Source organism: Pokkaliibacter sp. CJK22405 (genome assembly GCF_046614695.1).
In the GTDB taxonomy this organism is placed as follows: Bacteria; Pseudomonadota; Gammaproteobacteria; order Pseudomonadales; family Balneatricaceae; genus Pokkaliibacter.
This window is the reverse complement of sequence record NZ_JBKKHQ010000001.1, coordinates 400271-457258: the sequence shown is the minus strand read 5'-3', so window position 1 is coordinate 457258 and position 56988 is coordinate 400271. Positions and strand designations below refer to the sequence as shown.

Below are 56988 nucleotides of genomic sequence, written 5' to 3'. Positions count from 1 at the left end.
AGGCGTTGTAGTGCAAGAGTGAATAATTTGTGCTCTTTCATGGCTCTCAAATAAAAGCTCAATAGCTTTATAAGGTGTTTCAGAAAGGTTGCAGTTGAGGTGCGGTATTGGGCACGGAGTTCGAAGTGTTTGTTACAGTTGCCGGGGTAACGTAGCGGTTTTTGAATCGAAATGTCTTGATTCTGTTTTCGAGATCCGGATCAGGCAAAATGGCTTTTTTTGAGGGTGAGCCGATGGTGCTTTTGTTTGAAATGCTTGGGCGCTGGCTTCACGATAATTTATATAACCGTTATACCAACAAACCGGTTTTCTTATGAAGGTTGTTACCTTATATAAGTTGCAGGATTAAGTGAGCCTAGTGCAGGGCTCTGTTCTGATGGTGCGGATCATCGCCATCGCTGCCATTGACTCTATGTCCTGTAAGTTCTTAGCCGCTACCTACGAGAATGTTGATGTCTTCTCCCGCCCCTGAAAGCCTGAATTCCGAGAGCGAGGGTGCTCAGCCTGCCGAGCGCTGGATTGCATGTCATGAGTGTGATGCGGTATTCCCGATGATCGCTATGAAACATCGGCAGGATGCTTACTGTCCGCGTTGCGGGGGTCATCTTTTTGCGCATCGGGAAGGTACGATACAACGCAGCCTTGCCTTGGCGATCGCGGCATTCTGTTTTTTTATACCTACTGTTTCTTTACCGCTGATACAGCTCGACGTGCTGGGCTTAAATAGTAGTGTGACTCTTATAGAGGCAGTTATTGAGCTTGTTCAGGAACAGTACTGGTGGACAGCTTTTCTGGTCGCGGCGTGTAGCATCGTCGTGCCTTTCCTTGAGATCAGTCTGCTCATTTTTGTACTCGGCATTGCGCTGCTTGAGAGAGCCGGAACATTGACCATTATGTTGTTCCGATGGTGGCATGTGCTTAGGGGATGGGGAATGTTAGAGGTTTACCTCATCGGCATTCTTGTGGCGATGGTGAAGCTGCTGGATATGGCTTCTGTCACACTGGGGTTTGGGCTTTATGCATTTGTAGGCATGCTGCTTATGTTGCTTACAATGATGTTGAGTCTGGATCCGCACGAAGTCTGGGAGCAGCTCGATACTCAGAAAACTCGACGCCGCAGTTCGAATGAGGATGTTGCGTTTGTGAAGGAAGCCGGTGAATGAGCTATCAGACTGCCAAAAGTATGGGGCTGATTTCCTGTCATCTCTGTCACCAGCTTTGCCAGCCGGGTGAGGGAAGCGAGCACTATCACTGCCCACGATGTGGAAGTACGCTTCATTCGCGCCAGCCTGGTTCACTCTCGGCAAGTTGGGCTTTGTTGCTTACCGCAATGCTGTGCCTGATTCCTGCCAATATTTATCCCATCATGCGTGTATCACAGCTGGGTGTGGATACACCCAGCACGATCATGGGAGGCGTGCTGACGCTTGCTCATCATGGAGCGCTTGGGATAGCGGTAGTCGTCTTTGTCGCCAGTGTTGTTGTGCCGCTATTAAAAGTTGCGGGACTGGCTATTTTACTGATTCGCGCGCAGTTTGGCGGAGAGCTGAGTCCTAAACGCTGTACCCAGATGTACCGTTTGATCGAATTTATCGGCAAGTGGTCCATGCTGGATATTTTTGTTATTGCCCTGCTGGCTGCATTGGTAAATCTGGGCGCTGTCGCGCGGATTGAGGCAGGTCCTGCCGCCACTGCATTTGGTGCGGCTGTAGTACTAACAATGTTATCAGCGATGGTATATGACCCTCGCCTGATCTGGGATCAAGAGGAATCCCTTAATGAATGACAACTCCGGGGACAATAAACCAGTGGTAAGTTCTGGCGAGCGCTCCTCATCTGCATCCGCGCCTAAGCCCAATGTTGCTCAGGCGGTAAAAGTGAAGAAGCGCCGCTCCTGGTCCTTTATATGGCTACTTCCCTTCATCGCGGTATGTATTGGTGTCTGGCTTCTTTGGCATTCCATGGCGGACGCAGGTATTGATGTCACTATTACTTTTAAAAACGGGCAGGGTCTTGAGGCAGGTAAAACCGAGATCCGTTACAAAGGCCTGAAAGTTGGCATGGTGAAGAAGGTTCAGATTGGTAAAGATCTCGAAACCGTCATCGTTGAAGCTGAGCTTGACCGGTCAACAGAAGATGCCCTGAAAACCGGGACACAATTTTGGCTGGTGACACCTCATATCAGCCTTGAAGGTGTTACTGGTCTCGATACGCTGGTGTCGGGCAACTACATTGGCATTCAGCCAGGCAATGGCGCGCCAACACGTGAGTTTGTGGCCGCTACCAAAGCGCCTCCAGTTGCCTCGGATGAACCCGGGCTCCACCTGACTCTGAAAGCAAAAACGTTGGGCTCCTTGAGCCCTGGCGCACCTATTTATTACAAACAGATCAAAGTGGGTTCAGTGCAGGATTACCGTCTGGCAGACAACAGTGAAAACGTTGAAATCGATGCCTACGTTGAGCAGCCCTATGATGAGTTGATCTCTGAGCAGACGCGTTTCTGGAACGCCAGTGGCGTGACGGTGTCAGGTGGCCTTAATGGCTTTAAGGTGCGCACGGAATCTCTGGTGTCATTGATCAGTGGTGGTATTGCCTTTGCTAATCAGGGAGAGGTCGGCGCACCTGTCGCCAACGGTCATACCTTCCAGCTTTATAATGACTATGCGAGTGCAGAGACAGGTATTGGCGTCAACATTCATTTCAACTCCGCTCAGGGTCTGGTTGAAGGCGTTACCAAGGTCATCTATCGAGGTGTAGAGATCGGTACCGTGCAGAAAATGGAGCTCAATGACGATTATTCTCAAGTCAACGCGAGAGTGCTTTTCGACCCAAAAGCAGAAGAATTTCTGAAAACAGGCACGCGCTTCTGGCTGGTCAAGCCAAGCATTAGTCTGTCCGGCCTCTCCGGTTTGGATACTTTGGTGAAGGGTAACTACATCGCAGTTGAGCCAGGAAAAGGCGATTCTGCACGTGACTTCACCGCGCTAGGTCAACCTCCGGCTGTGGATGACGAAGAACCAGGCCTCAAGCTGACGCTGGATGCAAAAGAGCTGGGGTCGGTGTCCCCGGGGACACCCTTGTATTACCAGCATGTTGAGGTAGGTAGTGTGGTCAAGTACAACCTCAAATCCGATGGCAAAGGGGTCACGATCGTCGTTAACGTCCGACCACGCTATATTCATCTTGTGAATACTGAGACGCGATTCTGGCATGCCAGTGGCGTTCGAATCAAAGGCGGGTTAGGTGGTGTCTCCATTGAGACAGAATCAGTGATGTCTCTGATCAGTGGCGGTATTGCCATGGGTAATGTCACAGGCCAGAAAGGTCGTGCTGTAAAAGGGAATGAGCACTTCATTCTCTATTCCAGCATGACCAAAGCAGCAGAGCAGGGTCGAGAGGTTCATGTTCACTGGCAGCGTGCTGACGGTCTGAAAGCAGGCGATGATGTTAAATGGAATGGTCTGACCGTCGGTGAAGTCCGTGAGATTAAGCCATTAAGAGACTTTAGCGGTGTCGATGTCACATTATTCCTTCATCAGGACGGACAGGGTCTTGCGCGTGAAGGCGCAGAGTTTTGGGTAGTTCACCCAGAGGCAACGATCAGCGGCGTGTCGGGGCTGGATACGGTCTTTGGAGGCTCTTATGTTGCTGTCCGCCAGATTGATGATGCTGCCTCTTTACAGACGACTTTCATTGGCAGGAATCAGGCGCCAGCGATTGAAGCAATCAAAGGGATGCCACTGGTGCTTGAAGCTCACTCGTTGGGTTCGATCAAGCCAGGAGTTAACGTTTATTACCGTGGCGTCGCTGTCGGTCAGGTCAGTGCCACTCGCTTGGCAGATACCGCAGACCGAGTGCTGATCGATGTTTTGATTCAGCCCCGCTATGGTGCTTTGGTTAGAACCAACAGTGTCTTTTGGAATAACAGTGGTTTTGGTTTTGACTTCGGTCTCTTTAAAGGTGCGAGCCTTCGAACGGAGTCATTGGAAAGTTTAGTGGCAGGTGGAATTTCTTTCGCCACACCACCTGAAGGCGCGATGGGGGGGCGAGCAAAAGCCTACAGTCACTTTAAGCTGAATGATGATGCGAAGGATGACTGGAGTGAATGGGCTCCCCGAATCCAGCTCCCACCTGAGGGAAGTCATGCTCCCTGATTTTTCTGCTGACGAGAGCTCATCCGCGCTGTTTCGAAGCCACCTGCAAGAGGTGATGGCACTTTTACAGCGGAGCAAGTTTCATAGCCCGGATATGCGAGTCAGTCGGGAAGCTGCGATTGAGGCTGTACTCCCTTTTGAGCATGGGCCTGCAGATGCCAAACATTGCCTGTTGCTGGTGCATGGGCTGACGGATACGCCCTTTACCTTTCGCGAGGTGGCAGCCAAGCTGGCAGAGGCTGGCATTCGAACGCGAGCCATTCTGCTTGAGGGGCATGGTTCGTGTGCTGAAGCCAGTCTGAGCGTGAGTGGAAATAGTTGGCGTCGCCAGGTCAGGCAACATATTGAAGATCTTTCAACGCAGGGTTTTCATGTTTGGGTGGGTGGTTTCTCATTAGGTGGGATGATCACAACACTTGAGGGACTGAAGCATCCTGATGTGGAAGGACTAATTCTCTGGGCGCCTGCCTGGCGATCCAAAAATCCATTGGTGTGGGCCAGCCGTTTTATTGCGCCGTTTCGTCGCTGGCATAGTCGACGCCCCGAGCGGGACTATACCCGCTACTCTTCATTTAGTGTGAATGCCATCCATCAGTTTCATCGTCTTGCCATCAAGGCCAGAAGGCTACTGGGAAGTTTGTCGAGTTTTGATAAGCCGGTCTTTATTTGTTGTTCCGGCTCTGACGCCACGATCAGTACTCCCTATGTGTGGGAGCAGTTTCGACGCTTGCGGCGTGAGGACAGCGAGCTGCTATGGCTGGGTGATCTGGCCGAAGCGCAAGATGAGAAGGGGGTTGATGTCTGGGAGGCGTCATTGCCTGAGCAGCATATTCGGACCCTCTCACATTGCTGTCTGACATTCAGTGAGCGTAACTCTCATTATGGGAGGGAAGGTGACTATCGCCACTGCTTGTCTCGCCAGTTTTCCCGAGAAGAGTGGGAAGCCTGTATGGCTGATCCAAATATCTGGTACAGCGAATACGGCTACCCGTGCCCGGGTGGCGCTGGCGCACGACTTACCTTTAATCCGCACTTTGATGCGATGATGGATAAAGTGGTTAGCTTTCTCCATCATCATGCTAAGTTGGAAGTATCGGATAAAACGAGCTGAGACTTAGTAAAGCGCCTGATAAAGCTTGCGACGATAAGTTCCCACCAGCGGGTTTTCATTGCCCAGCATATCAAACAGCTTAACCAGGGTTTTGCGGGCGGTATCATCACCATAGCCACGATCCTGACGCATAAGAGTCAGGAGCTGTTTCATGGCTTCCTCATAGTTACCCGCCATGACTAAACGGCCGGCAAGCCAGAATCGAGCCTGAGAATGGCTGCCATCCTCTTCGACAGCGGCTTCAAGTGTTGCCAGGTCTGGCGCGTCTTTAATGATTTCACTAAAACTCAGGCGTGCCAGTACTTCTTTGGCCTTGGCGCTGTTCTTGTGATCATGGGGAAGGCCATTAATGATTGCCTTGGCAGACTCTGCATCACCCAACTGTGCGCACACATTAGCCTGCATCAGGAAGAGCTCATAATCTTCAGGGGACTCTCCGAGAGCATCGTTGAGCAGCATTTTTGCTTGCTCTAGTTGCCCGGCTTCAATGAGTTGCTCGGCTTGCTCTTTAGCAGACAGCTCAGCTTCCGTTTCCTGAACAGGCTGGCAATATTTATTAAGCAGTTTGCGAATTTCAGACTCCGGTTGGGCGCCGGAAAAGCCATCGACAGGCTGCCCATTGTGCAGGACGTACACGGTGGGCAGGCTGCGAATACCGAATTGCATGACGATCTGAGCCAGGGCCTGATCTTCGGTATCCACCTTGGCCAGAATGAAGCCACCGTTATACTCCACCGCCAGTTTGGACAGAACAGGAAGCAGCGCTTTGCAGGGCGCGCACCAGTCTGCCCAGAAATCAAAAACAACAGGCCGCTCCATGGATTGCTGGATCAAGTCTCGAACGTTATCGAGGGTGACTTCCACAATATAGGGGGAGTTGACTTCTTGGATGGGATTCATCGTGATCACTCTTTCAATCAAACTGCTTCAGGGAGCACATAAAGGTACTACTGATTGCCACCTTATGTGGTGCTGTACTTCACTATTGCAAGGCTTAGAACTCGATTCCCTGCTGCGCTTTAATACCGGCACGAAAGGCGTGTTTAATATCGCCAAGCTCCGTTACGGTGTCAGCCAGCTCAATCAAAGACTTTTGTGCTCCTCGACCAGTGATCACTACGTTCTGCCGGTGTGGACGCTGTTGCAGAGACTCAAGAACCTCATCCAGAGATAGATAATCAAATTTGAACATGTAGGTCATTTCATCAAAGATGACCAGATCAATGCTTTCGTCCTGTAGCAGGGCTTTTCCTTGTTCCCAGACACTTTGCGCCGCTTCAGTGTCGCTATCGCGGTTCTGGGTTTCCCAGGTGAAACCTGTTGCCATCACATGAAAGCTGACGCGGGGATGATCCATGAAGAATTTTTGTTCGCCACAGTCCCATCCACCCTTAATGAATTGAACGACTGCAACGCGTTGCCCATGGCCCAAGGCCCTGGCAACCATTCCAAAGGCGGAGCTGCTTTTGCCCTTGCCATTCCCGGTGAGAAGAACGATGATGCCTCGCTCTTCGGTAGCTTGGGCTACCTGGGAATCCACATGCGCTTTCATTTTTTGCATTCGAGCTTTATGGCGCTCGGCGCGATTGGTGGCCTCTTCTGTCATAACAGTGCTCTGTAAATGTCGGTTTGGAAGTAGGGATTCTTTGGCCCAACATGTTAGCGTAGTACCCGAGTGATCGCAGCCCGGGTTGCGATGACTGCCAGGAAACTGACCGGAAACAGGCTTTACGGCAGTACGGTTAGTCCCTGAGCCTACAAATCCTGAGGATAAGTGCAGCATTACATGAATATCAGTGTCTCAGCGCAAATAGCAGTGAAGGGGTGCCGCTCTCTGGTGATGGGAGGAGGTGAACAGGCTGCTCAGCTCTGTCAGGCTCTATTGGCCGAAGGTGCTCATGTTTATCTTGGAGCCCCTGAACTGGACGGAATGTTTGATGCGCTGCTCAAGCATCCAAATCTGCATTGGATCAAGCAGGGAAAACTGGAGAGCATTCTTCGCCAGCACTGGCAGTTAGTCGGTATTGCCACAGAGTCTGAAGATCTGGATGCACTGTTAGCGCAGTGGGCAGAAGAGTGCCACCTGCCGCTGGTAACTCTTAAGCCTGACGCTGCTCAGGCTGACAAAGCGAAAGCCGGCAAGATCCCAACGCTGTTAATCTGGCATGTCCCGGCTGAGTGCCAGGATGCCATGCAGCTACCTGCAACCTTTCTATATCATCGTGCTGAAGCAGACTTCCTGCTCGTAGCTGAAGGCTCACAATCCCTGCTTCAGACTCGTGACGCTACGATTTGTGATGATGAACCCGAACTTAATGATGTTTGGTCAGTCTGGATGCAGCAAGGGGGAACCTTGCTCTGGATAGCGCCGATGGGCGGACGTCAGGATGCTAAGAAAAAACTGAACCAGCTTCGTAAGCTTGAGGGCATGGAGCGCATTACTCTTGAGTATTACCGTGCAGAAAGCCTCTATTTGCAGGCATGGCCTGCTACGGTATTGCCCGAGATTGTGCCTGAGCCTGAAGTAGCGACTCCGCAGGAGAGCCTTGCGGATGTTGAGAGTGCTGAAGGCTCTGCTGATAAGAGTATTGGCAGCAGCGATCCGTCCTCTGAGAAAGAAGAAACACGTTCACGTGATCGTAGTAATCGCCGTGGGCGACGATCACGTCGCTCATCACCTCGCAACAAGCGTGAGGCTGGTCCTGCTGCTCAGGAAACGGGTGACAGCCAATCCAATCCTCAAAGTGAACAGAGTTCTGCCCAGGCGGCGGAGAGTGATACGTCGCAGAGTGAAGAGCAGAAGAGTGAGGGCAGTGATGCCAAACGTCGTCGCCCGTCGTCACGTCGCCGTCGGGGAGGCTCACGCCGAAGATCCACTGAAGGGCAAAAGGGCAGTGAGGCTTCACAGAGTTCAGTCCAGGCAGAATCCAAGGCGGCATCCTCGAGCTAACTTATTCTTTGAGCAAAAAAAAGCACGGTATCCGTAAGGGCCGTGCTTTTTTAATTCAATAATCAGGAGTTTAAGCAGGAAAAATCGCTGGGCGGGTTAAGAGTTCAGTGGGCTTGCGCTCCATGATGACCTTGCCAGCGCGAATGGAGAGTAAAACATCCTCCTGCCGGCGAATGACTTCATAGTCATCAGCTCCCGATAGCAGAATGCAATTAGCCGGTTTGCCGGTGGCAATGCCATAGCGCTCCTGAATACCCAAAGTGATGGCGCTATTATCGGTGATCAGGCTCAGGGCTTTGGAAATGTCCTGATATCCCATCATCTGACAAATATGTAATCCGGCATCCAGCACGCGCAACAACTTGCCGTTACCAAGAGAGTACCAGGGGTCGAAAATGGAATCCTGCGCCAGGCAGACGTTAATCCCCGCGTTGTTCAGTTCTTTAACCCGCGTCACGCCGCGGCGTTTAGGGAAGGTATCAAAGCGCCCTTGTAGATGAATGCTTTCTGTTGGGCAGGAAACAAAGCTGATGCCTGATTTCTTCAGGAGCCGAAACAGCTTGGAGCAGTAAGCGTTGTCGTAAGAGTGCATGGCGGTTGTATGGCTGGCCGTGACTCTGTGACCCATGTCGGCGAACAAGGCTTCTGACGCCAGAACCTCCAGAAAGCGTGAGTTCGGATCATCAATTTCATCACAATGAACATCGACCAAGCGGTCATATTTGCGAGCCAGCGCAATCACATCTTTCATCGACTGCTCGCCCAGCGCTCGGGTGTACTCGAAATGCGGTATCCCGCCCACGACGTCTGCGCCAATTTCCAATGCTTCCTCAATCAATCGGGAGCCGTTGGGGTAGGACAGAATCCCTTCCTGTGGAAAGGCGACAATCTGCAGCTCAATTTTGTCTTTTAGCTCTTCGCGGAGGGCGCAAAAGGTTTTTAGTGCAGTCAGAGTGGGATCGGTGGTGTCGACATGAGTGCGAATCGCCTGAACACCATTTTCCATCAGCAGCTGAATTGTCCGAAGCGCACGGCTTCGAATATCGGCTTCTGTCAGCATGGGTTTTCGTTCAGCCCAGCGCTCGATGCCTTCAAAGAGTGTCCCGCTCTGATTCCAGGCAGGCTCCCCAGCGGTAAGAGCGGCATCCAGATGGATGTGAGGCTCAATGAACGGGGCGCATAGCAGATTGCCTCTGGCATCAATAACATCTGCAGCATGTTCCGGGAGAGGCTGAAGGCTGGCTTGCTCGGTAATAGTCCCGAATTTCTGATTCGTGATCTCAATTTGATAGAGGCTTGATTCGTTGCGTAAACGGGCATTGATTATCAGCATCAGGATCTCTCTTGGTAAGCAAAGTCGAGGGAGTTGTGCTTCATGATTCGCGCATCAGGCGCTATCGAGATAAACCGTCGGATTCATTATTTCCATGTAGGTTTCTGGTTTCTCGGAAGGGAGAAAACCGAAGCTGGCATAGAGTCCGCGTGCACTGCTTGAGTGCAGGCTAAAGCGGCGCAGACCCAAGAGCTCAGGGTGGTGCTGAATAGCCTCTAGGAGTCGCTTGCTATAGCCCTTGCCGCGATGTGCTTCGACGACGAAAACATCCCCCAAATAGGCATAGGTGGCAAAATCACTGATCACACGGGCGAATGCAACTTGCTGTGCGCCAAGATAACCACCAAAGCACAATGAGTTATTTATGGCGGTATCGACGCGGGATTGAGGAATTCCCTTTGCCCATGGGCTTTGTCTCAGGAATTCACCGATCATCTGCCGATCGAGGAGGGTGGGGTCAGATGAGACTTCCAGTTCCATATTTATGCGTCCTCTGGGGTGGTCTTCCCCCTGAATATGACTGAAGAAAGACTATCATCGCTATAGGCTTTGGGGTAGCTTGATAGATGCTGTTTGGGGGAAGCGCCAGGAGGACTGCATTTTGCATCCTTGTGCTTTGAGAAAGTGATAGCCGTGGTTGTGGTTAAGGAGTCTGTAATGCGGTTGGATTTACTACCAGATCTGTGCGATGCCTTTCCTGACAAAGTTCAGGTGTGTGAGCCGGTCTTCAAAAGCTACGGTGGCAGCATTTGCTATGGTGGAAAAATCGTCACCATCAAATGCTTCGAGGATAACTCTCTCGTCAAGGACATGGTGAAAAAGCGCGGTGATGGCAAGGTGCTTGTTGTCGATGGTGGTGGCTCACTTCGACATGCACTCTGTGGCGATCTGTTGGCAGGTCAGGCGATGGCCAATGGCTGGGAAGGTGTCATTGTGAATGGTTGTATTCGTGATGCTGGTCTTATCGGGGAGATGACGATCGGTGTTCATGCGCTGGCAACCATACCCCTTCGGAGTGCCAATGAAGGCAAGGGAGAGCTTAATATTCCTGTTCGCTTTGCCGGGGTGACTTTTGTGCCTGGGCAATATGTTTACGCCGATCTTAATGGCGTTCTTGCCTCTGAAACCCCTTTGTCGCTAAACGATTAAACGCTGTACGGAGAGAAGTTAATGCCTCAAATCAGGCTGCATGGTATCGAGTCGGACAAGGCGCTGGCGGGTAGTGGTCAGTTGGTCGATACCCTGACCGAGTCATTGGAAACGCCTCGTGACTACTTCACTATTGAGGTGAGTAATGGCGTTTTTATCAAGGATGGCGAGGTCAGTGCCGGTTATCCTTTTGTTGAAGTGCTCTGGTTTCCGCGCAGCGAAAGCATGCAGGATCATATGGCGAAGTTGCTGACAGAGTGGGTGCAGGGTATGGGTTATCCTGATGTGGATGTCTTCTATGTGGAGCTTTCCAAGCGCGCCTACTATGAAAATGGTGATCACTTCGGCTGATCTTTCTGTGGCTTGCTGAATAAAAAAGCGGACTAGTGTCCGCTTTTTTATTGATTGCCCAAGTCAGAGGCGATAGCGCTCTTTGTAATAGCCATCGACTGCAACAACGCGCACGCTGTCGCCCTCTTTCACATTCAGCGCATCCGCTGTCTGTTGGTCGATCAGTACTCGGTCATGTTCGAGCAGGCGCATGCTGGCGATCACACAGCGATAGTTCTCAAGCTGACGATTACTCATCAGATAAGACTCATCCTCATCATCCAGCTCACCGATACGTACGGCGCAGAGCCGGCTATTGCGAATGGAGTTAAGCTGCCCCAGCTCGGCCTCAACTGTCGGGCCACCATCAAAAATATCAATGTAGCCCAAGTGCTTGAAGCCTTCTTTTTCCAGCAGACGCAGGGCAGGGCGAGTCTTGGTATGTACCTGGCTAATGGCGTTGCGTGCTTCAGGTGAAAGCAGGTTCACATACAGCGGATATTTCGGCATCAGCTCAGCGATAAAGACCTTATTGCCCATGCCGACCAAATAGTCCGCGCGTGCAAAGTCGATTTTGAAGAAGTTCTCACCGAGCCAGCCCCAGAAGGGTGACTGACCGGAGTCATCTGTAAAACCACGCATTTCGGCGATGACTTTATTGCTAAAGCGCTCGGGATAATCTGCTAGGAAGAGAAAGCGCGACTTTGACAGCAGGCGTCCATTCATCCCTTTGCGATAAGGCTCGCGAAGAAACAGGGTGCATACTTCGGTACAGCCAGTGTAATGGTTGCAAAGAATAAGCACTTCCATCTTGTTGTGGACGCCCAGCTCCTGGGAAGCGTGAACCACCGTGCTGCGGTGGTAATGATAAAACGGCGCTGACAAGCCAACAGAAGAGACAATGGCGGTTGTGCCAACGATTTCGCCAGTGGTGAGATCTTCCAGAACAAATAGGTAGTTTTCTTCGCCGGGTTCTTTCAGGGATTTGGCAAAGGAGTCCTGAGATTTTTTGATCTTTGCTTTGAGGATGTCCTCATTGAGCGGCAGGGATGTAAAACCGGCACCAGACTCTTCAGCAATGTCGTAAAGAGCCGGAAAGTCTTCTGAACGAATAGGGCGAATGACCAGCATAGGGGCTTCCATGTTCTGCTGGAGTCTGGCGAGCCATAAAAAGATAACACTCGGCTTCCAGAACAGCTGGGAGTTAAAAAGGCAGGCTACGGCAGTGGCTCAGGAGTGTCCAGTCCGGGTCGCTCTCAGTTAAGATTGTGGCCCTCATACTGAAATGGTAGCGCTTCTGATGCCCTTGTCTGAGCTGCGTCCTGAATGGCGCCCTATTAAAGCCTGGATCTTTGATCTGGATAACACCCTGATCAGTAACCCGCTGGATTTCGATGAAATCCGTCGTGCCTTAAGGATGCCGTCCGAGGGTGGCGATATCCTTGGATTTATCCGCGCTATGACACCCACGGCTCAGTTGGAGGCAAACCAGGTGCTGGAGGACATTGAGGCCGCCGCTTCTGCACGCTCTGAAGCGCTGCCCGGTGCGGTAAAGCTACTGAGGTATCTGGCGAGCCAGGCTGATGTGAGGCTTGGGGTGTTAAGCCGTAATCATCAGAAGGCGATGGAGATTGGCCTGAATGCTGCGGGAATGGCAGGGGTGTTTAATCGGGAGTATATCCTGTCTCGTGAGCATTGCCCGCCAAAGCCTGACCCTGCGGGTATTAACCAGTTGCTTACTGCCTGGAATATCAAACCTGAGGAAGCCGTGATGGTAGGGGATTTTCACCATGATCTGTATGCCGGGCGCAACGCTGGGGTTAAGACCATTCTGGTTCGCGATGAGCCCGAGTGGCCTGATGCCTGGGATTTTCACTGTACCTGTTTGTCAGAGCTGTTTGTATGACAGCGCCTGAAAGAAAGGCATCTTCATGCTGATGGAGGTGATTTAAAGATTCTTGAACGCATCGAGAGCCCGCTGCCGGGCAAAACCATGTTCAACGATAGGCGCAGGATACTCATTGGGCGGTGTTTTGCTTTTCCAAGGGGCGTGTAGCTCTTTGCCGCTCAGAGGTTTGAGTGCAGGCAGGAAGCGCTTGATGAACTGGCCATCCTTATCAAAGCGTTCAGACTGCGTCACAGGATTAAAAATACGGAAGTAGGGGGCGGCATCCGTTCCTGTTGATGCACTCCACTGCCAGCCACCATTATTGGCTGAGAGATCACCATCGACCAGGTGCTGCATAAACCATTGTTCTCCAAGCCGCCAGTCAATCAGCAGATGCTTGGTGAGGAACATGGCCGATACCATGCGTAAACGATTATGCATCCATCCGGTTTGCAGCAACTGTTTCATCGCGGCATCAACCAAGGGGTAGCCAGTTTCACCCTGCTGCCATCGCTTAAGCTCTTTCTCACTGGTTCTCCAGTGGAGATTATCCGTATCTTCCTTAAAGGGTTTGTGTCGGCTAACCCTAGGGAAGCCCACCAGAATGTGTTTATAAAATTCTCGCCAGATCAGCTCGGATATCCAGGTCTCTGCACCTTTGGCTGAACGGGCTTCTCCCAGAAGTGACATGGCAGAGCGCAGGCATTGTCTTGGGCTGATCATGCCTAAAGCAAGGTAAGGTGAGAGTGTACTTGTGCCTGCGATAGCCGGGAAATCGCGTTTATCTTCGTAGTACCCCAGCTTTTGCTCGGTAAAACGATGCAATCGCTGGCTGGCTTCATCTTCGCCTGCAGGCCACAGGTCTTCGCGAATATGCTCATCCAGCCAAAAATGTAGCGGGTCACTGTTGATGTGTGTTTTTGCCTGCGCTGAAGGCGCGTGGTGCACCACAGGGGTGTCATCCATCAATCTTGGCCAAAGGTTTTTCTTGAATGGCGTAAATACGGTGTAGTAATCACCCTGACCCGTCAGAATGCTGCCAGGTTCATAATAGATCTGGTCTGTGTAGCCCTTGCTTCGTACTTCCAGCTCGTCCAGTGCAGAGACAATGGCCTTTTCACACTGTCTTTCATTGATTTCATAGCTGTAGTGGAAGTGAAAGTCGCTAACTTTGAGATCTTCACAGAGGGATTTGAACTGGTCAGGGAGCCCGGTGTAAAAGTCTGAGTTAATGATCTTCAGAGGAATATTCAATGAGTTCAGCGCTGAACTCAGGCATTCAAGGGATCTATAATAGAGCGACTGTTTTACCGGTGCGTCATCGTGCTGAGCCCACTGTTTGGGGGTGATGGCAACGACGGCAACGACAGGCTGATCATTCTTGCGGGCTTCACGGCAGGCATGCCAAAGGGCACTATGGTCATGGATGCGAAGATCCTGCCGAAACCACACTAAATGCATCAGCTGGCCTCCGTCAGAGGCTGTCCAATACCCAAGAGCTGACGCATTAACTGCTGCGGAGATTCTGGCTGGGTGTGAATGCCAACGGCATCCAGCGCATTCTGGTGAATCAGTACCGCATCGCCAGAGAAACCAATCGGCAGATCAGGATAAAGCGCACGAAGTCGAGGCAACTCCTGTTCGATGGTTTTAGACGCGAGTCGGCGATGACTGTGAAGCAGTAAGGCTCCAGCAGGAATACGGTCGAGGATCAGCGGTAGCTCAGTGACGTTTAAGGTGGGGTAGAGTAGCATCACCCGGTACTCAAGACTGCTGGCAACCGCGCCTTCAAGCAGCAATGAAATCTCATCTTCTGGCTCATCACTCAGACTGGCCAGAACCACGGTTTCAAAGTTCTGATCCCGGCCATTATGATGCAGGCGGGAGTACAGATAACCCTTAAGGCAATGGTTGAAAAAGCGTGCTTCAACACTGGAATTAACACCAGAGCCTTGCCACTCTTGGCGTAATTGCTGCCACAAAGGGTAGATTAGCCGCGCGTTCACGGTATCAACCGGGTAAAGCGACATGGCTTTGTTCCAGGCCTGAACAAAACGGTTTTCATTGAGGGTTTTAATAGCTGTATGCATCTGGCTGCACAGAAGCGTCCAGTCCTGATTATTTTCCTCTGGGTTTTCCATTGGCATATCAGCTTGCTCTATCAAAGGTTTGACATGGCTGATGGATACACCTCGGTCTAGCCAAAACAATACACGCTTGATTTGGTTGACCTGTTCATCGGAGTAAAGGCGGTGGCCTTTGGGCGTTCGATGAGGAATGATCAAACCATAGCGCCTCTCCCAGGCACGTAACGTCACAGGATTGACACCAGTGCGTTTGGCGACCTCACGAATGGGCAAGTAGGCGTTGGGAGTAGAAGCGTTGTTCATGGTGCAATTGCTTGGTATTAAGGGCTAGAGTCCGAAGAACTCACATTAAGATATGAGGCCGATGGTAGACCATAAGTTATACTTGTACAACGATGTGTATAAGTATTTAGTATTTAGCAAGCCTGAACGGAGCGTTCATGAGTCAATTTGTTGGCAGTACGGATTTTGATCATAAGCAAGGGGTGAAAACTGGCATTCTTATCGCCAATCTTGGTACCCCGGATGCGCCAACCAGTTCAGCCCTCAGGCGTTACCTTGCAGAATTTCTTTGGGACTCTCGTGTTATCGAAATTCCGCGTTTACCGTGGTGGTGTATCCTGCACGGGATCATTTTACGGACCCGTCCTGCGCGATCTGCGAAACTTTACCAGAAAGTCTGGACAGATAAAGGCTCTCCTTTACTGGAAATTTCCCGTAAGCAGACCCAGCAGATTCAACTGGCACTGGGAACAGATACCCCTGTTGTCCTCGGTATGCGTTATGGAAACCCCAGTATTCGCTCTGCACTGGATGAACTTCGCAAACAGCAGGTTAACCGGCTGATTGTGATGCCGATGTATCCTCAGTACTCCGGCTCAACCACCGGTTCTACCTTTGATGCGGTGGCGGATGCATTGAAAACCTGGCGCTGGGTTCCTGAGTTGCACTTTATCAATGCCTATCATGATTCCCCGGCCTATATCGCAGCACTCTGCGCTTCGATTGGTGATCATATCGAGCGGTACGGCATGCCGCAGAAGTGGATTTTCTCCTATCACGGCACGCCGAAGTCCTATCTGATGAAGGGTGATCCTTATTACTGCTTCTGCATGAAGACGACGCGTTTGGTCGCCGAGAAAATGGGGTGGAGTGAAGAGCAATACATGGCCACGTTCCAGTCCCGGTTCGGCAAGGCCGAGTGGCTAAAGCCCTACACTGATGTGACCCTTGAGCATCTTCCAGAGCAAGGCGTTAAGTCTGTCGCCGTGCTGTGCCCGGGCTTTTCTGCAGACTGTCTGGAAACGATTGATGAAATCGGCCGGGAGAATCGCGAGGTCTTTATGGAGGCGGGTGGTGAAACTTATCACTACGTCCCCGCCCTTAATGATGATGAAGCGCATATCCGGGCGCTGGTTCAACTACTGGAGCCCTACGTGCCTGAGTAAATAGCTGCCTGGCGTCTTGAATTAAAAAAGCCCTCATAAGAGGGCTTTTTTACATTAACGCTATGGCGTTCTAGAGGTTACATGCCATTTCTAAGTCCCAGCTTTTCGGGATGAGGTTGCAGATAAACCTGATTGGCCAAATAGGGATGCGCTTCAGGATCGACGTGGTGTTTGAGTAACGTAATAGGTACGACTAATGGCAGTTCGCCCTGCTGATATTGCTCGATACGGGTGAGGATATCTTGTCTTACCGTAGAGGGGGTCGTGTCTTTAAGATACCCCAGCAGATGCATTAGCACATTGGTGTGGTTGCCACGGCTGGCGGGGGTCGCCAGCGTTTCTATCAGCCCTTTGAAGTATGCCGATGCATGGGCTTCAAGGTCCTCACTCAAGTTGCTAAGTAACTGCCCAAGCTGCTTGTAATGTTTTTGGCTATGCGCCATCACCAGATATTTATGGCGTGCATGAAACTCGATTAATCCCTGGGGCGTCAGGCCTTCCTTTAATAACTGATGCCAGTGGTAATAGGTGTAGACCCGAGTGATGAAATTGTCCCTCAGAACTGCATCGTTCAGGCGGGCCTCTTCCTCGATGGGGAGCAGCGGTAATCGCTCGCTCAATACCTGAGCAAAAACACCGCGACCAGGGTCAATGTGAGGATGGCCATTCTTCTGGTAGACCTTGACGCGATGCATGCCGCAGCTCGGGGAATTCTTCATCAGAAGATAGCCTGAGACCTTGCCATCAATCTGGTCTGCCACTTTGTGGGCATATTCTGCCAATGCCTCTGTGACATCCATTTCTGCATTATTGGTTCCCACCGCTCTTGGCGCTTGTGGATCTCCGATGAGACGAATGGGCTCTCTGGGAATACCAAGGCCAATCGCAACTTCCGGGCAGAAAGGCTGAAACTCCATATACTTAGACAGGACGTCAAGGCAATAGCGGCTTTGCTTGTGTCCACCATTGAAGCGAACCTCTTCACCTAACAGGCAACTGCTAATTCCTAGAAGGATTCCATCCTGAGTATTCATAGCCTACCTCATGTTTGACAAAGGGCTGTCAGGAAATAGTTATACATAAAAATGATATTGTATAAGTTATGAATTTGGTTGTAATGAACTTTCATTCTCGGGGCAAGTGAATCATGCCTGGCGGCAGTATTTGCCTTCTGGGGTTTGACGCGCTTTACCGCAAGCTGCGAGTCTAGTCACTCTGATTACTGAGGGTAGTTTAGCTTTCAGTACTGTGCTGTAGGGAGGGAACCATGAATATCTTAATGACGGGTGGAACCGGCTTTTTAGGCAGCGCCCTTGCACCTTTACTACTGGCGAATGGCGATAATGTTGGCGCCTGGGTTCGTAATGTTGATAGGGCCCGCAAGGTTCTGCCATCTGCCGTGACGCTGTTCGAGCACCTTCCATCACACAAAGAACAGCAATGGGATGCAGTCATTAATTTAGCTGGTGCTCCAATTCTTGGGGCGCGCTGGACCGATGGCCGCAAGCAGGAGCTGAGAGACTCCCGTATCGGTCAGACCCAGACGCTGGTGCGGTGGATGTCTCAGGCTGAGTCGCCCATTCCGGTTATGCTGAGTGGTTCCGCCTGTGGTTACTACGGAAACTGTTCTCCCCGTCAAACGCTGACTGAAAGTTCATCAGCACAGGAGTGCTTCCCTCATCAGCTATGTCGAGATTGGGAAGAGGCCGCTTTGCATGCGCAAAATCAGGGGACGCGAGTTTGTTTGCTGCGCACCGGCGTTGTGCTGGATAAGCAAAAGGGTGCGCTCAAACAGATGTTGCCACCCTTCAGGCTGGGCTTGGGTGGGCCTATTGGTGATGGCAATCAGGTGATGTCCTGGATTCATCTGCAGGACTGGCTGGACGCTGTGGTATTCCTGCTGAAAAATCCCACCTTGCAAGGGGCTTTCAATCTCACTGCTCCGCACCCAGTGTCTAACCGTAGTTTTGCCAAATCTTTAGGTCAGGTGCTACATCGCCCTGCGATATTGCCAATGCCTGCCTCCGTGATGCATCTGTTGCTGGGTGAGGCGGCTGAGTTGGTGACACAGGGTCAGAAGGTGATACCGGAACGATTGGAAGAGGCTGGCTTTATTTTTGCCTATCCTCAGCTGGATGAGGCCCTGTCAGCCATTTTTGAGAAAAAGCCAGAAACAAAAGCCTGATCCCGGGCGTCCTGAAGCATGGCGTTCAGCAGTGCGCTGAGGCTATGATGTCAGGCAGTTTAAAAAGTGCTTTAGCAACGCGATCAATGGAGATAATCAACAGAAATGCGGTTGAGTGAGCAAAAGGTAAGCAAGCGTTTTGCAGTGATTGGCGCAGGTATCGCTGGCCTGGTTTGTGCTCATGCTCTGAAAAAAGCCGGCCATGAAGTGGTCGTATTTGAGAAGAGCCGGGGAGTCGGTGGCCGGTTGAGTTCGAAACGCTTGCCTAACTCTACCGGGCTCGATATGGGCACGACCGCATTTCAGGCATCAAACTCTGCATTTATCGAATGGCTTGAGAGCTTTACTGAAGCCACGCTCTGGCGGCCACAACAAGCATTATGGCTGGCAGGCGAGGGGTTTAGGCTTGTCGGTGGGAAAAGTTTCTGGGTCGGCGTGCCGAAAATGAATGCTTTTCTTAAAGAGCTTTCAGCAGATCTGGATATTCGTACCAGTCAGCGTGTTATTGAGCTGGAGTCAGAGCGGCGCTATATCACGCCGATCACGGATACTGAGTCTCTGGGTAATTTTGATGCCTGCGTTTTGGCGGTTCCTGCAGAGCAGGCCAAGGTATTGTTGAATCAATCGCCCGCATTGCAGGCTTATGCCAATGCTGCCAACGCTGAGCCATGCTGGTCTTTGGCCATTTCCACACGAATGCCTTGTTATCAGCCATTTGATTGGCTGGATCTGACCGGACACAGCTCTCTTCGCCGCTTGGTGCGTGTTTCCTCCAAGCCTGGAGCTGAGCATGATACTGAAGTCTGGGTGGCGCAAACCCATCGCCGTTGGTCACGTGAACATCTTGAGCAAACGCCGGAAGAAGTCTCAGCGTTGATTATTCCTGAAGTTGCCAAGCTGATTGGTGTAAGTCCCGCCGCGATGGAAAGTTTACATGTACACCGCTGGCGCTATGCCGAGCACATCTCCTCTGCGGAAGCTCCGGCTTATTATGATGAGCGCCGTCGAGTGGCTATTTGTGGTGACTGGCTGAAAGGCAATAGTGTTGAGGCTGCCTGGCAGAGCGGTCTTTATTGCGCAAGGTCGATTCTGGCAACCTTGTAACCGCGCTGCTGTACATGAGTGGAATCAACAAAAAAAGCCCTTGGTAATCAAGGGCTTTTTGCTGTCAGTCTGAAGCTGGCAATGCTAGCGTTCAGGTTTTTGGCTTTTTGCGAGCTGTTTTCTTGGCAGGCTTTTTAGTCTCAGTAGCTACTGGAAATGCCACGTTAAAGACATCCTGATACTGGCTTGCAAAGTGCGCTGTAACGCCTGCTTTAACGTAGTCAGGCAGCTCGTCGAAGTCTCGCTCGTTAGCCTTTGGCAGGATCAGCTCTGTAATACCGCTTCGTTTTGCGGCAATGACTTTCTCTCTGATACCACCCACCGGAAGCACTTTACCTGTGAGCGTCAGCTCTCCGGTCATGGCGATGCCTGGCTTGGGCGATTGTTCACGCGCTAAAGAAAGCAGGGCCGTTGCCATGGTCACACCTGCGCTGGGGCCATCCTTTGGCGTGGCACCTTCAGGTACGTGAAGGTGGATAAAGCCTTTCTCGAAGGCGGATGTGCCAGGCGCAAAGCTGTCAGCATGAGCACTTACAAAGCTGTAGGCGATCTCAGCCGACTCCTTCATGACATCACCTAGTTTACCTGTGAGCTTGAAACCACGGTTAATCCGGTGAATTTCATTAGCCTCAACCGGTAGAGTGGCTCCGCCCATGGCTGTCCAGGCAAGACCGGTGACGATCCCTTGTCCCTGCATGACTTCTTCCGGGCGAAAACGTGGCGCTCCTACAAATTCGACCAGATTGGTTGGGGTGATTACGACACGGCTGATCTCGTCCTCAAGCAATTTGCGAACTGCCTTGCGCAGAATTTTTTGCAGGAGCTTCTCCAGTTGGCGAACGCCAGCTTCACGCGCATAGTGCTGCACCAGCTCTGTGAGCGCCGGGTCGGTAATGCGCACGTTGGAACGTGCCACACCTGCACGCTCAAGCAGTTTGGGCCAGAGATGGCGTTTGACGATATCCACCTTTTCTTCGCCCAGATAACCCGCAAGACGAATGACTTCCATGCGATCCAGCAATGGTCCGGGAATAGTGTCGAGCTGGTTGGCGGTACACACGAAGAGCACTTTTGAGAGGTCCAGGCGCAAGTCCAGATAGTGATCCAGGAAGTCATTGTTTTGTTCAGGGTCCAGCACTTCAAGCAAGGCGGATGCCGGGTCACCTTGATAGGAGGTTCCCATTTTGTCGATTTCATCCAGCATAATGACCGGATTCTCTGACCCCACTTCTTTTAACGCCTGGGCAAGCTTGCCAGGCATTGCCCCGACATAGGTGCGGCGATGGCCCTTGATCTCGGCTTCGTCCCGCATTCCGCCAAGACTGAAACGATAGAACTTGCGACCAAGAGAGTCTGCGATGGCTCGACCAATGGAGGTTTTACCTACACCGGGAGGACCAACAAGCAGCACAATGGAGCCGGTGACTTCACCCTTCCAGGCGCCGAGCGCAAGAAACTCCAGAATACGCTCTTTAATGTCCCCGAGGCCTTCATGATGCTTGTCCAGGGTGCGCTTGGCGCGTTTGAGATCCAGCTTATCCTTGCTGTGTTTCCCCCAGGGTAACGATGTAATCCAGTCGAGGTAGTTGCGCGTGACGCTGTACTCGGAGGAGCCTGTCTCAAGCACCGACAGCTTGCTGATCTCATCATCAAAGCGCTTTTGAACCGCTTCCGGCATGGTGAGTTTGCTGGCGCGCTCCCTGAACATGTCGACATCGCTGCTGCGGTCGTCTTTTTCGAGCCCCAGTTCACGCTGGATAACTTTTAGCTGCTCTTTGAGGAAAAACTCGCGCTGCCGATCTTCGATTTTGTCATTCACTTCCTGACGGATGGAGCTTTGCAGCTTGGCCATCTCCAGCTCTTTTCGAAGCAGGATTAAGACCTTTTCCATACGTCGAATCAGCGGGAACGTTTCAAGAATGGCCTGAAGCTCTTCACCCTTGGCCGTCGTAATGGCTGCGGCAAAGTCACACAAAGGCGAAGGATCATTGGGGCTAAAGCGGTTCAGGTAATGTTTCAGCTCTTCACTGTAAAGCGGGTTATGAGGCAATAGCTCCTTGATGGCCTGGATCACCGCCATGCCATAGGCTTTAAGCTCGTCCTGATCTTCCTGAGGTGTCTTGGGGTAATCCACTTCAACCAGATACGGCGCCTTACGGCTCAGCCATCCGCGGATTTTGAAGCGTTCAAGACCCTGGGCAATAAACTGAATCTGGCCATCACCTTCATTCATCCGATGGACCCGGACGATGCAGCCAACGGCTGGGAAGTCTTCAGGGCGTAAACTGTCCAGATCCCGATCACCAACAAAGCAGAGACCAACCATCTGGTGCGGGGTTTTCATGACCCGTTCCAGTGTGTCGTGCCAGCGCTCGGCTCCCACCATCAACGGGTGAACCTGTGCGGGAAAAAAGGGGCGATTATTCACCGGTAGCAGATGTAGCTTATCCGGGAGTGCCTGGTTGGGAAGGATCAGCCCTGAGCCGTTTGTGTCAGCACTGATAACTTCGGGAATGTCGTGCTCCTGATCTGACATCAGTGTTTCTCCATCTCGCCGCAGTGGCGGCTTGTGAACGTGACGGCGTAGACCGTCCATGAATGACATTAAAGATGGGTACAGGTTTAGCTTTTCAAAGGGCAGGGGGGCCTGGTCGAAGGCAGAAGCTGTGGGACAGTGAAGGAGGTGTCGATAAGAATTATCTGAAATAGATCCTATGACCTGGGTCAGAGAATGAATTGCTACTTTTGGATAGTCTTTATTTAAGAGAAAAAGATTTCGCCGGATGAAATTTTCTTATTGGCAATTATTAATTTAGTAAAGCGAGGAAGCATTTATATGAAGGAGACAAAGTAAGATATGTCGCAATAATATTTTTACGATGTCGTTCAGAAATAAGTTTGAAGCTTTAAGATATGTTTACTCACGGCAGATATAAAGATGGCGCCTTAAGGCGCCATCCGATAATCAGAGCACGTTCACATTAGAAGCCTGCAAACCTTTCTGGCTCTCAGCTAAGTCAAACGTGACTCGCTGGCCTTCTACAAGGGTCTTGCGGCCTTTCTGCTGAATGGCACTGAAGTGTACGAATACGTCGGGACCGGTGTCTTGGGCGATGAAACCAAATCCCTTGGTGTCATTAAACCATTTTACGGTGCCTTGGCGGGGATCAGACATAACCTCTCCTGTCAGATCAAAACAATTCCAATTTGAGATCAAGGCTTTCAGCAGATAAGGCAGATATCGTTATAGATTACCTAGCTGTCAGAAAACTCAAGCAAGACCGAGAATAGGTGAGAAATCTTCAAAGCACAATGGCCTTTGTAACCCTTTGAATTATCCCTTAGTGGAATACACTGCTATTTCTGCAGTGAAAGAAAAGATTTTTGCCTTTAATCTAAAAAAAATGTCATTTTCAATAAGTTTTTCTGGCTAAGACACGTTAAAATAAGACTAAAGTATTACTACTCTTGGAGGTTTAACATGAGCGAATTTCGTCATCTGACTGAGATGGGCGTTGAAGATGTCACTGATATTGAGCGCTATACCCTGCGCCTGGAAGGTGACGATGATGTCCTGAAAATCTACTTTAAGAAGGACAAAGGCGACTGGTTCTCCCGTTCCAAGAAGTTCAAGTTTAAGCGTTTCCAGAAAACGGTACGGGTTAATGAAGGCAATCAGCATTACCGCGAAGTGACTGAGATGAGCCCTTATCTGTTGAAGGCGGTCGAAGAGCTGGACCGGCTGGTTGCTCGTGATCAGCAGAAGATGAGCGAGAAAGAACGCCTGATGGCAGAGCTGGAACATCTGGACAAGGTGGTGAGCCGCAAAATCTCCGATATGCGCCGACTCATTGAGTCAATGGACTAAGCGAGAAGAGATTCAGCGAGTGTGACAGAAGGGGAGGGCATCATGTTCGCCCCTGTTTTTGAAAGGTTTTTACAACAATCAGGGGTTGCCATGGCCTTGGCCCCTGCGTAATATGCGTCCCATAACGGCCCGCGGGAATAGCTCAGTTGGTAGAGCACAACCTTGCCAAGGTTGGGGTCGCGAGTTCGAGTCTCGTTTCCCGCTCCATTCTTGCCGTTACCTTCCCCAAGTGATTTTTCTTTTTTCGGCCACTGAAGTCTTCCAGCACTTTTCTGCTTACTTTTATATTGTCCTTGCGACAGATCACGTTGCTCCATAGCAAAATCCTAAGGTTCTGCCCTCGCCGCTCCGGCGTTTAGCGGTTGTTTTCGCGTTTCCTGGGTACTTACTTACCGCCGTGGGCTTTATTTGGTAGAAAAATTACAACGATTTTAGCTTCCCAGGCGCTTAAGGCTCGCTGTTTCCATAATCCGTGTAGAGATCTCTTCGACAGAAAGCTTGGTTGTGTCGATGGTGGGAATGCGCTCTCGTGTGAAGAGTTGCTGAGCTTCACGTAGCTCAAAATCACACTGCTCAAACGTACTGTACTGACTGCCGGGGCGTCTTTCATGGCGAATATCAGCCAGCTGGTGCGGGTCGATAGTCAGTGCATAAAGTTTGTGCCGGTAGGGCTGCAATGCCTGAGGTAGCTGAAGTCTGCCGTGTTCGGGAAAGTCTTCTTCGGTGAGCGGATAGTTAGCCGCTTTTACACCAAATTGCAGTGCCAGATACAAACAGGTGGGTGTTTTGCCGCAGCGCGACACTCCGACCAGAATCAGGTCAGCATCTTTATAACCGTAGGACTTCAGTCCGTCATCTTGCTCCAGTGCAAAGTTCACCGCCTCAATGCGGGCCTTATAGCGTTTCTCTTCCTTAATACCGTGTGATTGTCCGATGTGATAGCTCGAGGGCGTACCAAGCTCCTGTTCAAGCGGGTTCAGGTAGGTCGAAAAGATATCGATGGTGAAAGCATTGGCCTGCATCAGCACTTCACGGATGCCCTTATCGACCAGAGTATCGAACACCAGCGGGCGCTCACCATCCGTGATTGCTTGTGCATTGATACGTTTTACTACGGTGGCTGCTTTTTCCAGAGTGTCGATGTAAGGCAGTGTCACTTGCTCAAACTCGATGGATTTGAACTGAGAGAGCAGGCTGTGGCCCAGAGCCTCTGCGGTGATACCTGTACCGTCAGAAATAAAGAAAGCGGTTCTTTTCATGACATTCAGCCCTCATTGTCCGTGTAAAGCGGCTCAAAAAGTTCGGGATATAGTTAATTAACCAAAAAACGTTTAAAACTGTGTTTACTCGTCTGTTTTTCTCGTAATTTGCTCAAATTTATAATTCAAGTTGCTGATAAATATAATAAAAATATATTGGTAAGACCGGTAGTTAAATTACATTGATGTAAAGCTATCTTAGGTTAAGTTTTTCTGATTATCATTAATTATCTGCTCGCAGGTGACACCGACTTACACCCACAAGGATAAGTCGGTTTTGCTTTTTCGAGCTGTGAATCCAGCTACAGCTGGGGAACGCTTAATCAAGAAAGGGGCTTCACCTTGGAAAACTACATTTTGTTTTTCGACAAGGTCGGTATGCAGGATGTGGAGCGTGTTGGTGGCAAAAACGCTTCACTGGGCGAGATGATCAGCAATCTGGCGAACGCAGGCGTTAGCGTTCCTAACGGCTTTGCGACCACCGCTTATGCGTATTGGGACTTTCTTGAATATGGCAATCTGGCTGAGCGTATCGCGACCCGTCTGGAAGCGCTGAATGTCGAAGATGTGCGAGCATTGATCGCAGCAGGTAAAGAAATTCGCCAGTGGGTGATGGAAGCGCCGTTCCAGCCTGCGCTGGAAGATGCCATTGATACTGCCTGGGCACAGCTGACTAAAGACAACGATGCACTGGCGGTTGCGGTGCGCTCTTCAGCGACTGCGGAAGATCTTCCGGATGCCTCTTTTGCGGGCCAGCAGGAAACCTTCCTGAATATCCGTGGCCTTGAGAACGTGAAGCATGCGATCAAAGAGGTCTTTGCTTCTCTTTATAACGACCGGGCCATTTCGTACCGCGTGCATCATGGCTTTGCTCACGGCGATGTCGCGCTTTCTGCCGGTATTCAAAAAATGGTACGCAGCGAAACCGGCTGCAGCGGCGTCATGTTCACTTTGGATACTGAGTCCGGATTTGATCAGGCCGTTTTTGTTACCGCCTCATACGGTCTCGGGGAAACGGTCGTGCAGGGTTCTGTGAATCCTGACGAGTTTTACGTCTACAAACCCAATCTGGCTGCAAATCGTCCGGCAGTGCTGCGTCGTACTCTGGGCTCCAAAGCAATCAAGATGATCTACGGTAGCGAGGGGGTGACTGGCCGCTCCGTCCTGACAGTCGATGTTGATGAACAAGAGCGTGCACGTTATTGCATCAGCGATGCAGAGGCAGAATCACTGGCACGCCAGGCTCTCATTATTGAAAAACATTACGGTCGCCCAATGGATATCGAATGGGCGAAGGATGGTGATGATGGCCAGCTTTATATTGTTCAGGCGCGTCCTGAGACGGTAAAAAGCCGTGCCAGCGCCCAGGTTCGTGAGCGCTTTCAGCTTAAAGCGCGTAGTGATGTCCTGGTCGAAGGCCGAAGCATCGGTCAGCGCATTGGTCAGGGACAGGTGCGTATTGTCGCGAGTCTGGAGGATATGCATTTGGTTCAACCGGGTGATGTGCTTGTGACAGACATGACGGATCCGGACTGGGAGCCCGTCATGAAGCGTTCCGCGGCGATCATTACCAATCGTGGTGGCCGAACCTGTCATGCTGCCATCATCGCCCGTGAGCTGGGTATTCCTGCGATCGTGGGCTGTGGTGATGCCACTGAAAAGCTGCACGCAGGGCAGAGCGTTACCGTTTCCTGTGCTGAGGGCGATACCGGCCGTGTTTATGCCGGATTGCTGGAGTTCGATCATACCGAGCTGAATATCCAGTCCATGCCTGAGTTGCCTTTCAAGGTCATGATGAATGTCGGTAACCCGGACCGCGCCTTTGACTTTGCTTCCCTTCCTCACGCAGGTGTTGGACTGGCGCGCCTTGAATTCATTATCAACCGCATGATTGGCGTTCATCCTAAAGCCTTGCTGGAATTTGACCAGCAGCCTCAGGATGTCAAAGCGGCGATTGAGCGGCGCATGACAGGGTATAGCTCGCCGGTGGATTTTTACGTCGATCGTCTGGTGGAAGGCATTGCGACGTTGGGCGCCGCCTTTGCTCCGCAAAAAGTCATCGTGCGTATGTCCGACTTCAAATCGAACGAATATGAGAACCTGATCGGCGGTCATCGCTACGAGCCAGGTGAGGAAAACCCCATGCTGGGTTTCCGCGGCGCATCACGTTATATCTCTGATAGCTTCCGCGAGTGTTTTGCGCTGGAGTGTCAGGCGATCAAGCGTGCTCGCGATACGATGGGGTTGACGAACATTGAGATCATGATTCCGTTTGTTCGCACGGTAAGTGAAGCGGCTCAGGTCATTGATTTGTTGGCGGAACACGGCCTCAAGCGTGGAGAAAATGGCCTGCGTATCATCATGATGTGTGAGCTGCCAGCGAACGCGCTGCTTGCTGATGAGTTCCTTGAGCATTTTGATGGCTTCTCGATTGGCTCCAACGACATGACACAGCTGACGCTTGGGCTGGATCGCGATTCCGGCATCATCGCGCACTTGTTTGATGAGCGAAATGAAGCGGTGAAGAAGCTACTGTCCATGGCAATTCAGGCGTGTCGTAAACAGGGTAAATACATCGGTATCTGTGGTCAGGGGCCTTCGGATCATCCGGATCTGGCGCGCTGGCTGATGGAGCAGGGGATTGAGTCTGTTTCACTGAACCCTGATTCTGTTGTCGATACCTGGCTTTATCTTGCAGAGCAAGGCTGAGTTTTACCGTTAAACCTTTTATTTTGCACAAGGCACCCGAAAGCCCTCAATAAAAACAAGATTGTGCATCCCTTCCAGGCAGCCCGCGGGCTGCCTTTTTTCCTTTCATAACGCTGTGTTTACAGTGGGCGTTCAAGGTAATTCCTGCAGAAGTGTTTCTAACGGGATAAAGTCCGTGACATCTCGAAGCGAGCCGTGTCGCTTTTCTTCAGAGCAATAGCGTAGCCTTTAAAATCGTCATCGGAGCCCGGAAATGGTTAGGGACGATGTCTATGTGAGCGGGGAAAGGAGAAGGTTATCCATGCAAAATTACTTACAAAAAGGGAGTCGTGACAGTCGTTTATCAGCATCCTGGATGCTAAGCCTGATGCTATCCCTTGGCATTGTCACTCCTGCCGTTTCGCAGGCTGCTGATATCACCGCCTTGCCTGATACTGCCGTCAGCGGCACCACCACTTCCGAAGCGATCAAAGTGACTCCGGAGAAAAATAAGCTGAAGGCTGAAGTGGTTGCCACCAAGCCTGAGGATTTGAAGAAGGAAGGGCTATATATCTCGACCGATAAGGGTCTTGAACCCCTCCCTGAGTATGACGGCTACACCTTTAATTACTCTGATCTTGGGACGATTCCCTGGCGTCATGTGAGCCAGCCTCTGGAGCTTGTGGCCAAGATTAAGGGCTTTAATCCCGACATCCTTTTCGTCTACACCCGCCCGCTGGATTTCTCGATTTCACGGGACCTGCAGTCTCCCCGTGTGACGGCGATCGATGCGGACAAATCCCTGTACCGTATTGCCTTTGGTGAGATTTCTCCGAATTCAATTCTTGTTATTGAGAGTGAGGGTAAAACCTTCGCCATGACACTTACCGATCCGAAGCAGGTCATCGTCAAAGAACTCTCTAACACTGCTGCAATTCCAATGACAGCGGCCAGTCATGCAACTGAAGCACTGAAAGCCTTTCCTGATGATCCGGACATCCTGCATTGGAAAAAGTACTGGGATGAGAAGATTCAACAGCAGGCTCAGTAGTCGGCTAAAGTACAATGACGCTACGGGCATCAGGCGGCTTTAGCTCGGCAGGTAATTGAAAACCCGAGGATTTGGGATTTTCTGGCGCGATAGGGTAAAGAGTGTTTATCAAGGCTCGTGAGCTTGCTATGGTTAGTGAATATCTGCGCTGGCAGTGGCCCGCAGAGCGGTTATTTCATGGAGTATGGTACGCATGTCTTCTCAGTCTTCCTTTGGCAGTCTCGATCCCCGTTTGCAGAATGATCTGACCGACGTCGAGATGGACACTCTTGCGGTGCGCGCAGGCCACATGCGCACCCCAGAGGCCGAGCATGCCGAAGCGATTTTCCCCACGTCCAGTTTTGTATTCAGCAGTGCTCAGGAAGCAGCAACGCGTTTTGCCTCTGCTGAAGGCAACATCTATTCCCGCTTCACCAACCCTACAGTTCGCGCGTTTGAACAGCGAATTGCAGCCCTTGAAGGCGCCGAGCGTGCGGTGGCAACGGCATCCGGCATGGCGGCCATTATGAGTCTGACCTGCGGCATGCTGGAGCAGGGCGATCATATCGTCTGCTCCCGCAGTGTTTTTGGCTCTACCATCAGTTTCTTTGATAAATATCTGGCGAAATTCGGCATCACCACAACTTATGTGGACCCCAAGGACTTCGCAGCATGGAAAGAAGCGGTTACCCCGACAACCAGGCTTTTCTTTATTGAGACGCCTTCCAACCCACTGGCAGAAATTGTGGATGTTCCGGCGCTGGCGGATATTGCCCACGCAGCGGGTGTGAAGCTGGTGGTTGATAACTGCTTTCTGACCCCTGCGCTACAGCAGCCACTGGCGATGGGCGCCGATATCATCATCCATTCGGCGACTAAGTACCTGGATGGTCAGGGGCGTTGTATTGGTGGCGTTGTGGTCGGCAATCATGATGACATGGAGAAGGTTTTTGCCTTCCTCAGAACAGCCGGTCCGTCCATGAGTCCCTTCAATGCCTGGGTTTTCCTGAAAGGGCTTGAGACGCTGAAACTGCGTATGGAAGCGCAAAGTGCCGCGGCTCTGGAGCTGGCGACCTGGCTTGAAGCGCATCCCAAGGTAAGTCGGGTGTATTACTCAGGTCTGGAAAGCCATCCGCAGCATGCGCTGGCACGTAAGCAGCAGAAAGCCTTCGGTGGCGTTCTGGCTTTTGAAGTGCAGGGCGGTCAGGCGCAAGCCTGGAAGGTCATTGATTCCACTCGTTTGATTTCCATTACCGGTAATCTGGGTGATACCCGTACCACCATTACCCATCCGGCGACGACGACTCACGGCAAAATGTCGGCTGAGGCACGCGCACAGGCGGGAATCGCTGATAGTCTGATTCGTATTTCAGTGGGGCTTGAAGCGCTTGATGACATCAAACGTGATATCAACCGCGGTCTGGAGCTGATCTGATGATGTCGCGGCCAGTAGTGCTTACGCTGGCCGTCATGCTGGCGGGTTGCGATGACAGCGGTCCGCCACAAAACAGCGATTTCGCTAAAATTCTGACCACTAATCAGCACACCACACCTTCAGGCAACAGCGACCCGTTGCCAGAAAACTTCCTGCAAATCCCCGAAACCACCATTAGTGTGCCCAACATGCCGCTGATGGAAATCTCCATTACCCTGCAAACACCCGACTACGCCAGTAAAAGCAACCTGTCGGATAACATGCCGCTGGTTCAGCATTACCTGACGGTGGCGCTGTCTCAGGTCGACATGAGTCAGGTGAAAGATCAGCAGGCACGTGAACTACTGCTGATGCAGGTCAGGGATTATGTGAATGACAGTCTCGCCAGTGATGGCGTTCGCGGTAATATCCAGCGAGTGCTGATTGATCATCTCTGGGTTGACCGGCAACGTTAAGCCTCTCTTCTGAGATAAGGAGTGATCATGAGCACTCGCTATCTGAAACGCTTTTTTAACCCCCGCAGTATCGCCGTCTTTGGCGCATCTTCTTCCCCCGACAGTCTTGGCGGCGTTGTCATTCGTAATCTGCAGGACAGCGGATACCAGGGTCATTTATATGCCGTTCATCGGGATGCCGAAGGGGATGTTTTTGGCGTGCCCTGTTATCAGGGAATTGCCACGCTGCCGGAAATGCCGGAGCTGGCGGTTATTTGCTCCGATGCGGAACGGGTACCTGAGCTGATTCGTAAGCTTGGCGCCAATGAAGTGCGGGCCGCCCTGGTGCTGAGCGGCGGTTATCTTGCTCAGGGTGAGGAAAGCCTGTCGCTACGAGAGGCCGTCAAGGAAGCGGCCCGTCCCTACGGGATTCGTATTATCGGGCCTGATTGCTTAGGTATTCTGGTACCGGCCAGTAACCTTAATGCCAGTTACAGTCACCTCAATGTTCATAAGGGCAAGATCGGTTATGTCGGTCAGTCGGGCATCATGGGAACGGCCATGATTGACTGGGCGAATGGTCAAGGCATCGGCTTTTCTCACTTTCTTACTATTGGCGATTCAGTGGATGTGGATCTGCCATCGGTGCTGGATTACCTCGCCGCTGACCCCTACACCAAAGCTATCGTTCTGCAGCTCAATCAGGTTACTCGCGCACGGCATTTTATTTCTGCCGTTCGTGCTGCCTCCCGCAACAAGCTGGTGTTGATACTCAAAAGTGGTTTTCTGCATCGAAATACGCTGGATGCCCAGAGTACAACCGCTAATGTGGATGAGGATGCCGTTTACGATGCGGTACTGAGACGGGCGGGTGTGCTGCGTGTCACCACTTCCGATGAGGTCTTTAATGCGCTGGAAACGTTGAGCCGCAGTAAGCCTCTGAGAGGGGAGCGCCTGGCGATTCTGTGTAATGGCATGGGGCCAAATGCACTGGCGGTGGATGCCTTGCACCAGTCCGGCGGCACACTCGCTGAGCTGTCAGAGGAGAGTATTAACCAGCTGGCCGGGATTCTCCCGCCGTTCTGGAATCGCTCCAATCCCATTGATCTGAATTCACCGGCAACCCCGGAGCGTTTTGCCCATGCCATAGAAATTCTCGCACGGGACAAAGGAGTGGACGCCATTCTGGTGATTCATGCGCCAACACGGATGGCACCCAGTATTGATACAGCAGAAGCCATTTTGCGTATTTCGCCCAAGGTTACCGCCAGTCTGCTGACCAGTTTTATGGGCCGAGCCAGTGCCATAGCTGCACGAAACCTGGTCAGTGCTTCCGGTATTCCTACCTATATCACCCCTGAAAAGGCCATCGAAGGCTTTATGCATCTGGTGCACTATCGCCGAAATCAGGAAGCGACACGGCAGACACCGCCGAACTGGATTCCACAAGAGCAGTCCCTGTATCGGATGCGAGCGAAGGCGCTCGTTGAAGAAGCTCAATCTCAAGGCAGAGATTTTCTCTTTCATGCAGAAGTGATGGAGCTTCTGAACCACTACGGTATTTCCACTGCGATCTGTCGCTATGCAAACGATCCTGCAGGAGTGATCGCCGAAGCGCAGAAATTCCCAGGGACCGTTGCGGTAAAAGTCCTGCATCAGCAAAACCGCTATCCCTTCGCTTATGACCGCCTGACCACCAAACGCTGGCAGGACATGGCGCTGGATCTGGCGGGTGAGGAGGAAATGGAGCGCAAGGTTATGTCGCTAAATTACCGGGCGGCTGAACGTTACGACGATGACCAGCGTGATGGTTTCCTGATTCAGGAGATGAAGCGCGGTTTCCAGTCCATGCAAATGCATGTCGGCATTACCCAGCATCCGGTGTTTGGCCCGTTAATCCTGTTTGGCGTCGGTGGTTATACCGTCGATGTGCTGGGGGACCGTCAGTTGGGTATTCCTCCGCTCAATCTGACCCTCGCCCGGCTCATGATTCAGCAAAGCCGGGTGGCGCGTATCATCGCCGAGAACAGTTATCAGGTGGAGGAGGATATCGAGCAGATTGCCCGGCTACTGGTCAAGCTGGCGCAGCTGGCGGTGGATCTGCCGCAGGTATCGGGCCTTGAGATTAACCCGTTACTGCTGAACAAGCAGGGACTGTTGGCCGTTGATGCATCGGTCTCACTCGGTGATGCCGTATCGCCCTGTATTCTGCCGTATCCGGAAGAGCTGCGAGAGTGGATCACACTCAAGCGCAGTGGCACTGAGGTGGAGCTTCGGCCTATTCGTGGTGAGGATGAGCCCGCGCACCTGCTTTTCTACAAACAGCTCAGCCCTGAGACTGTGAGGTTGCGTTACTTCTATAGTCGGGCAGTCCCTGAGCATCAGGAGCTGGCCAACTGGGCTCAAATTGATTACGACCGTGAAATGGCCTTTATCGCGACCCGTCAGGGAAATGATGGCCAGCCTGAAACGCTCGGTGTTGTCCGTGCGATCACCGATGCCGATAACGTTTCAGCGGAGTTCTCTATCGTGATTCGTGACGATATGCAGGGTGAAGGTCTGGGGCGGATGATGATGCAAAAAGTTATCAACTATTGTCGGGAGCGCGGCACCCTGCAGCTGGAGGGCGCGACCTTGCCATCTAACTCCGGTATGCAAAAACTCGCCAGCGCACTGGGGTTCACCAATAAGTACAACGCCGATGAAGAAGTGGTGGAAATGCGGTTGCCGCTGAATGAGCCCAAGGAGGACTGGCAGTTTCACCGACTGTCGTGATCATCCCTCAGGAAGGCAGAACCTCCGCCAGTGTCGCCAGCAGTTGCGCCGGAGCGATGCCACTTAATGAGTAGAAAATGGTTTGGCCATCCCGTCTTGTAGCCACCAGCCCTTCATGTCGCAGTACGGCGAGATGCTGAGACAACGACGACTGGCTGATATCAATCTCGGTATTCAGCTCGGTAACCGAAAGCTCACGCCCCAGCAGTTTGAAGAGAATCAGCAACCGGCTTTTATTGGCGATGGCTTTAAGCAGACGTGCGCCTGCCTCACTGACCTGATGCAGATCTTCCGGCGGGTGCTGCAGTAGCGCAGACGATGCATTCTCAGTAGGGCTCACAACTTGTCCTCTGTAGACAGTGGGCAATCGTCATTAGGTCTTCGCACCACAGGATGCGATGGGCTTGGTATTGGTGCAGGCAAGGCTGCTGAGCTGTTGCTCACCCTTCATGCTAGAAAATATCCGAAGGGGACTCAACGAAGACTGCGGAAAAGGCAAGATTGATTGATCCTGATCAAGTTGCAGTAACTCGTTGGCAATAAAAAAGGCATTACCCATGGGCAATGCCTTTTTCTGTACAGGTATCGTGTTCGCTTAGTAGGCGACCAGCGAGAATACCGGCAGGTCTGCATCACGCAGTTTTTGCGAGCCGCCAAGTTCGGGCAAGTCAATGATGCTGGCTACTTCGGTGACTTTACCGCCGAGGCGATGAATCAGGCTGCAGGCGGCCATCAGCGTACCGCCAGTTGCGATCAGATCATCAAACAGCAGTACGCGAGCGCCTTCACTGCAGGCATCGGTCTGTAGCTCCAATGTGGCAGAGCCGTACTCAAGATCATAAGACTCGCTGATGGTTTCGCCGGGCAGTTTGCCTTTTTTGCGAACCAGAATCAGCGGCTTGTTAAGCTGGTGGGCCAGAATCGCGCTGATCAGAAAACCGCGCGCATCAATACTGGCAATGTGGGTGATATCAGAGCTGATATAACGCTCGATAAAACCATCCGCCACTTTGCGAAGGGCTTTGGGGTCCGCGAAAATCGGGGTGATATCACGGAAGGTAACACCGGGCTCAGGCCAGTCAGGCAGGGCACGAATTACTGATTTTACATATTCAACGTCAAAGGCCATTGAGAGCATCCTTGGACTGGTGAGCGGGTGGGGCTTCAACGTTAAAGTTTGATCACAGCCACGGCAGCTTCTCAAACCTTCGCTTCGGCAAAGCTCACAGACTACCGCAATTTCTTGTGTGGGCGAAGAGGGCGACCCATGGAAGGATCGCCCGAAGGGCAGGATTAACCGTTTGCCACGTTGATCAAATGGGCTTCTGCGTGCTCGCATTCGCCAGCAATCCGATACAGTTCGGACGTGTTGATCACACGAATGTCCTTGCCATCCACCTCAATCACTTCCTGTTTTTGCAGGCGTGTGAAAATGCGGCTGACCGTTTCAACGGCCAATCCCAGATAGTTACCGATTTCATTACGCGACATCGGCAGGCGGAAATGGGTGGGAGAAAAACCGCGCAGCTTGAAGCGTTGTGACAGTCTCACCAGGAAAGTACCAATCCGTTCATCCGCGCTCTTTTTGCTGAGTAGCAGCATCATCTGCTGCTCATCCCGGATCTCTTTACTCATGGTGCGCAGCAGGTTTTTGCGAAGTTCTGGCAGCTGACCGGAGAGGGAATCCAGCTTTTCAAACGGGATCTCGCAGACGGTGGTTGTTTCCAGCACCTTGGCCGAGACAGGGTAGGCACTTTCATGAATACCACTCAGACCAATCAGCTCACTTGGCATATAGAAGCCGGTAATCTGCTCCTCGCCTTCGTCAGTAACGGTATAGGTTTTAATGGCACCGGCGCGTACGGCATAGACAGAGCTGAAATCTTCACCCTGTCGGAACAAATGGTCACCTTTCTTTAAAGGGCGACTTTTATCGATGATGCCATCCAGGCGTTCCATATCGGTGAAGCTGAGCGAAAGGGGGAGGCATAAAGAATTCAGGCTGCAATGTTGGCAATGCGCCTGACGAATATTGCGAATGATCGGCTCCATGGTGCTGCGTTCAGCCATGATCGTATTCCTTGCACTGGGTCCATCAAATGGCAAATGTATCGGTGTTAGCTCGGGTGTCTTGCCGCGACCACTGCTGTCAAACAATGCGGGAAAACCGTTGCTCTGTCTGGGGTTGCCGATAAATATCAAACAACATACAAAGCGAGCGTATTAGTAAACGCCCCCGAGGCAGGATATACAAGCCATCGTCCGTAAGATTAATCAGACCATCGTCTGAGAATGGTTTCATCAAACTGAGTTCATGGGCGAACTCGGTGTGAAAGTGGATCTTCCATTGCTCAGAAAATGTGCTGAAGTCGAGTTGGAAATGACAGATCAACTGGTTGATCAGCGCGCGGCGCATGATGTCATCATCACTCAGAATTATGCCCCGGGTAATTGCGTGACCTTTGCGATGGACTTTCTCGCTCCAGTCATCCACATCGTGGGCATTTTGCAAGTAGGTATCTCCTAGCTGGCCGATCGCAGAAGGGCCGCAGGCAATCAGGTCACAATTTCCATGGGTGGTATAGCCCTGAAAATTACGATGCAGCATCTCATCCTGTTGGGCACTGGTGAGGCTGTCATCTGGCAGAGCAAAGTGATCCATGCCGATGTAGTGATAACCTGCCTCCAGTAAGCGCTCGATACTCAGACCGAGGATGTCGAGTTTTTCTGCCGGGCTGGGGAGATCGCTATCATTAATATGGCGCTGGGGCCGAAAGCGATCGGGCAGGTGTGCATAGTTAAAGACGCAGATCCGGTCTGGACGAAGTCCGATAACGGTATTGAGGGTTTCCCCAAACAGCATGAGATTTTGCTTGGGCAGGCCGTAGATCAGGTCAAAGTTGATGGAACGAAACCCCAGCTCGCGAGCGGCGTTCAGTTGCTCATCAATAAGTGCTGTTGGCTGGATACGATTAACAGCCTGCTGAACGACAAGATTGGTATCCTGAACGCCAAAACTCAGACGGTTAAAACCAAGCTCCCGAAGTGTGCCCAGACGGGCAATATCGACACTGCGCGGATCAATCTCAATGGAGAAGTCTGCGTCGGCAGAAGTGCTGAGGTTGAAGTTCTTGCGCAGGAACACCATCACTTCCGCGATTTCAGCATCGTTCAGAAACGTCGGCGTACCGCCACCAAAGTGCAGCTGTTCCACCGTGCGGCCTTTGGCGAAATGCTCAGCATAGTAAGAAAGCTCCTGAAACAGAGTGTCCAGAAAGGGTCTTACACGCTGATGCTGACGTGTGATGATTTTGTTGCAGGCGCAGTAATAGCAGATGCTGCTGCAAAAAGGCACGTGCAGATACAGCGACAAGGGTTTAGACCGGTCGCTGCGCTGCTCGGCCAGTCCGAGTAGACTGCCGGCATTTTGAGGTTTGAAATCTGCCGCAGTGGGGTACGAGGTATACCTTGGTCCGGCGCGATCATAGCGTTTTATCAGTTCAGGCTCCCAAAGGGGGGCAGCCTGAAGCTGTTCATTAAGGGCGTAGCTCACAGTTTGGCTCCTGATGTTGCTCTACAACAAAAATTATAAGGAGCCATACTTCGTGCCAGATGACCTGGATCAACTTCCGGTGAGATTGGCTTGAAAAAGTGAGGTCTTCACCTCGGGCGTAGGTGCTTTTAACGTATCGGAGTGATCACGTTGGTTGACAGTAGAGCCATCGCAGTAAGGACTCAGGAATGAAGGTTAAACAGGTTATTGTCCTGCATGGCGCAGGCGCGGGCCATGGCAGTGATTTTTTGCAGCAGATTGCTTCGCTGTGGCAGCAAGCGTCTGTGCAGGGCGAACAAGGTGGTTTCAGCTACGAGGCCCACGATTTCCCCTATATGAAACGGATGCAGGCTGAAGGGCGTCGGCTACCGCCGGATCGCTTCGACAAGCTACTTATTGATGTGAGCGAGCGACTGGATGAGCTTGAACAGAACTCCGTGCTTTTAGTGGGCAAATCAATGGGCGGGCGCGTTGCTGCCGCATTACGGTCTCATCCGGCAGTCTGTGCAGCGGTGGCATTAGGCTATCCGTTCCATCCCATTGGCAAGCCGGAGAAACTGCGGCTTGAGCCGTTGGAGTCCATGGCGGCGCCACTGTTGATTGTGCAGGGAACGCGTGACAAGTTTGGCACCCGGGAAGAACTGGCAGCGGCAGAGTGGGCGAAAGCTCTGGAAATTCAATGGTTGGAGGAAGCAGATCACGACTTCAACGTACCCAAGCGAACCGGATTGACTCAGGCCGCCATGATCGAAAAGGCGCACCAGCACTTACTGGCCTGGCTTGAGCGTCAGTCCGCCATCGCTTAAGGCGTCCTGAGCAGGTAAAATACCCCTTTTTTGCTGGCCCGAGAGAGACTATGCCCGAGCTGAACCACCTGCTGTTATTGTGTCGCGCCGGATTTGAACGTGAATGCGCCGTGGAAATCCAGGAACGGGCAGCAGCCGTCGGTATCTATGGTTACCCCAAGTTCAAAGGCGAAACCGGCTTTGTCACCTTTATCTGCCATGTCCCCGGCGATGCGTTGGCTCTGACCGAACGCGTAGCATGGGATGAACTGGTATTTGTGCGTCAGTGGGCCGCCTGCCTGCCTGTGCTGACGGACATTCCGAAACAGGACCGCGTGGGCTTTATCGCCGAACAGCTGGAAGGCTTTCCACTGTGTGGTGAGGTCTGGGTGGAAGCGGCAGATAGTGAGCAGGGTTCTGCACTACAGGGGTTGTGTCGCAAGATCGTACCGCCATTATCCAGCGCTCTGCGTAAGCAGGGTGTTCTCAGCAATAAGCGTAACCAGCGTTTGCCGCGCCTTTATATCGGCTGGATGGATGAGCGCCAGTTATATATCGGTTATGTCTTGCCACGTCATGCTTCACCCTGGCCGCAAGGTATCCTGCGTCTTAAGTTTCCTCCTGCTGCACCCAGCCGTTCCACGCTCAAGCTGGAAGAAGCCTGGCGGTTTTTTATCCCCGAAGAGGCCTGGCCGAAGGTGCTGGAACCCGGCATGAAAGCCGTGGATCTGGGCGCTTGCCCCGGTGGTTGGACCTGGCAGCTGGTGAATCGCTACATGAAAGTGGTTTCCGTTGATAATGGCCCAATGGATGATGCCCTGATGAAGTCTGGGCAGGTGACCCATGCGGTGACGGATGGCTTTACCTATACACCGCAAAGTCCAGTGGACTGGATGGTGTGCGACATCGCCGATAAACCGGGGCGTGTCATTGACCTGATGATCAAGTGGATTGTGCGTGGCTGGTGCCGCTTCACGGTATTTAACCTGAAGTTACCCATGCATAAGCGCTATGAGAGCTATATCCAGTGTATTACCAAGCTGGATGAGGCCTGTAAGGAAGCCGGTATTCCGCTGCATCGCCAGGTGCGCCATCTCTATCATGACCGCGAAGAGATCACTGTGTTTGCTTGTCAGGAACAGGACTGGCAGTTGATGCTTGATCAGCTGGGAAGATAGGCTGGCAATACCGCTAAATCTGCTCTCAAAGATTGATTTCCTTGGGCATTTCTTGAAAACGCCGTCTATGATGGTCAAGACATTTGACCTTTGGCCGTCATAAACACCAGGTACAGGTACGTCGTGAGTACTATGAGCCAAGCGCTTGAACACAGTCATGAGCTGGACACCAAAGGCCTCAACTGTCCGGAGCCGGTCATGTTGATGCATAAGGCAGTTCGCAAGATGCAAAGTGGTGAGTTGATTCGCGTTGAAGCAACTGATCCCTCAACCACACGTGATATTCCCAAGTTCTGCGAGTTTCTGGGCCACGAACTGGTCAGTAAGGGCGAGCAGGATGAAGTGTACTGGTACCTGGTCAGAAAGGGTTAAGCCAGTTACCCGACGGGTATGAAGTCGAGTCTTATCAGGAGACATGCAATGGCGGGACAGCAATCAGCCCCGACTAGCCTTAATGAAGTCCTTACACGTCTTGAGCATCAATTTGATGAGCAGCAAGACCGTATGGTCGCTGAAACCGAAAAGCGTCAGGCACTGGAAGCCGAGCTTGCTTCTTTGCGTGAAGCATTGGCAGAGAAACAGCGTCTGCTCGACGATGCCCACGAAGCCCTGTCTCAGATGATTCAAAACAAGGGTGCCACCACCGTTTCTGAGGCGGGAGATCATCTCAGCGCAGATGATCTGATGGATCAGGCGATTGAGCAGAGCTTTTCCGAAGCTCAGCGTGCCAGTACTGAAACGCTGCCGTATCAGTGGTCCATGGTGGATGCCGAGAGCACCGAAACAGGTGAAGATGATCACAGTGTCTTGCCTGAATCCGGCGATTCTGAGCCCAACAACATTGACAGCGCCGGCCCAAGCGTCGATGCTCTGCCATTCGGCGTGACGGAGCAGACAGCGTTTGCTGATGAAGAGCCGGTCAATAATTCTGAAACAGAGCAGCTGCAAGATAACCTGCACTGGTCTGAACCGACGGATATCGAGCCTTCTGCGGAAACGCTGCAGAGTCCTGATGTTTATGATTCACCCTCTGATGATGAAGCACACTTCGAGCTGACCCCACCTCCTATGACAGATACGACCTCTACACCTGCACAGGCTGATCAAAACTCCGAGCAGGCCCAGAACAGCGATAACAAAAAAGCGCGTAACAAGCGCAAGAACCAGGCTGCTAATCGTGCTGCCGTCCAGTGGTTGATGGACGAGTTCCCTCTGACCTTCAGTCGCGAGAATCCTCGTCCGCTGAAGATCGGTATTCAGGAAAACCTGATGGAGCGCAAGCCTGATGCCGCCGGTAAAATCAAGCGTGGTCTGGCCAGCTATACCCGTTCACCTTACTACCTGAAATCCTTCAAGGCGGGCGTTGAGCGCGTTGATCTTGATGGTCAGGATGCCGGTGCCATTAGCGAGCAGGATGCGCAGTACGCCGCAGGTCAGTTCGAGAAGTACTACGGCAAAGCGCCAGCTCCTGCTGGCAAAAAAGCGCCTCGCAAAGAGAAAGAGCAGCGTCCGAAGCGCCCAAGTGCGGAAGAGCGTCAGGCCAAAGCTGATCAGCGCATGGAAAACAAACTTCACCAGCTGCTTGAGAAGCATCAGTCGTGAGTTTGACGCCCACGCGATGGCTTACCGTGTACTGTGCTTCACGCAGCGGTGTGTCGCCGGTTTTTGCCGAGCAGACACGGGTGCTCGCCGAAGCCATGGCATCCCGAGGCATTGGGTTGGTTTACGGTGGGTCTCGCAGTGGGTTAATGGGTATTCTCGCTAATACCTTGCTGGAAGCAGGCGGTGAAGTGCATGGCATCATGCCCCGCCTGTTGTTCTCCAAAGAAGTCAATCACGACAGCCTTACCCACTTCGAAGAAGTCGATGACATGACCGCTCGTAAGCGGCGCATGTTAGAACAGGGTGATGCCATTCTGGCGCTGCCCGGTGGTATTGGAACCCTCGAAGAGCTGTTTGAAGTCTGGTCCTGGCGCCAGTTGGGATTGCATGAAAAGCCCATTGGCCTGTTAAACGTGGATGGCTATTACGACTCGCTGCTGGAGTTCATTAATACCAGCCTGAATGCTGGCCTGATGAATGAACAAGCCGCCGGCCGTTGCTGGGTTGATACCTCGGCAGAGCATCTGCTTGACCGTTTACTGCCGCAATAGCCCGCCCTTCACTAACGTATTCAAACCTCTCTATTTTCTCCTGCCGTTATTTTTCCGCGCTGACATTCTGGTCAAGCGCTGTAATTCCTGCCATTTGGTGGCCTTTAGTTATTGCTTCCCGGCATCTGTTGGCATTCTTTTAGCAATCGCTGCCAGGCTGTGGTGTGAGCCTGTTGCGCTCTAAGGTAACGACCGTAATAGCCTTCGGACTCTGACCAGAGCCAGTTTTGCTGGTTATTCAACACAGGCGGAAGGGGAAGTTTTTCCTGCAGGGCGAGCCAGCGAGAGCGCCATTCCTGAACACCCTTATAGATAGCGGCAAGGTAAGGCTGAATACCTTTTTCAGGATCAGCGTAATAGCGAAAAAAGACATTCTGCATGATACGGCTGGTGGTGTTCGGCCCATCGGTGCAGACGGCCTGAGTGTCTAGCCGCTGATTGATAATGGCGGCGTTGCTTTCAAGATGCCTGGTCACCAGTCGCATACTGGCCAGCAGGCGTGCGCCTTCCTGCTGGTGGTGCAGTGTTGCCAGCGCCTCTTCCAGCTCAGCAGAGGTAATGCTGTGAGTGAATATTCCGGGCTTTGTAGCCTGACTGGCTTCATCCATTGCTCTGATTAGCGTATCCAGCGCCGCGAGCACCGGTGGGAAAGCCTGCAGTGGTTGCTCAAAGTCCAGAGGGTCAACGGCCAGGCTGAACTGATGCTCTACTTCCTCGCTGTTATAAACCAGATCAATCGCGCGCTCAGGCAGGTGTGCTCGCTTGATATTAAGGACGCGTTGAAGCTGCTGACGAAACTCTTGCTCAGCTTCATCCTGCTCATTCAGGGAGGGCAGGCAGTGACTGCCCTGATCAATAAAGCGAAGCTCATAGAGCAGGCGCTGAGAGAAGGGCGCGACTTTACCCAGAATCGAATTACGCTCAGCGATGAGCTCCAGCATGTTGCAACGCCGATAGGCAAGAACATCAATTACGCCTTCACGGATATCCGCTACCGGCTGAAGACGATGACGCCGCTCAGGATAAGCTGGCCAACTGGGAGGAGGGTGATCAATATCGTTCTCAGCCAGCTCACTTTGTAGTGGTCGACGAATTCGCGACTCAAAGTCATCGAAATAGTCATCAGCAGAGCCGCTACATCCACTCAGAGTGAGTAGTAGAGGGAAAAGGACGATCCGAGGAATCGGGCGTGACAAGAATCCCATGTGCCGTATCTCCAGCGCTCGGCGTCAGCTCCACCGTGGCAAGAGTGAAAAGTCAGTTCTGGAGTCTAGCGTCTTCCTTACGGATAGCCATGCTACTTACGTGGGTGAAGCGCCATGCCAGAAGCGTCGCCGCAACGGTCAGACCCATAAAGAGAGCCAGCCAGAAACCCGTCGCACCCAGTGGCGCAGCGGTCAGGGTATCGGTCATGGCGAGAGTCCAGCCAAGTGGCAGGCCAATGCACCAGTAGGCCAAACAGGTCAGCACCATGGGAATGCGGGTGTCCTTATAGGCGCGAAGAGCACCGGAGATGGAGACCTGTGTGGCGTCAGAAAACTGGAAGAGGGCGGCGATAATCATGAGATGGCTGGCAGCCGTGACGACTTCCAGATCATTGGAATAGAAATCGGCAATCTGGTGACCGCCAAACATCATCACGCTGAAATTGACCGCCGCGCAGCTCAGGGTCAGGATCAGCCCGGTCAAGGCGCGGTAGCGAGCCTCATGAGCGGAACCGCTGCCCAGTGACTGGCCAACGCGAATGGTAATGGCCATGGACACACTGAGCGGCAGCATAAAGGTGAGGGAGCTGAAGTTGAGTGTGACCTGATGCGATGCCACCACGGTTTCTCCCAGCGGCGTGAGCAGCAGGGCGATAATGGCAAACAGGCTCGACTCCATAAAAATGGCAATACCAATGGGGACGCCGAGCTTGAGTAGATCTTTGATCGGCTCAAACTTCGGGGCGGTCCAGTGACGTAGCAGTTCAAAATCCTTATAGCGCGGAGCAAGGGTGACGTAGGTTGCCAGCGTGATCAGCATAATCCACATCACAATGCCCGTCGCCCAGCCACAACCGGCACCGCCCATAGGCTCAATACCCAAGCCGCCGTAAATGAAGAGATAGTTCAGGGGAATATTACAAAGCAGACCTAAAATCGCGACGCACATGGCCGGACGGGTATTGCCTTTGCCTTCGCAGAAATAACGCAGGGTCTGGTAAAGCGCGATGGCCGGCATGCCCCAGGCAACACCATTCAGATAAATCTGCACCTGGCGCTGTAGGTCGGGGTTGCCGTCCATAAAATACACCAGTACCCGGTCAGCATGACTGAGCAGTAATCCGGCAATAGTACCCAGTGTCAGCGCCAGCCAGAGGGATTGGCGTACCATCGGGGCTATTTCTGACAGGCGGTTACCGCCAAAAAGATGGGCTACATTGGCGGTCGTCGCCATAAGCGTACCGATCAAAAAGAGAAAGACGGGTACCCAAAAGCTTGAACCAACGGCAACGGCTGCAAGGTCTTCAGCGCCAACCGCGCCAGCCATCAGTGTATCGACGGCGCCCATGCCGGTTTGAGCCAGCTGCCCCGCCAGAATCGGCAAGGTCAGAGCCGTTAATGCGCGCAGCTCCTGCCGACGATGAGCGGAAGGAAACACTGCTGAAGTCGTTAACGGCATAAACACGGCTCTCGCATGGATGGCAGGGGGCGCCGATTATAACCAATCTTGAGGCGTTATTTATCATCCACATGGAACATAATTCTAACTCGCTAATCAGTATTTTTAATGAGACCTCCATGGTCAGTGGGGGAACTTTACAGAGGGGCGAGGCTTACGAAGCCCTGTACTAACCCGTCGATAAGTTCAGCTTTTACTGGCTTCCCGTTGGTTTGGGATGAGCTTGCGTTATCAGTACGCTGGGTTCGATCTTCACCGCGACAATGTGAAGCTTTAACAAGGCAGGAATGCCAGAGCGCAAATGATCCTGCACTGACAATGACTGATGGTAAGATTGGGCAGCAGAAAGGGCTTACACCCACAGCAAGCAGTGGATTCACAGAAGCGTGTTTTGTCGGCTGTTTTTTGGATGCTTTTGAGTTTTTTTTTAGTTCGCGTTAGGAAATGAGTACATGAGTTTGTGCACCACCGATGATGAATACTGCCAGCATCTGATCAAAGCCTTTGCGCACATTCTCCCCGACTTAATCATACAAGGTGACGCAGAAGAGCCTTTCTACGAAGCGCCAACAGCCAGTACCCGCGCCGTTCTTTATTTCAGAAGCAACTATCCCCGAAGCCTGTTGCATGAAATGTCACACTACTGCCTAGCGGGTGATCGGCGCAGAGGTTTGGATGATTTTGGCTTCTGGTACGCCCCGTGCGGCAGAAGCGCTGAAGAACAGGAGCGTTTTGAGGTGGTTGAAGCAAGGCCCCAAGGCTTGGAAAAAGTCCTTTGCGAGATTGTGGGGCTTAAGTTTTCACCCAGCCTGGACGACTTTTCAGGGCGCCCGGCATCGGCAAGTTTTCTGCAAGCGTTGGAGCAGGCCTATCAGGAGATGCAGGTAAGCCCACCCCATACGGCTAATAAGGTGTTGTCGGGGTTAAAAAGTTATTGGAAAGCAAAAGGCAATGGCTGATCTGTGACGGGGTGCCGTTGACTGCCAATCCTTAGATTCATCCCCCACAAAAAATGCGCAGCCGCTGCTGTATTGCCTGTGCTGGTCTGAGCAACTCTGGCCAGTCGCTTAATTTCGATCTGGCCAGTGTCTGAGGAATGGGTGATGTTTAGTTCGCCATAATGGATTTGGCTTCTGCCTCAGTTTTGGCTTCCGAGTTATCACTAAAGTGCAGCGTCAGGCCAACTTTCTCACCGGCTTTTACCGGTGCTTCAAGGCCCATCATCATCAGGTGATAACCGCCGGGTTTGAGGGTGATGCTCTGGTGCGCTTCCAGTATGAAATTCTCCACTTTGCGCATCGCCATCATGCCGTCTTTCATCTCGTGGTTATGGACTTCATTCATCATCGAGATGGTGCTATCCACGCCAGTCAGAGTCACCGCCTGATCGCCGTTATTGGTCAGCGTCATAAAGCCCGCGGTGCTGGTAACACCGGGAGGCGTGGCGCGAACATAAGCATTGTCGATACTGACTTCTGCCATGGCCTGAGTGGCCGCCAGCAGCGTGGATGAGAAAAGTACCGAGGATGCGATCAGCGTTTTCAATGTCATGCAGAACTACCTTTACTCAAATATGGCGCGAACGAAGGCTTAACTTTTGGCGTCGATGTAGGGCTTAAGGCCCGCGGCGATTGCCTTCACATCACTGGAGTGGCCAATGGTGTTGACCAGACGGCCATCTTTATTGATCACAAAGAAGTAGGAGCTGTGGTCGATGCCGTAGCCAAGGGCGGAGTCTTTCATTTCGACCTTGCGGTAGTAGGCACCGTAAGCGCCAGCGACCTGATGCAGTTCATCCACCGTGCCCGTTACACCGACAAAGTTGGGATAAAAGAATTTGGCGTAGCCATCGAGGGTATCGAGCTTGTCGCGCTCAGGATCCACGCCGATAAAAATTCCCTGAACATTGGCTTGTTCTTCCTTGCTTAACGAGTGAATGGCATTCCCCAGTAAGGCCATTTCTGTCGGGCAAACATCTGGGCAGGAGGTGTAGCCAAAGTAGAGTACGACCACCTTGCCGCGATAATCCTCCAGTGACACCGGGCCATTCACGCTTTGTAAGGTGAAGTCGCCGCCCATGTGCGCAAAAGGACCACGAGGGGCGGTGCTTTGCACATAAGAGAGATAACTGATGACGCCGGTAACAGCCGTCAGGGCGCAGCCGAAAATAATCCAGAAGATATAGCGCTGGAAAAAGTTCAGCTCTTGGGGGGCTGTATTTGAGGAGGCTGGCTGTTCTGACATGGCGTGATCCCTGAGGGTGTAACAAGGGCAAGGCTCAAAATATTCGGCCAATAGCGTAGCGGCAAAAAGCGATCTTCGCCATGCGACAGGTTGTCGCACTCTTAACGCCGCAGCTTCTTCATAAACCGTTGGAAAAATAAAAAAAGGAGCCCAGGGGCTCCTTCGGATCAGTGGCTTGCTTCTCCTTTGCTCAGGGAGTCAGCCATTCATGACCCTTGAGCATCAGATTCCAGTACACCGGAGGCAAGACATTGGCTTTCAGGTGCCAGGCTAACCGCGAAGGCTCTTTGCCTTCCAGCAGCCAGGTGGGGAACGTCGGTTGCAGCTCGCCGCCATAGCCGAATTCTGCCAGTACCACTTTGCCACGCTCCACGGTAAGTGGACAGGCGCCATAACCCTGATATAGGCCCGGCATAACGCGGCCAGCCAGGTGAGAACACAGGTTGTCCGCGACGATGGGCGCCTGCGCGCGCGCCGCTGCCGCTGTCTTGGCATTGCTGGTGCCGATCACATCGCCGGCGCCAAAAATATTGGTGAAGCGGGTGTGTTGAAGTGTGTTGGGGTGGACATCAAGCCAGCCCGCTGCATTTGACAGAGTGCTGCTACGGATCACTTCCGGTGCGCGCTGTGGCGGAACTGCGTGGAGCATATCGAAGCTTTGGGTTTGCTCGGCAACTTCACCCTCAGCGCTGGTCACATTGAAGACGGCTTGCTGGTTGGGGCCGTCGACGCGGATCAATTGCTGATTGAAGCAAAGCTCAATGCCATAGCGCTCCACGTACTTCATCAGCGCCGGTACATAGGCTGCCACACCAAAGAGTGCGCCGCCGGCATTATGAAAGCTCACTTCCATGTCGGGTAGAACGTGGTTTTTAAGCCAGTGATCGCAGGACAGATACATGGCTTTTTGCGGTGCTCCAGCACATTTGATCGGCATGGGTGGCTGAGTAAAGAGTGCCTTGCCACGCTTAAGTGTCTGAACCAGATCCCAGGTATAAGGCGCGAGATCATAGCGATAATTGGAGGTCACCCCATAACTGCCCAGCGCCTCACTCAAACCGGGAATACCATCCCAGTCCAGCTCTAGCCCCGGTGCGATAACCAGCGCCCGGTATTCAAGGAAGGTATCGTTATCAAGACGAACACGGTTGTCGTCCGGTTCAAAGCGGGTAATGCGCTGTTTGATCCACTGCACTTTCTCCGGAATGAGCGGGCGCAGTGGACGAACGGTTTCATTTGCCGAAAACACGCCAGCACCGACCAGCGTCCAGCCGGGTTGATAGAAGTGGCTGTCGGCAGGATCAACGATGGCAATGTTCAGAGTCGACTGACGCTTCAGCAATCCCTGAGCAATGGACAACCCGGCTGCGCCGGCGCCCATGATGATGACATCGTAATGGCTATCCTTGTGTTGCATGGCAAGCGTCCTCCTTGAAAGGGGCTGAAAGACCGATCAGTAATCAGAGATAAACAAGGCAGTCGTTGAGTCGGTAAGCACGTGCAATAGGCTCAACCGTCTGGTTCCAGGGGCGATCCATCAAAACACACTGGCCAACATTGGTGGTTCTCGCCAGTACCTGAGTGATGTGACGCAGATGATCGTCGACGTAGAGATGCACGTTGCCCAAGTGACGAATATAGTCGGCTTTGTCTTCGGCGGGAGTGCAGACATGCACATCATCAACCGCCAAAGCGTAGCGTTCAAAGTAGGCGCGGGTATCCTCCACGGCATTGGGGTGCCAGCCACGGGCCGTCAGAGCGACGACGCTATAGCCTGCGCTTTTGCAGGCATCAATAAAGGGCTTGGCATCGGGTTCGGGAGTCACCTGATTAATAATGTCGTGCTCATTGAACACATCCATTACTTCCTCATGACTGAGTTCAAAGCGGGGGCGCAAGTCGTACTCGGACCATTCGCGCCAGTGAATATCACGGCCTGTCGCCAGCTTGAGGGCTTCATAGACCTTGTCGCGGGTCACGGTGAGGACATCGTCAATGTCGAGAACTATCACGGGCGCAGTCATCAGGGATATTCCATGCGGCAGTTGGCAGGGTGGTCATCATGCCAGAAGCGCGAGAAGTGCTCAAAGTCACGGCACATATCAAGGCGTTGCAGCCATGCGCAGGCGCTGAATCAGCGTACTCATTGCGTCTTCAGCGCTGGCTCGTGCTACTCTCTGAAGCCGTGTTACCCTTGAGTCAGGCGCTCTCTGCGTGGCTGATGCTTTATTGATCAGTGCTGGTAACACAGGCGCATTTTACTTTCTGCTGAAGATCGGGACGTTCATGGAACAGTTTCACAACATCGGGTTGATCGGGCGGCTTGGAAGCCCACAGGTCATCGACACAGTTCGCCGTTTGTCGCGCTACCTCCAACAGCAGGGCCTGAATCCCATTCTGGAGGAGAGTATTGCCTCGGTTATGCCCGGACATAACCAGCAGGTTGCCGCTCTGAAAGCCATGGGAGAAGTAGCGGATCTTGCGGTAGTGATTGGTGGTGATGGCTCTTTATTGGGCGCAGCGCGGGCCATCGCACGACATGGTGTTCCTGTGGTGGGTGTGAACCGTGGACGTCTGGGGTTTCTGACTGACATCTCCCCTGACGATATTGAAGATAAAATCGCCGATGTGCTGGCGGGGCATTACACCTCGGAGAGTCGCTTCCTGTTAGGGGCTCAGGTGCATCGTAAAGGTGAAGTTGTCGGTGAGGGTGTCGGCCTGAATGATGTGATTCTTCACCCGGGCAAATCGACTCGCATGATTGCCCTTGATCTCTATATTGATGGTCAGTTTGTGTACCACCAGCGCAGTGATGGCCTGATTATCTCTACCCCGACCGGCTCGACGGCCTATGCGCTCTCAGGCGGTGGTCCGATTATGCATCCGAAGCTGGATGCACTGGTGATTGTGCCGATGTTCCCCCATACCCTGAGTAGCCGTCCGATTGTGGTGGATGGTAATTCAGAGCTTAAAATTGTGATCAGTGAGCAGAACCCGACCTATCCGCACATCAGCTGTGATGGTCAGACCCATATCCATTGCGCCCCCGGTGATGCGATCACCATTCGCAAGCGCCCGCACAAGCTGCGTCTTATCCATCCTCTTAGCTACAACTTCTATGACACCTGCCGAACCAAGCTGGGTTGGGCAACAGGGCAGGGAGGTTGAATTTGTCGCTGCAGCAACCATCTATGGGCTATGACCTGATTGGCGACATCCACGGCTGTGCAAACACCCTGGTGCGGTTACTGAAAAAGCTGGGCTATCGACGTAAAGATGGCGTTTTCCAGCACCCACAGCGTCAGGCTGTTTTCCTGGGGGATATTGTCGATCGTGGGCCGCGTATCCGTGAAGCACTGCACATCGTGCGCGATATGGTGCTGGCGGGGCAGGCGCGAATGGTCATGGGTAACCATGAATACAATGCGCTCTGTTATTGCACCAAACGTGAGGACAGGCCCTGGGAAACCTTGCGTGAGCACAATGCCCGTAATGAGCGCATGATTCGTGAAACGCTGGCCGCCTTCGCCATGCATCCTAAAGAGTGGGAAGGCTTTCTTGAGTGGTTTATGACCTTGCCACTTTTCATCGAAGAGCCTCATTTTCGTGTGGTGCACGCCTGCTGGCATGAAGAATTGATTCGCGATCTGGTAAAGCGTTTGCCCGATGGAGTGATGGATTACGAGTTTTTACAGGCGTCGGTGAAGCCAGGCAGCCCTGAATATCAGGTGATTGATGTCCTGACTCGCGGGACCAATCTGCGCTTGCCCGACGGGCGGTTTATTCAAAGCCGTGATGGGGTTCATCGTCGGGCGTTCCGGACCAGTTACTGGGTCGCAGAACCTGTCACTTACGGCGAGGTGCTGTTCCAGCCGGACCCTTTGCCTGAGGACATCGCGCGTATGCCGATTTCAGGTCAGGACCGTGCCGAGTTGCTCTATTACGGTGAAGAGCACCGGCCATTGTTTATCGGCCACTACTGGCGTGAAGGCAACCCCGCGCCATTGACCGGCAATATCGCCTGTCTTGATTACAGCGCGGTGAAGTACGGCAAGCTGGTGGCTTACCGTATGGATTCTGAACACCGTTTACATCCGGGCAAGTTTGTCTGGGTGGATGTCAAACCTAATGATACCGAACAGCAAGAGGTACCTGTCAGCTTATGAATGGCGTGCTCAACCAGCTCAAACGCGTTCCTGTCACCTCCATCACGCTGGGGATTGCCTTGCTGGTCACCCTGATCACCTCGCTGGGTGATTATCTGCCAATACTGAAGTGGTTCACCATTGTACCTATTGAGGATGCCGGTGCAGGTCAGGTCTATGTGGGGTCTTTGCAATCGACCTTTAGTGAAGGGGAGTGGTGGCGTTTGCTGACGCCGGTCTTCCTGCACTTTTCCTGGCTGCATATCATTTTTAACGGTTTATGGATCTGGGAAGCGGGCAAGCGACTTGAACCTGTCTTCGGTAGAGTCTGGTTACTTCTGACCATGGTCGGTATCGGAATCATTTCCAATCTGGCGCAATACTGGACTGGCACCATCTTGTTTGGTGGCCTCTCCGGCATCATCTACGGTTTATTAGGTTTTATCTGGTTGTGGGGAGTCTTGCGGCCCCGTGAGGATCTGGGCTTTCCCTCGGGAGTATTCATCTTCATGTTGATCTGGCTGGTAATGGGCTTTTTCGGCCTCTCCGCCCAGCTGGGTATGGGCGAGACTGCCAATATGGCTCACCTGGGTGGACTGTTGTCGGGTGTACTGCTGGCGCTGGGCAGCCATGTGATCCGCCGCCGTTATTAACCAGACACTGCTTTTTATTTTTCAGCGTGCATACGCCGAGCTAATCACTGAGTTGAAGATTATGGATTTTGAAACCCTGGCGCGTTCCCTGACGCACGAAACCTATGAAAATCTTAAGCGTGCCGTTGAGCTGGGCAAATGGCCAAATGGTGAGCGTTTGAGTGATGAGCAGCGTGCGCTCTGCCTCGAGGCGATCATCACCTGGAGCGAGCGTAATCTGCCGCCCGAGCAGCGTATCGGTTTTATTGACCGCACCAAGCCGGATGGCACTCAGCATGGTTCCGATCCGCTGGAAAAACTGGGCCAGCCGGACCCTAACCTGATCATCAAACACTGATCAGCTTGTACGATTTTTTATTCTTTCCAAGGGCAGCAAGAGTACTTCATGTCGATCAGTTCTGACTTCCCCTCCGCGCTCAAAGCGGGCAGTGTCAAAGGCCAGCTTCGCAAGATGGCCTCGCAGTATGACTCCGGGGAGATTGCCTATTCTCTCGTGCTGGCTGATGGCGACTCCCGCCAGAAGATTCCACTGAATGCTTTGTTAGGCCAGCAGATTCGACTCTCTCATACAGGCAGGATCTACTGTGTTGAGTGCGGTCGGGCCACTAAAAAAAGCTTTAATCAGGGCTTTTGTTATCCCTGTTTCTCTAAGCTTGCTGCCTGCGATACCTGCATGATGGACCCGGTGACTTGCCATTATGATCAGGGCACTTGCCGTGAGCCTGAGTGGGCCGAGACCGTGTGCATGAGTGATCATCTGGTGTATCTGTCCCTGACCTCATCGGTCAAAGTGGGCATCACCCGCATTACCCAAATGCCCACACGCTGGATCGACCAGGGGGCGACTCAGGCGCTGGCGGTGATGCGCACCCGCACAAGGCATCAGGCCGGCTGTATCGAAGATGTGTTGCGAAAGTCCCTGACGGATCGCACCGCCTGGCAAAAAATGCTGAAAGGGAACGCTGAGGAGCAGAATCTTCGTGAACTCTGGCAGGCATTGAAAGTCGAACATCAAGATGCGCTTGATGGCCTGACCCAGCGTTTTGGCCTGCAGGCTTTTGAGGATGTTTCCGACAGTGAGGATTGGAATCTTCACTATCCGGTACTGAAGTTTCCCACCAAGGTGACCTCTTTTAATTTTGATAAGCAGCCTGAAGTCGCAGGGCAGTTGCTGGGTATCAAGGGACAATATTGGATTCTCGATACTGGCGTGATCAATCTGCGCAAATTTGGTGGTTATGAAGTAGAGGTGGTCTGTGAATCGCCCGCTATAGCCCTTGCCAATGAGCAAGATCAGCAACAAGGTCAGGCAACAACGCCCTCATTATTTGAGGAGTAACACCCGAAGCATTCAGGCTGCTGCGATATAAAGACAACAAACAGAATTTATTTGACGACAGAGGTATGCAATGAGCGAACAATCTCCATCCGCAGTCTATCTCAAAGACTATATGCCGCCTGCGTTTGCGGTGCTGTCAGTACATCTGGATGTCAAACTGAATGAAGGGCGCACTGACGTCATCAGTACACTGGAAATCGAGCGCCGCCATCAGGGTGATCTGGTGCTGAATGGCGGTGCCCAGGCTGAGGTGGTTGCTATTGAGCTCAATGGCACAGCATTGTCTGCCGGTGATTACCAGGTGGAAGGTGAGGACTATCACTTCTCCGGGCTACCTGACCGTGCTCAGCTGAAAATTCATACCGCGCTGGTGCCTGAAAATAACACCACGCTGGAAGGTCTCTACCGTTCCAGCGCCATGTATTGCACACAATGTGAGGCTGAGGGCTTCCGCCAGATTACGCTTTATCCTGATCGACCTGATGTGATGAGCGTCTTTACCACCCGTATTGAGGCTGACAAAGCTGCGTATCCTGTGCTGCTTTCCAACGGTAACCTGACGGAGTCCGGTGAGCTTGAGAACAGTCGTCATTTTGCCACCTGGCATGATCCCTTCCCTAAACCCGCCTACCTGTTCGCGCTGGTCGCTGGTGATCTTGAGCACATCGAGGATAGCTTCCGTACCATGGGCGGTCGTGATGTGACGCTGCGCCTCTACACCGAGCCGCGCAACATCAGTAAAACCGAATTTGCCATGGCTGCCCTTAAGCGCTCCATGAAGTGGGACGAGGACACCTATGGTCGTGAATATGATCTGGATATCTTCAACATTGTCGCCGTTGATGACTTCAACATGGGCGCAATGGAAAACAAGAGCCTGAACATCTTCAACTCCAGCTGTGTGCTGGCGCGCGCCGATACCACCACGGATGCCGGATTCCAGCGCATCGAAGCCATCGTGGCTCACGAATACTTCCATAACTGGTCGGGTAACCGCGTTACCTGCCGTGACTGGTTCCAGCTCAGCCTGAAGGAAGGCTTCACGGTATTCCGTGATAGCCAGTTCTCCTCGGATATGGGGTCAAGCTCTGTTAAGCGTATTGAGGATGTGAACCTGCTTCGCACCGCGCAGTTTGCGGAAGATGCAGGCCCCATGTCTCACCCGGTGCGTCCTGATAACTACATTGAAATTTCCAACTTCTACACCCTGACTATTTATGAAAAAGGCGCGGAAGTGGTGCGCATGTACCACACCTTGCTGGGGCCGGAGTTGTTCCGTAAAGGCAGCGATCTTTACTTCGAGCGTTTTGATGGGCAAGCCGTCACCTGTGATGATTTCCTGGCCTGCATGGAAGAAGTCAGCGGTCGTGATCTGGGCCAGTTCAAGCGCTGGTATTCTCAGGCGGGAACGCCGCGCCTGCATGTCACGGACAGTTTTGATGATGCCAAGGGCATCTATACCCTGCATGTCCGTCAGAGCTGCCCGGCGACACCGGGGCAGGCAGAAAAGGCGCCTTTCCATATTCCTCTGGCCGTCGGCCTGCTTAACCCCGATGGTTCAGAGCACCTGATTAACGGTGAGTCGACCCTGGTGCTGGATGTCACCGAATCCTCTCAGGATTTCACCTTCGAAGGGCTGGCTTCCAAGCCTGTACCCAGTTTGCTGCGTGACTTCTCTGCGCCAGTGAAGCTGGATTACCCCTACACCCGGGATGAGCTGTCTTTCCTCATGAGCAATGACACGGACGGCTTTAATCGCTGGGAAGCGGGACAGCGTCTGGCGCTGTCGGTGCTGAATGAGCAGATTGATGCGATTCTGAATGATTCGGTAGTAGGGATTGATCAGCGCCTGGTTGATGCCTTTGAGCGCGTGCTGCGTGATACCGGGCTGGATCCGGCGGTTGCCGCCAAAGTGCTGATGCTGCCAAGTGAAGCCTATCTGGGTGAAAACGCCGACACAATTTACGTGGAAGCCATCCATCAGGCGCGTACTCGCGTCCGTAAACGTCTGGCTCAGGCGTTGTTGCCTCGCTTTAAAGCGCGCTATGAAGCGACCAGGCCGGAAGGAGAGTATCAGTTCAATGGCGATGACATTGGCCGTCGTGCGCTGAATAATCTCTGTCTGAGCTACATGCTGCTTAGTGAAGAGAGTGGTATGGGCCGTATCGCCAAGCTGCACTATGAGCAGGCGGACAACATGACCGATATGATGGGCGCGCTGGCTAACGTTGTCGTGAATGGCGATGCTGAGCTGGCGGATGAGTTGCTGGCAGATTTCTATCGCCGCTGGAAAGAAGATGCCCTCGTTATTAACCAGTGGCTGTCTCTGCAGGCCTCTCATGGTCACGAAGGCACACTGGATAAGGTCAAAGCCTTGCTTGAGCATGAAGCTTTTGACTGGCGCAACCCGAATAAAGTGCGTTCTGTCCTGGGCGCTTTTGGTCAGAGCGGTGTGGGCTTCCATCGTGAAGATGGCGCCGGATACCAGTTCCTGGCAGAAAAGGTGCTGCATCTGGATGGAATGAACCCGCAAACGGCTTCGCGTCTGGTGACGCCGCTAACCCGCTGGAAGCGTTATCCCGGCACGCGTCAGGAGCAAATGAAAGCGGCGCTGGAGTTTTTATCACAGCAGAAGCTGTCCAAGGACGTCTACGAGATCGTCAGCAAAAGTCTGGTGTGATTGAGGAAAGCGTCGGAAAAGCCGCTAGACTTTGAGCTGGCGGTCGACCTTTTCTGTAAAGCTAGGTCAATCAACATAATTCGCCTCGCAAGGGGCGATGACTTTAAGGTGGTTTATGGATTATCGACTTGACCCTTCTGATCGGTATGCCCTGCAACAACAGTATCGCCGGGCGGTGTCCCTTTCTCAGCGTCTTGCCGAAGCGCGTCAGGCACGCAAAGCGGCCAGTGAGTCTCGCTGGTGGATGCTCGGTATTCTTTGTGCGCTGTTTGCTTTCCACTCTGATGTGTTTTTAGGCGGTGCGCTGGCATTCCTCTATGTGCACTTCTTTGTGCTGTTCCGTGAAAAAATGGCAGTGAACCGACTTCAGGAACGTTTTGAAGAGATTGAATGGTGGTTCCATCAGCACGGGCTGGTGATGCGTAATGACAAGCTCTACAGCGAGCGTGATGCCAAGCGTGAATACCCGCTAAATCCGTTTGAAGAATCCTCCTTTTCCTGAGATGCAGCCTTAGAAAAGAACGTAAGGGCAGGAAATACCTGCCCTTATTTTTTGTCTTGAATCCAGTCTTGTTACTCCCTGTGTTGAGTCGGCACTGTGTTTCTCAATAAGCAGGTGCGCGCAGCATTCCTGCCGCTGATCTGCTAAACTGCGCGATCTTTCTTCTGTTTCTGGTATTTCGCCCGTGTCGCACGATTCCTCCGCTCAATTTAGCGCTCTTCAACTTTCCGATGCTGTGTTGGATAACCTGCAGCAGCTTGGCTTCCAGCAGATGACGCCAATCCAGCAGGAAGCACTGCCTCACGCGCTGGCGGGGCGAGATGTCGTTGCACGTGCAAAGACCGGTAGTGGTAAAACCCTGGCTTTTGCCCTGCCAATGCTAATCAAGGCTGACACCAATAATTACGCCCCTCAGGCGTTGGTGCTGTGCCCGACTCGCGAGCTGGCGGATCAGGTTAGCAAGGAAAGCCGTAAAATTGCCCGCTGGAAAGAAAATCTCAAGATTCTGACGCTTTGCGGCGGTATGCCGATTGGCCCGCAAATTGGCTCTCTGGAGCACGGTGCGCAAATCATTGTCGGTACTCCAGGCCGTATTCAGGATCACCTGCGCAAAGGCACACTGAAGCTGGATCAGGTATCCATGCTGATTCTTGATGAAGCAGACCGCATGCTGGATATGGGTTTCAAAGACAGCATCGAGGCCATCCTCAGCCATATTCCTGCGAAAGCGCAGCATCTGCTGTTTTCAGCAACCTTTCCGGATGACCTTGAGAGTTTGGGCAGCAACTTCCTGCGCGAGCCTGTGCAGGTTGAAGTCGATACTCAGCATGTGAAGGCGCAGATCAGTCAGACCGCCATCCAGATTAAAGATGACCAGCGTGAAGCGGTGGTCACTGGTTTATTAAGCCACTACCAACCGGAAAGTTGTGTGGTGTTCTGTAATACCCGTCAGAGTGCTGAGGCGCTGTGCGATACCCTGCGTTATCAGGGGTTTTCTGCGCTGGCATTACACGGTGATAAGGATCAGAAGGATCGTGACCTGATTCTTGCGCGCTTTGCCAACCGAAGCTGCTCCGTACTGGTGGCGACAGATGTGGCATCCCGTGGACTGGACATTGATCAGGTCGAAGGGGTCATCAACTTTGAGATGACCCGCGATGCAGAAGTTCACGTTCACCGCAGCGGACGAACGGGTCGCGCGGGGAATAGCGGCTGGGTCTATAATCTCTACAAGGAAAGCGAGGCGTACAAGCGCGAAGCGGCTGAGAGCGAGCTTGGCATGCAGATGCAGAATGATCGTGCCGAGAAGTGGATTGATGTGCCTTTTGCCCCTTACAAAGCGGAGATGATTACGCTGCAGTTTGACCAGGGCAAAAAGAACAAGATTCGTGCCGGTGACATTCTGGGCGCTTTGACTGGCACTGTGGGTTTGAGCGGTCAGGATGTTGGCAAGATTGCGATCTTTGATTTTCACGCGGTGGTTGCGGTGCGATTCGCGGTGTCTAAGCAGGCGTTAAAGGCGCTGGAAGAGGGCAAACTCAAAGGCCGCAAGGTTCGCGTACGCCGTCTGGGCTAGTTATCTCATTACCCGCCTATCCTTAGAAAGCCAGCGTAAGGAGTAAATGCTCAGCGCTGAGCTACAGATAAAGTGAAATAAAAAAGAGGAAAGCGCAGGCCTTCCTCTTTTTTTTCGCTTATCTATAAAGGTGATTAGCTACTGGATTTGGGCTCATCATCAATGAGATCCGTCAGCGCATTATCACTCGTCGTTGAGGGACTTTCGTCTTCGTCACCTTCAAGGCGGAAGTTGGACTGATAAACGGGTTTCGGTGTCTCTTCTGCCTTAACTGCAGGTGCTGAGCTT

At 52.4% G+C, this 56988-nt stretch carries 54 protein-coding genes and 1 tRNA gene (1 of these 55 running past the window's edge); 33 read left to right on the top strand and 22 right to left on the bottom strand.

What is annotated here, in order from left to right:
• Positions 1-452 precede the first annotated feature (452 nt).
• Genes ACKC9G_RS02075 through ACKC9G_RS02060 form a run of 4 tightly spaced genes read left to right on the top strand, consistent with a single transcriptional unit; the run spans position 453 to position 5265 of the window.
• Complete coding sequence (locus ACKC9G_RS02075; protein WP_411403272.1) at positions 453-1163, top strand: paraquat-inducible protein A; 711 nt, start codon at positions 453-455, stop codon at positions 1161-1163.
• Complete coding sequence (locus ACKC9G_RS02070) at positions 1160-1786, top strand: paraquat-inducible protein A (protein WP_411403271.1); 627 nt, start codon at positions 1160-1162, stop codon at positions 1784-1786. Before ACKC9G_RS02075 ends, ACKC9G_RS02070 begins: the two co-directional genes overlap by 4 nt.
• On the top strand, positions 1779-4154 hold the full coding sequence (locus ACKC9G_RS02065) for an MlaD family protein (protein WP_411403270.1): 2376 nt from the start codon (positions 1779-1781) through the stop codon (positions 4152-4154). The genes ACKC9G_RS02070 and ACKC9G_RS02065 overlap by 8 nt, the downstream gene beginning before the upstream one ends.
• Complete coding sequence (locus tag ACKC9G_RS02060; RefSeq protein ID WP_411403269.1) at positions 4144-5265, top strand: alpha/beta hydrolase; 1122 nt, start codon at positions 4144-4146, stop codon at positions 5263-5265. The genes ACKC9G_RS02065 and ACKC9G_RS02060 overlap by 11 nt, the downstream gene beginning before the upstream one ends.
• Before the next feature lie 3 nt (positions 5266-5268).
• Here ACKC9G_RS02060 and ACKC9G_RS02055 read toward each other — a convergent pair whose 3' ends face one another.
• Positions 5269-6165, bottom strand: coding sequence for a tetratricopeptide repeat protein (locus tag ACKC9G_RS02055; protein ID WP_411403268.1), 897 nt, complete (start codon positions 6163-6165; stop codon positions 5269-5271).
• A gap of 94 nt (positions 6166-6259) precedes the next feature.
• Positions 6260-6871 carry a cob(I)yrinic acid a,c-diamide adenosyltransferase gene (gene cobO / locus ACKC9G_RS02050; protein WP_411403267.1) on the bottom strand — a complete coding sequence of 204 codons (612 nt, stop codon included), beginning with the start codon at positions 6869-6871 and terminating at the stop codon, positions 6260-6262.
• A gap of 180 nt (positions 6872-7051) precedes the next feature.
• On the opposite strand from cobO, the gene ACKC9G_RS02045 reads away from it, so the two are divergent.
• Positions 7052-8215 (top strand): NAD(P)-dependent oxidoreductase, encoded by a 1164-nt coding sequence (locus tag ACKC9G_RS02045; protein ID WP_411403266.1) that lies wholly within the window; start codon positions 7052-7054, stop codon positions 8213-8215.
• 70 nt (positions 8216-8285) lie between these two features.
• Here the strand turns inward: ACKC9G_RS02045 and codA are convergent, their stop codons facing one another.
• Both codA and ACKC9G_RS02035 read right to left on the bottom strand, forming a co-directional pair.
• On the bottom strand, positions 8286-9548 hold the full coding sequence (gene codA / locus ACKC9G_RS02040) for a cytosine deaminase (protein ID WP_411403265.1): 1263 nt from the start codon (positions 9546-9548) through the stop codon (positions 8286-8288).
• Between the two features lie 54 nt (positions 9549-9602).
• Complete coding sequence (locus ACKC9G_RS02035; RefSeq protein WP_411403264.1) at positions 9603-10028, bottom strand: GNAT family N-acetyltransferase; 426 nt, start codon at positions 10026-10028, stop codon at positions 9603-9605.
• Positions 10029-10205: 177 nt separating this feature from the next.
• On the opposite strand from ACKC9G_RS02035, the gene rraA reads away from it, so the two are divergent.
• Positions 10206-10697: a ribonuclease E activity regulator RraA gene (rraA, locus tag ACKC9G_RS02030; protein ID WP_411403263.1), complete on the top strand. Its 492-nt coding sequence runs from the start codon at positions 10206-10208 to the stop codon at positions 10695-10697.
• A gap of 21 nt (positions 10698-10718) precedes the next feature.
• The gene (locus ACKC9G_RS02025) at positions 10719-11048 is read left to right on the top strand and encodes a DUF1904 family protein (protein ID WP_411403262.1); all 330 of its coding nucleotides are present in this window, start codon (positions 10719-10721) and stop codon (positions 11046-11048) included.
• A 63-nt stretch (positions 11049-11111) separates the two neighbouring features.
• Here ACKC9G_RS02025 and astA read toward each other — a convergent pair whose 3' ends face one another.
• Complete coding sequence (gene astA, locus ACKC9G_RS02020; RefSeq protein ID WP_411403261.1) at positions 11112-12158, bottom strand: arginine N-succinyltransferase; 1047 nt, start codon at positions 12156-12158, stop codon at positions 11112-11114.
• Positions 12159-12327: 169 nt separating this feature from the next.
• Between astA and ACKC9G_RS02015 the strand changes: the two genes are divergently transcribed.
• Positions 12328-12933 (top strand): HAD family hydrolase, encoded by a 606-nt coding sequence (locus ACKC9G_RS02015; protein ID WP_411403260.1) that lies wholly within the window; start codon positions 12328-12330, stop codon positions 12931-12933.
• Positions 12934-12975: 42 nt separating this feature from the next.
• Here ACKC9G_RS02015 and phrB read toward each other — a convergent pair whose 3' ends face one another.
• Both phrB and ACKC9G_RS02005 read right to left on the bottom strand, forming a co-directional pair.
• Complete coding sequence (gene phrB / locus ACKC9G_RS02010) at positions 12976-14376, bottom strand: deoxyribodipyrimidine photo-lyase (protein WP_411403259.1); 1401 nt, start codon at positions 14374-14376, stop codon at positions 12976-12978.
• Positions 14376-15305: a MerR family transcriptional regulator gene (locus ACKC9G_RS02005; RefSeq protein WP_411403258.1), complete on the bottom strand. Its 930-nt coding sequence runs from the start codon at positions 15303-15305 to the stop codon at positions 14376-14378. The genes phrB and ACKC9G_RS02005 overlap by 1 nt, the downstream gene beginning before the upstream one ends.
• A gap of 137 nt (positions 15306-15442) precedes the next feature.
• Between ACKC9G_RS02005 and hemH the strand changes: the two genes are divergently transcribed.
• On the top strand, positions 15443-16450 hold the full coding sequence (gene hemH / locus ACKC9G_RS02000; protein ID WP_411403257.1) for a ferrochelatase: 1008 nt from the start codon (positions 15443-15445) through the stop codon (positions 16448-16450).
• Between the two features lie 77 nt (positions 16451-16527).
• Here hemH and ACKC9G_RS01995 read toward each other — a convergent pair whose 3' ends face one another.
• Positions 16528-17484 (bottom strand): YbgA family protein, encoded by a 957-nt coding sequence (locus ACKC9G_RS01995; protein WP_411403256.1) that lies wholly within the window; start codon positions 17482-17484, stop codon positions 16528-16530.
• 233 nt (positions 17485-17717) lie between these two features.
• On the opposite strand from ACKC9G_RS01995, the gene ACKC9G_RS01990 reads away from it, so the two are divergent.
• Positions 17718-18635 (top strand): TIGR01777 family oxidoreductase, encoded by a 918-nt coding sequence (locus ACKC9G_RS01990; RefSeq protein WP_411403255.1) that lies wholly within the window; start codon positions 17718-17720, stop codon positions 18633-18635.
• Positions 18636-18746: 111 nt separating this feature from the next.
• The gene (locus tag ACKC9G_RS01985) at positions 18747-19739 is read left to right on the top strand and encodes an NAD(P)/FAD-dependent oxidoreductase (protein WP_411403254.1); all 993 of its coding nucleotides are present in this window, start codon (positions 18747-18749) and stop codon (positions 19737-19739) included.
• 91 nt (positions 19740-19830) lie between these two features.
• Here the strand turns inward: ACKC9G_RS01985 and lon are convergent, their stop codons facing one another.
• Together lon and ACKC9G_RS01975 are read right to left on the bottom strand one after the other, a co-directional pair.
• A complete protein-coding gene (lon, locus tag ACKC9G_RS01980; protein WP_411403253.1) occupies positions 19831-22275 on the bottom strand; it encodes an endopeptidase La in 2445 nt (814 codons plus the stop codon).
• A 429-nt stretch (positions 22276-22704) separates the two neighbouring features.
• Positions 22705-22914 (bottom strand): cold-shock protein, encoded by a 210-nt coding sequence (locus ACKC9G_RS01975; RefSeq protein ID WP_411403252.1) that lies wholly within the window; start codon positions 22912-22914, stop codon positions 22705-22707.
• A gap of 306 nt (positions 22915-23220) precedes the next feature.
• Between ACKC9G_RS01975 and ACKC9G_RS01970 the strand changes: the two genes are divergently transcribed.
• Together ACKC9G_RS01970 and ACKC9G_RS01965 are read left to right on the top strand one after the other, a co-directional pair.
• The gene (locus ACKC9G_RS01970) at positions 23221-23607 is read left to right on the top strand and encodes a DUF3461 family protein (protein ID WP_411403251.1); all 387 of its coding nucleotides are present in this window, start codon (positions 23221-23223) and stop codon (positions 23605-23607) included.
• 131 nt (positions 23608-23738) lie between these two features.
• Positions 23739-23814 (top strand) — tRNA-Gly (locus ACKC9G_RS01965).
• Between the two features lie 224 nt (positions 23815-24038).
• Here ACKC9G_RS01965 and ACKC9G_RS01960 read toward each other — a convergent pair.
• Positions 24039-24866, bottom strand: a complete 828-nt coding sequence (locus tag ACKC9G_RS01960; protein WP_411403250.1) for a pyruvate, water dikinase regulatory protein — start codon at positions 24864-24866, stop codon at positions 24039-24041.
• Between the two features lie 378 nt (positions 24867-25244).
• Between ACKC9G_RS01960 and ppsA the strand changes: the two genes are divergently transcribed.
• From ppsA to ACKC9G_RS01935, 5 genes are all read left to right on the top strand, one after another.
• A complete protein-coding gene (ppsA, locus tag ACKC9G_RS01955) occupies positions 25245-27575 on the top strand; it encodes a phosphoenolpyruvate synthase (protein ID WP_411403301.1) in 2331 nt (776 codons plus the stop codon).
• 301 nt (positions 27576-27876) lie between these two features.
• Positions 27877-28605, top strand: a complete 729-nt coding sequence (locus ACKC9G_RS01950; protein ID WP_411403249.1) for a hypothetical protein — start codon at positions 27877-27879, stop codon at positions 28603-28605.
• Positions 28606-28798: 193 nt separating this feature from the next.
• Positions 28799-30019 carry an O-succinylhomoserine sulfhydrylase gene (locus ACKC9G_RS01945; protein WP_411403248.1) on the top strand — a complete coding sequence of 407 codons (1221 nt, stop codon included), beginning with the start codon at positions 28799-28801 and terminating at the stop codon, positions 30017-30019.
• Positions 30019-30474, top strand: coding sequence for a flagellar basal body-associated protein FliL (gene fliL, locus ACKC9G_RS01940; protein ID WP_411403247.1), 456 nt, complete (start codon positions 30019-30021; stop codon positions 30472-30474). Before ACKC9G_RS01945 ends, fliL begins: the two co-directional genes overlap by 1 nt.
• 27 nt (positions 30475-30501) lie before the next feature.
• Positions 30502-33228, top strand: coding sequence for a GNAT family N-acetyltransferase (locus ACKC9G_RS01935; RefSeq protein WP_411403246.1), 2727 nt, complete (start codon positions 30502-30504; stop codon positions 33226-33228).
• A gap of 7 nt (positions 33229-33235) precedes the next feature.
• Here the strand turns inward: ACKC9G_RS01935 and ACKC9G_RS01930 are convergent, their stop codons facing one another.
• From ACKC9G_RS01930 to hemN, 4 genes are all read right to left on the bottom strand, one after another.
• Positions 33236-33568, bottom strand: coding sequence for an ArsR/SmtB family transcription factor (locus tag ACKC9G_RS01930; RefSeq protein ID WP_411403245.1), 333 nt, complete (start codon positions 33566-33568; stop codon positions 33236-33238).
• Between the two features lie 255 nt (positions 33569-33823).
• A complete protein-coding gene (locus tag ACKC9G_RS01925; protein WP_411403244.1) occupies positions 33824-34366 on the bottom strand; it encodes an adenine phosphoribosyltransferase in 543 nt (180 codons plus the stop codon).
• 155 nt (positions 34367-34521) lie between these two features.
• Entirely contained in the window at positions 34522-35298 is a 777-nt protein-coding gene (fnr, locus tag ACKC9G_RS01920) for a fumarate/nitrate reduction transcriptional regulator Fnr (RefSeq protein WP_411403243.1), read from the bottom strand.
• A 79-nt stretch (positions 35299-35377) separates the two neighbouring features.
• Positions 35378-36781: an oxygen-independent coproporphyrinogen III oxidase gene (gene hemN, locus ACKC9G_RS01915; RefSeq protein WP_411403242.1), complete on the bottom strand. Its 1404-nt coding sequence runs from the start codon at positions 36779-36781 to the stop codon at positions 35378-35380.
• Between the two features lie 188 nt (positions 36782-36969).
• Between hemN and ACKC9G_RS01910 the strand changes: the two genes are divergently transcribed.
• The 5 genes from ACKC9G_RS01910 to ACKC9G_RS01890 all read left to right on the top strand — a co-directional run bounded on the left by ACKC9G_RS01910 (position 36970) and on the right by ACKC9G_RS01890 (position 40897).
• Positions 36970-37587: an alpha/beta fold hydrolase gene (locus tag ACKC9G_RS01910; RefSeq protein ID WP_411403241.1), complete on the top strand. Its 618-nt coding sequence runs from the start codon at positions 36970-36972 to the stop codon at positions 37585-37587.
• A gap of 50 nt (positions 37588-37637) precedes the next feature.
• The gene (gene rlmM / locus ACKC9G_RS01905; RefSeq protein WP_411403240.1) at positions 37638-38744 is read left to right on the top strand and encodes a 23S rRNA (cytidine(2498)-2'-O)-methyltransferase RlmM; all 1107 of its coding nucleotides are present in this window, start codon (positions 37638-37640) and stop codon (positions 38742-38744) included.
• A gap of 132 nt (positions 38745-38876) precedes the next feature.
• Positions 38877-39116: a sulfurtransferase TusA gene (gene tusA, locus ACKC9G_RS01900; protein WP_411403239.1), complete on the top strand. Its 240-nt coding sequence runs from the start codon at positions 38877-38879 to the stop codon at positions 39114-39116.
• A 48-nt stretch (positions 39117-39164) separates the two neighbouring features.
• On the top strand, positions 39165-40346 hold the full coding sequence (locus tag ACKC9G_RS01895) for a ProQ/FINO family protein (protein WP_411403238.1): 1182 nt from the start codon (positions 39165-39167) through the stop codon (positions 40344-40346).
• Positions 40343-40897 carry a TIGR00730 family Rossman fold protein gene (locus tag ACKC9G_RS01890; RefSeq protein WP_411403237.1) on the top strand — a complete coding sequence of 185 codons (555 nt, stop codon included), beginning with the start codon at positions 40343-40345 and terminating at the stop codon, positions 40895-40897. The genes ACKC9G_RS01895 and ACKC9G_RS01890 overlap by 4 nt, the downstream gene beginning before the upstream one ends.
• 104 nt (positions 40898-41001) lie before the next feature.
• Here ACKC9G_RS01890 and ACKC9G_RS01885 read toward each other — a convergent pair whose 3' ends face one another.
• Both ACKC9G_RS01885 and ACKC9G_RS01880 read right to left on the bottom strand, forming a co-directional pair.
• A complete protein-coding gene (locus ACKC9G_RS01885; protein ID WP_411403236.1) occupies positions 41002-42102 on the bottom strand; it encodes a DUF3080 family protein in 1101 nt (366 codons plus the stop codon).
• 52 nt (positions 42103-42154) lie between these two features.
• A complete protein-coding gene (locus ACKC9G_RS01880; protein ID WP_411403235.1) occupies positions 42155-43561 on the bottom strand; it encodes an MATE family efflux transporter in 1407 nt (468 codons plus the stop codon).
• A 458-nt stretch (positions 43562-44019) separates the two neighbouring features.
• Here ACKC9G_RS01880 and ACKC9G_RS01875 point away from each other — a divergent pair, with 458 nt between their 5' ends.
• Positions 44020-44520 (top strand): elongation factor P hydroxylase, encoded by a 501-nt coding sequence (locus ACKC9G_RS01875; protein ID WP_411403234.1) that lies wholly within the window; start codon positions 44020-44022, stop codon positions 44518-44520.
• A gap of 148 nt (positions 44521-44668) precedes the next feature.
• Here ACKC9G_RS01875 and ACKC9G_RS01870 read toward each other — a convergent pair whose 3' ends face one another.
• The 4 genes from ACKC9G_RS01870 to ACKC9G_RS01855 all read right to left on the bottom strand — a co-directional run bounded on the left by ACKC9G_RS01870 (position 44669) and on the right by ACKC9G_RS01855 (position 47829).
• On the bottom strand, positions 44669-45112 hold the full coding sequence (locus ACKC9G_RS01870; RefSeq protein ID WP_411403233.1) for a copper chaperone PCu(A)C: 444 nt from the start codon (positions 45110-45112) through the stop codon (positions 44669-44671).
• Positions 45113-45151: 39 nt separating this feature from the next.
• Positions 45152-45805 carry an SCO family protein gene (locus ACKC9G_RS01865; protein WP_411403232.1) on the bottom strand — a complete coding sequence of 218 codons (654 nt, stop codon included), beginning with the start codon at positions 45803-45805 and terminating at the stop codon, positions 45152-45154.
• Positions 45806-45995: 190 nt separating this feature from the next.
• Entirely contained in the window at positions 45996-47222 is a 1227-nt protein-coding gene (locus tag ACKC9G_RS01860) for an FAD-dependent oxidoreductase (protein ID WP_411403231.1), read from the bottom strand.
• 43 nt (positions 47223-47265) lie between these two features.
• Positions 47266-47829, bottom strand: coding sequence for a hypothetical protein (locus ACKC9G_RS01855; RefSeq protein WP_411403230.1), 564 nt, complete (start codon positions 47827-47829; stop codon positions 47266-47268).
• A gap of 38 nt (positions 47830-47867) precedes the next feature.
• Here ACKC9G_RS01855 and ACKC9G_RS01850 point away from each other — a divergent pair, with 38 nt between their 5' ends.
• From ACKC9G_RS01850 to dbpA, 9 genes are all read left to right on the top strand, one after another.
• Positions 47868-48038 carry a hypothetical protein gene (locus ACKC9G_RS01850; RefSeq protein WP_411403229.1) on the top strand — a complete coding sequence of 57 codons (171 nt, stop codon included), beginning with the start codon at positions 47868-47870 and terminating at the stop codon, positions 48036-48038.
• A 53-nt stretch (positions 48039-48091) separates the two neighbouring features.
• On the top strand, positions 48092-48973 hold the full coding sequence (locus ACKC9G_RS01845) for an NAD(+) kinase (protein WP_411403228.1): 882 nt from the start codon (positions 48092-48094) through the stop codon (positions 48971-48973).
• Positions 48974-48975: 2 nt separating this feature from the next.
• A complete protein-coding gene (locus tag ACKC9G_RS01840) occupies positions 48976-49971 on the top strand; it encodes a metallophosphoesterase (protein WP_411403227.1) in 996 nt (331 codons plus the stop codon).
• Positions 49968-50603 carry a rhomboid family intramembrane serine protease gene (locus ACKC9G_RS01835; protein ID WP_411403226.1) on the top strand — a complete coding sequence of 212 codons (636 nt, stop codon included), beginning with the start codon at positions 49968-49970 and terminating at the stop codon, positions 50601-50603. Before ACKC9G_RS01840 ends, ACKC9G_RS01835 begins: the two co-directional genes overlap by 4 nt.
• 61 nt (positions 50604-50664) lie before the next feature.
• Positions 50665-50940 (top strand): YeaC family protein, encoded by a 276-nt coding sequence (locus ACKC9G_RS01830; protein WP_411403225.1) that lies wholly within the window; start codon positions 50665-50667, stop codon positions 50938-50940.
• Positions 50941-50988: 48 nt separating this feature from the next.
• On the top strand, positions 50989-51942 hold the full coding sequence (locus tag ACKC9G_RS01825; protein ID WP_411403224.1) for a DUF2797 domain-containing protein: 954 nt from the start codon (positions 50989-50991) through the stop codon (positions 51940-51942).
• A gap of 70 nt (positions 51943-52012) precedes the next feature.
• Entirely contained in the window at positions 52013-54622 is a 2610-nt protein-coding gene (pepN, locus tag ACKC9G_RS01820) for an aminopeptidase N (RefSeq protein WP_411403223.1), read from the top strand.
• A 115-nt stretch (positions 54623-54737) separates the two neighbouring features.
• Positions 54738-55124, top strand: a complete 387-nt coding sequence (locus ACKC9G_RS01815; protein WP_411403222.1) for a hypothetical protein — start codon at positions 54738-54740, stop codon at positions 55122-55124.
• Positions 55125-55308: 184 nt separating this feature from the next.
• Positions 55309-56700: an ATP-dependent RNA helicase DbpA gene (dbpA, locus tag ACKC9G_RS01810; protein WP_411403221.1), complete on the top strand. Its 1392-nt coding sequence runs from the start codon at positions 55309-55311 to the stop codon at positions 56698-56700.
• 134 nt (positions 56701-56834) lie between these two features.
• On the opposite strand, the gene ACKC9G_RS01805 is transcribed toward dbpA, so the two are convergent.
• Positions 56835-56988, bottom strand: the 3' end of a protein-coding gene (locus tag ACKC9G_RS01805; protein ID WP_411403220.1) for a hypothetical protein. Its footprint extends 2372 nt past the window's final position; 154 of the gene's 2526 nt are visible here — the last part of the coding sequence; its start codon lies beyond the right edge, outside the window — the gene reads right to left on this strand; its stop codon occupies positions 56835-56837.

What these genes read in the sequence shown, in the direction of transcription:
- ACKC9G_RS02005 (WP_411403258.1), bottom strand. Translation starts at nt 15,305, where the DNA reads ATGAACAACGCTTCTACTCCCAACGCCTACTTGCCCATTCGTGAGGTC.
- ACKC9G_RS01855 (WP_411403230.1), bottom strand. Translation starts at nt 47,829, where the DNA reads ATGACTGCGCCCGTGATAGTTCTCGACATTGACGATGTCCTCACCGTG.
- rlmM (WP_411403240.1), top strand. Translation starts at nt 37,638, where the DNA reads ATGCCCGAGCTGAACCACCTGCTGTTATTGTGTCGCGCCGGATTTGAA.
- ACKC9G_RS02045 (WP_411403266.1), top strand. Translation starts at nt 7,052, where the DNA reads ATGAATATCAGTGTCTCAGCGCAAATAGCAGTGAAGGGGTGCCGCTCT.
- pepN (WP_411403223.1), top strand. Translation starts at nt 52,013, where the DNA reads ATGAGCGAACAATCTCCATCCGCAGTCTATCTCAAAGACTATATGCCG.
- ACKC9G_RS01935 (WP_411403246.1), top strand. Translation starts at nt 30,502, where the DNA reads ATGAGCACTCGCTATCTGAAACGCTTTTTTAACCCCCGCAGTATCGCC.
- ACKC9G_RS02060 (WP_411403269.1), top strand. Translation starts at nt 4,144, where the DNA reads ATGCTCCCTGATTTTTCTGCTGACGAGAGCTCATCCGCGCTGTTTCGA.
- ACKC9G_RS01815 (WP_411403222.1), top strand. Translation starts at nt 54,738, where the DNA reads ATGGATTATCGACTTGACCCTTCTGATCGGTATGCCCTGCAACAACAG.
- ppsA (WP_411403301.1), top strand. Translation starts at nt 25,245, where the DNA reads ATGCAGGATGTGGAGCGTGTTGGTGGCAAAAACGCTTCACTGGGCGAG.
- ACKC9G_RS01895 (WP_411403238.1), top strand. Translation starts at nt 39,165, where the DNA reads ATGGCGGGACAGCAATCAGCCCCGACTAGCCTTAATGAAGTCCTTACA.
- ACKC9G_RS01870 (WP_411403233.1), bottom strand. Translation starts at nt 45,112, where the DNA reads ATGACATTGAAAACGCTGATCGCATCCTCGGTACTTTTCTCATCCACG.
- ACKC9G_RS01825 (WP_411403224.1), top strand. Translation starts at nt 50,989, where the DNA reads ATGTCGATCAGTTCTGACTTCCCCTCCGCGCTCAAAGCGGGCAGTGTC.
- ACKC9G_RS01975 (WP_411403252.1), bottom strand. Translation starts at nt 22,914, where the DNA reads ATGTCTGATCCCCGCCAAGGCACCGTAAAATGGTTTAATGACACCAAG.
- ACKC9G_RS01850 (WP_411403229.1), top strand. Translation starts at nt 47,868, where the DNA reads ATGCCAGAAGCGCGAGAAGTGCTCAAAGTCACGGCACATATCAAGGCG.
- ACKC9G_RS02065 (WP_411403270.1), top strand. Translation starts at nt 1,779, where the DNA reads ATGAATGACAACTCCGGGGACAATAAACCAGTGGTAAGTTCTGGCGAG.
- rraA (WP_411403263.1), top strand. Translation starts at nt 10,206, where the DNA reads ATGCGGTTGGATTTACTACCAGATCTGTGCGATGCCTTTCCTGACAAA.
- ACKC9G_RS02025 (WP_411403262.1), top strand. Translation starts at nt 10,719, where the DNA reads ATGCCTCAAATCAGGCTGCATGGTATCGAGTCGGACAAGGCGCTGGCG.
- ACKC9G_RS02055 (WP_411403268.1), bottom strand. Translation starts at nt 6,165, where the DNA reads ATGAATCCCATCCAAGAAGTCAACTCCCCCTATATTGTGGAAGTCACC.
- codA (WP_411403265.1), bottom strand. Translation starts at nt 9,548, where the DNA reads ATGCTGATAATCAATGCCCGTTTACGCAACGAATCAAGCCTCTATCAA.
- ACKC9G_RS01960 (WP_411403250.1), bottom strand. Translation starts at nt 24,866, where the DNA reads ATGAAAAGAACCGCTTTCTTTATTTCTGACGGTACAGGTATCACCGCA.
- fliL (WP_411403247.1), top strand. Translation starts at nt 30,019, where the DNA reads ATGATGTCGCGGCCAGTAGTGCTTACGCTGGCCGTCATGCTGGCGGGT.
- ACKC9G_RS01885 (WP_411403236.1), bottom strand. Translation starts at nt 42,102, where the DNA reads ATGGGATTCTTGTCACGCCCGATTCCTCGGATCGTCCTTTTCCCTCTA.
- ACKC9G_RS02075 (WP_411403272.1), top strand. Translation starts at nt 453, where the DNA reads ATGTCTTCTCCCGCCCCTGAAAGCCTGAATTCCGAGAGCGAGGGTGCT.
- ACKC9G_RS01910 (WP_411403241.1), top strand. Translation starts at nt 36,970, where the DNA reads ATGAAGGTTAAACAGGTTATTGTCCTGCATGGCGCAGGCGCGGGCCAT.
- tusA (WP_411403239.1), top strand. Translation starts at nt 38,877, where the DNA reads ATGAGCCAAGCGCTTGAACACAGTCATGAGCTGGACACCAAAGGCCTC.
- ACKC9G_RS02035 (WP_411403264.1), bottom strand. Translation starts at nt 10,028, where the DNA reads ATGGAACTGGAAGTCTCATCTGACCCCACCCTCCTCGATCGGCAGATG.
- ACKC9G_RS01835 (WP_411403226.1), top strand. Translation starts at nt 49,968, where the DNA reads ATGAATGGCGTGCTCAACCAGCTCAAACGCGTTCCTGTCACCTCCATC.
- fnr (WP_411403243.1), bottom strand. Translation starts at nt 35,298, where the DNA reads ATGGCTGAACGCAGCACCATGGAGCCGATCATTCGCAATATTCGTCAG.
- ACKC9G_RS01990 (WP_411403255.1), top strand. Translation starts at nt 17,718, where the DNA reads ATGAATATCTTAATGACGGGTGGAACCGGCTTTTTAGGCAGCGCCCTT.
- ACKC9G_RS01830 (WP_411403225.1), top strand. Translation starts at nt 50,665, where the DNA reads ATGGATTTTGAAACCCTGGCGCGTTCCCTGACGCACGAAACCTATGAA.
- ACKC9G_RS01880 (WP_411403235.1), bottom strand. Translation starts at nt 43,561, where the DNA reads ATGCCGTTAACGACTTCAGCAGTGTTTCCTTCCGCTCATCGTCGGCAG.
- lon (WP_411403253.1), bottom strand. Translation starts at nt 22,275, where the DNA reads ATGTCAGATCAGGAGCACGACATTCCCGAAGTTATCAGTGCTGACACA.
- ACKC9G_RS01970 (WP_411403251.1), top strand. Translation starts at nt 23,221, where the DNA reads ATGAGCGAATTTCGTCATCTGACTGAGATGGGCGTTGAAGATGTCACT.
- ACKC9G_RS01945 (WP_411403248.1), top strand. Translation starts at nt 28,799, where the DNA reads ATGTCTTCTCAGTCTTCCTTTGGCAGTCTCGATCCCCGTTTGCAGAAT.
- ACKC9G_RS01925 (WP_411403244.1), bottom strand. Translation starts at nt 34,366, where the DNA reads ATGCTCTCAATGGCCTTTGACGTTGAATATGTAAAATCAGTAATTCGT.
- hemH (WP_411403257.1), top strand. Translation starts at nt 15,443, where the DNA reads ATGAGTCAATTTGTTGGCAGTACGGATTTTGATCATAAGCAAGGGGTG.
- phrB (WP_411403259.1), bottom strand. Translation starts at nt 14,376, where the DNA reads ATGCATTTAGTGTGGTTTCGGCAGGATCTTCGCATCCATGACCATAGT.
- cobO (WP_411403267.1), bottom strand. Translation starts at nt 6,871, where the DNA reads ATGACAGAAGAGGCCACCAATCGCGCCGAGCGCCATAAAGCTCGAATG.
- astA (WP_411403261.1), bottom strand. Translation starts at nt 12,158, where the DNA reads ATGCTGGTCATTCGCCCTATTCGTTCAGAAGACTTTCCGGCTCTTTAC.
- ACKC9G_RS01845 (WP_411403228.1), top strand. Translation starts at nt 48,092, where the DNA reads ATGGAACAGTTTCACAACATCGGGTTGATCGGGCGGCTTGGAAGCCCA.
- ACKC9G_RS01950 (WP_411403249.1), top strand. Translation starts at nt 27,877, where the DNA reads ATGCAAAATTACTTACAAAAAGGGAGTCGTGACAGTCGTTTATCAGCA.
- ACKC9G_RS01865 (WP_411403232.1), bottom strand. Translation starts at nt 45,805, where the DNA reads ATGTCAGAACAGCCAGCCTCCTCAAATACAGCCCCCCAAGAGCTGAAC.
- ACKC9G_RS01995 (WP_411403256.1), bottom strand. Translation starts at nt 17,484, where the DNA reads ATGAATACTCAGGATGGAATCCTTCTAGGAATTAGCAGTTGCCTGTTA.
- ACKC9G_RS01860 (WP_411403231.1), bottom strand. Translation starts at nt 47,222, where the DNA reads ATGCAACACAAGGATAGCCATTACGATGTCATCATCATGGGCGCCGGC.
- ACKC9G_RS02015 (WP_411403260.1), top strand. Translation starts at nt 12,328, where the DNA reads ATGCCCTTGTCTGAGCTGCGTCCTGAATGGCGCCCTATTAAAGCCTGG.
- ACKC9G_RS02070 (WP_411403271.1), top strand. Translation starts at nt 1,160, where the DNA reads ATGAGCTATCAGACTGCCAAAAGTATGGGGCTGATTTCCTGTCATCTC.